General features: G+C 42.2%; 50 protein-coding genes and 1 riboswitch. All 50 genes read right to left on the reverse strand.

Annotated features, from left to right (window positions below):
* Positions 1 to 164: BMC domain-containing protein (locus ACEE44_RS08565; protein WP_449171967.1), on the reverse strand; the 164-nt coding region annotated here is incomplete at its 3' end.
* A gap of 25 nt (positions 165 to 189) precedes the next feature.
* Positions 190 to 1,695, reverse strand: a complete 1,506-nt coding sequence (locus ACEE44_RS08570) for an acetaldehyde dehydrogenase (acetylating) (RefSeq protein WP_332411783.1) — start codon at positions 1,693 to 1,695, stop codon at positions 190 to 192.
* 6 nt (positions 1,696 to 1,701) lie between these two features.
* Positions 1,702 to 2,346, reverse strand: coding sequence for a BMC domain-containing protein (locus ACEE44_RS08575; protein WP_449171932.1), 645 nt, complete (start codon positions 2,344 to 2,346; stop codon positions 1,702 to 1,704).
* A gap of 12 nt (positions 2,347 to 2,358) precedes the next feature.
* Positions 2,359 to 3,012, reverse strand: a complete 654-nt coding sequence (gene eutL, locus ACEE44_RS08580; protein WP_024380893.1) for an ethanolamine utilization microcompartment protein EutL — start codon at positions 3,010 to 3,012, stop codon at positions 2,359 to 2,361.
* Between the two features lie 15 nt (positions 3,013 to 3,027).
* Entirely contained in the window at positions 3,028 to 3,921 is an 894-nt protein-coding gene (gene eutC / locus ACEE44_RS08585) for an ethanolamine ammonia-lyase subunit EutC (RefSeq protein WP_449171933.1), read from the reverse strand.
* Positions 3,922 to 3,933: 12 nt separating this feature from the next.
* A complete protein-coding gene (locus tag ACEE44_RS08590) occupies positions 3,934 to 5,307 on the reverse strand; it encodes an ethanolamine ammonia-lyase subunit EutB (protein WP_332411787.1) in 1,374 nt (457 codons plus the stop codon).
* Between the two features lie 30 nt (positions 5,308 to 5,337).
* Entirely contained in the window at positions 5,338 to 6,771 is a 1,434-nt protein-coding gene (gene eutA / locus ACEE44_RS08595; RefSeq protein ID WP_449171934.1) for an ethanolamine ammonia-lyase reactivating factor EutA, read from the reverse strand.
* 175 nt (positions 6,772 to 6,946) lie between these two features.
* The gene (locus ACEE44_RS08600) at positions 6,947 to 7,522 is read right to left on the reverse strand and encodes an ANTAR domain-containing response regulator (protein ID WP_332411790.1); all 576 of its coding nucleotides are present in this window, start codon (positions 7,520 to 7,522) and stop codon (positions 6,947 to 6,949) included.
* A gap of 19 nt (positions 7,523 to 7,541) precedes the next feature.
* The gene (gene eutS / locus ACEE44_RS08605; RefSeq protein WP_024380898.1) at positions 7,542 to 7,886 is read right to left on the reverse strand and encodes an ethanolamine utilization microcompartment protein EutS; all 345 of its coding nucleotides are present in this window, start codon (positions 7,884 to 7,886) and stop codon (positions 7,542 to 7,544) included.
* 86 nt (positions 7,887 to 7,972) lie between these two features.
* Positions 7,973 to 9,109: a 1-propanol dehydrogenase PduQ gene (locus tag ACEE44_RS08610; protein WP_449171935.1), complete on the reverse strand. Its 1,137-nt coding sequence runs from the start codon at positions 9,107 to 9,109 to the stop codon at positions 7,973 to 7,975.
* A gap of 313 nt (positions 9,110 to 9,422) precedes the next feature.
* Positions 9,423 to 9,567, forward strand: a riboswitch (adenosylcobalamin (AdoCbl) riboswitch).
* Positions 9,568 to 9,791: 224 nt separating this feature from the next.
* Positions 9,792 to 10,373, reverse strand: coding sequence for a flavin reductase family protein (locus ACEE44_RS08615; protein ID WP_449171936.1), 582 nt, complete (start codon positions 10,371 to 10,373; stop codon positions 9,792 to 9,794).
* Positions 10,374 to 10,406: 33 nt separating this feature from the next.
* On the reverse strand, positions 10,407 to 11,510 hold the full coding sequence (locus ACEE44_RS08620) for an NADH-dependent flavin oxidoreductase (RefSeq protein ID WP_449171937.1): 1,104 nt from the start codon (positions 11,508 to 11,510) through the stop codon (positions 10,407 to 10,409).
* A complete protein-coding gene (locus tag ACEE44_RS08625; protein ID WP_449171938.1) occupies positions 11,491 to 12,096 on the reverse strand; it encodes a histidine phosphatase family protein in 606 nt (201 codons plus the stop codon). The genes ACEE44_RS08620 and ACEE44_RS08625 overlap by 20 nt, the downstream gene beginning before the upstream one ends.
* Positions 12,093 to 12,815: an adenosylcobinamide-GDP ribazoletransferase gene (cobS, locus tag ACEE44_RS08630; protein WP_449171939.1), complete on the reverse strand. Its 723-nt coding sequence runs from the start codon at positions 12,813 to 12,815 to the stop codon at positions 12,093 to 12,095. The genes ACEE44_RS08625 and cobS overlap by 4 nt, the downstream gene beginning before the upstream one ends.
* Positions 12,812 to 13,396, reverse strand: a complete 585-nt coding sequence (gene cobU / locus ACEE44_RS08635; protein WP_449171940.1) for a bifunctional adenosylcobinamide kinase/adenosylcobinamide-phosphate guanylyltransferase — start codon at positions 13,394 to 13,396, stop codon at positions 12,812 to 12,814. The genes cobS and cobU overlap by 4 nt, the downstream gene beginning before the upstream one ends.
* Positions 13,389 to 14,675 (reverse strand): glutamate-1-semialdehyde 2,1-aminomutase, encoded by a 1,287-nt coding sequence (gene hemL / locus ACEE44_RS08640; protein WP_449171968.1) that lies wholly within the window; start codon positions 14,673 to 14,675, stop codon positions 13,389 to 13,391. The genes cobU and hemL overlap by 8 nt, the downstream gene beginning before the upstream one ends.
* A 4-nt stretch (positions 14,676 to 14,679) precedes the next feature.
* A complete protein-coding gene (gene hemB, locus ACEE44_RS08645) occupies positions 14,680 to 15,654 on the reverse strand; it encodes a porphobilinogen synthase (RefSeq protein ID WP_449171941.1) in 975 nt (324 codons plus the stop codon).
* Positions 15,641 to 16,363 (reverse strand): uroporphyrinogen-III synthase, encoded by a 723-nt coding sequence (locus ACEE44_RS08650; RefSeq protein WP_449171942.1) that lies wholly within the window; start codon positions 16,361 to 16,363, stop codon positions 15,641 to 15,643. The genes hemB and ACEE44_RS08650 overlap by 14 nt, the downstream gene beginning before the upstream one ends.
* Positions 16,360 to 17,268, reverse strand: a complete 909-nt coding sequence (gene hemC / locus ACEE44_RS08655; RefSeq protein WP_449171943.1) for a hydroxymethylbilane synthase — start codon at positions 17,266 to 17,268, stop codon at positions 16,360 to 16,362. Before hemC ends, ACEE44_RS08650 begins: the two co-directional genes overlap by 4 nt.
* Positions 17,255 to 18,514 carry a glutamyl-tRNA reductase gene (gene hemA, locus ACEE44_RS08660; protein WP_449171944.1) on the reverse strand — a complete coding sequence of 420 codons (1,260 nt, stop codon included), beginning with the start codon at positions 18,512 to 18,514 and terminating at the stop codon, positions 17,255 to 17,257. The genes hemC and hemA overlap by 14 nt, the downstream gene beginning before the upstream one ends.
* A gap of 15 nt (positions 18,515 to 18,529) precedes the next feature.
* Complete coding sequence (locus ACEE44_RS08665) at positions 18,530 to 18,964, reverse strand: precorrin-2 dehydrogenase/sirohydrochlorin ferrochelatase family protein (protein ID WP_449171945.1); 435 nt, start codon at positions 18,962 to 18,964, stop codon at positions 18,530 to 18,532.
* A gap of 2 nt (positions 18,965 to 18,966) precedes the next feature.
* On the reverse strand, positions 18,967 to 19,551 hold the full coding sequence (locus ACEE44_RS08670; protein ID WP_449171946.1) for a cob(I)yrinic acid a,c-diamide adenosyltransferase: 585 nt from the start codon (positions 19,549 to 19,551) through the stop codon (positions 18,967 to 18,969).
* Positions 19,552 to 19,570: 19 nt separating this feature from the next.
* On the reverse strand, positions 19,571 to 21,058 hold the full coding sequence (locus ACEE44_RS08675; RefSeq protein WP_449171947.1) for a cobyric acid synthase: 1,488 nt from the start codon (positions 21,056 to 21,058) through the stop codon (positions 19,571 to 19,573).
* A complete protein-coding gene (locus ACEE44_RS08680) occupies positions 21,012 to 21,860 on the reverse strand; it encodes an energy-coupling factor ABC transporter ATP-binding protein (protein WP_449171948.1) in 849 nt (282 codons plus the stop codon). The genes ACEE44_RS08675 and ACEE44_RS08680 overlap by 47 nt, the downstream gene beginning before the upstream one ends.
* A 9-nt stretch (positions 21,861 to 21,869) precedes the next feature.
* On the reverse strand, positions 21,870 to 22,535 hold the full coding sequence (cbiQ, locus tag ACEE44_RS08685) for a cobalt ECF transporter T component CbiQ (protein WP_449171949.1): 666 nt from the start codon (positions 22,533 to 22,535) through the stop codon (positions 21,870 to 21,872).
* The gene (locus ACEE44_RS08690) at positions 22,522 to 22,803 is read right to left on the reverse strand and encodes an energy-coupling factor ABC transporter substrate-binding protein (protein WP_024380914.1); all 282 of its coding nucleotides are present in this window, start codon (positions 22,801 to 22,803) and stop codon (positions 22,522 to 22,524) included. The genes cbiQ and ACEE44_RS08690 overlap by 14 nt, the downstream gene beginning before the upstream one ends.
* Before the next feature lies 1 nt (position 22,804).
* Positions 22,805 to 23,527 (reverse strand): energy-coupling factor ABC transporter permease, encoded by a 723-nt coding sequence (locus ACEE44_RS08695; RefSeq protein ID WP_172023159.1) that lies wholly within the window; start codon positions 23,525 to 23,527, stop codon positions 22,805 to 22,807.
* 19 nt (positions 23,528 to 23,546) lie between these two features.
* Positions 23,547 to 24,242, reverse strand: a complete 696-nt coding sequence (locus ACEE44_RS08700) for a cobalt-factor II C(20)-methyltransferase (RefSeq protein ID WP_449171950.1) — start codon at positions 24,240 to 24,242, stop codon at positions 23,547 to 23,549.
* A gap of 9 nt (positions 24,243 to 24,251) precedes the next feature.
* Positions 24,252 to 25,019 (reverse strand): sirohydrochlorin cobaltochelatase, encoded by a 768-nt coding sequence (locus tag ACEE44_RS08705; RefSeq protein ID WP_449171951.1) that lies wholly within the window; start codon positions 25,017 to 25,019, stop codon positions 24,252 to 24,254.
* The gene (gene cobA / locus ACEE44_RS08710; protein WP_449171952.1) at positions 25,016 to 26,470 is read right to left on the reverse strand and encodes a uroporphyrinogen-III C-methyltransferase; all 1,455 of its coding nucleotides are present in this window, start codon (positions 26,468 to 26,470) and stop codon (positions 25,016 to 25,018) included. The genes ACEE44_RS08705 and cobA overlap by 4 nt, the downstream gene beginning before the upstream one ends.
* A 17-nt stretch (positions 26,471 to 26,487) precedes the next feature.
* A complete protein-coding gene (cobK, locus tag ACEE44_RS08715) occupies positions 26,488 to 27,267 on the reverse strand; it encodes a precorrin-6A reductase (RefSeq protein WP_449171953.1) in 780 nt (259 codons plus the stop codon).
* On the reverse strand, positions 27,264 to 27,989 hold the full coding sequence (gene cobJ / locus ACEE44_RS08720; protein WP_024380920.1) for a precorrin-3B C(17)-methyltransferase: 726 nt from the start codon (positions 27,987 to 27,989) through the stop codon (positions 27,264 to 27,266). Before cobJ ends, cobK begins: the two co-directional genes overlap by 4 nt.
* Positions 27,990 to 28,009: 20 nt before the next feature.
* Entirely contained in the window at positions 28,010 to 29,056 is a 1,047-nt protein-coding gene (locus ACEE44_RS08725; RefSeq protein ID WP_449171954.1) for a cobalt-precorrin 5A hydrolase, read from the reverse strand.
* Entirely contained in the window at positions 29,046 to 29,819 is a 774-nt protein-coding gene (locus ACEE44_RS08730; protein ID WP_449171955.1) for a cobalt-precorrin-4 methyltransferase, read from the reverse strand. The genes ACEE44_RS08725 and ACEE44_RS08730 overlap by 11 nt, the downstream gene beginning before the upstream one ends.
* 5 nt (positions 29,820 to 29,824) lie before the next feature.
* The gene (locus ACEE44_RS08735) at positions 29,825 to 30,388 is read right to left on the reverse strand and encodes a decarboxylating cobalt-precorrin-6B (C(15))-methyltransferase (protein ID WP_449171956.1); all 564 of its coding nucleotides are present in this window, start codon (positions 30,386 to 30,388) and stop codon (positions 29,825 to 29,827) included.
* On the reverse strand, positions 30,378 to 30,992 hold the full coding sequence (locus ACEE44_RS08740; RefSeq protein WP_172049952.1) for a cobalt-precorrin-7 (C(5))-methyltransferase: 615 nt from the start codon (positions 30,990 to 30,992) through the stop codon (positions 30,378 to 30,380). The genes ACEE44_RS08735 and ACEE44_RS08740 overlap by 11 nt, the downstream gene beginning before the upstream one ends.
* Positions 30,983 to 32,107 carry a cobalt-precorrin-5B (C(1))-methyltransferase CbiD gene (gene cbiD / locus ACEE44_RS08745; protein WP_449171957.1) on the reverse strand — a complete coding sequence of 375 codons (1,125 nt, stop codon included), beginning with the start codon at positions 32,105 to 32,107 and terminating at the stop codon, positions 30,983 to 30,985. The genes ACEE44_RS08740 and cbiD overlap by 10 nt, the downstream gene beginning before the upstream one ends.
* A gap of 1 nt (position 32,108) precedes the next feature.
* The gene (locus ACEE44_RS08750; protein ID WP_248054360.1) at positions 32,109 to 32,804 is read right to left on the reverse strand and encodes a cobalt-precorrin-8 methylmutase; all 696 of its coding nucleotides are present in this window, start codon (positions 32,802 to 32,804) and stop codon (positions 32,109 to 32,111) included.
* Between the two features lie 9 nt (positions 32,805 to 32,813).
* The gene (locus ACEE44_RS08755; protein ID WP_449171958.1) at positions 32,814 to 33,497 is read right to left on the reverse strand and encodes a cobalt-precorrin-8 methylmutase; all 684 of its coding nucleotides are present in this window, start codon (positions 33,495 to 33,497) and stop codon (positions 32,814 to 32,816) included.
* A 9-nt stretch (positions 33,498 to 33,506) separates the two neighbouring features.
* On the reverse strand, positions 33,507 to 34,454 hold the full coding sequence (cbiB, locus tag ACEE44_RS08760) for an adenosylcobinamide-phosphate synthase CbiB (RefSeq protein WP_449171959.1): 948 nt from the start codon (positions 34,452 to 34,454) through the stop codon (positions 33,507 to 33,509).
* 3 nt (positions 34,455 to 34,457) lie between these two features.
* Entirely contained in the window at positions 34,458 to 35,813 is a 1,356-nt protein-coding gene (locus tag ACEE44_RS08765; protein ID WP_449171960.1) for a cobyrinate a,c-diamide synthase, read from the reverse strand.
* A gap of 181 nt (positions 35,814 to 35,994) precedes the next feature.
* On the reverse strand, positions 35,995 to 36,603 hold the full coding sequence (locus ACEE44_RS08770; protein WP_105117743.1) for a cob(I)yrinic acid a,c-diamide adenosyltransferase: 609 nt from the start codon (positions 36,601 to 36,603) through the stop codon (positions 35,995 to 35,997).
* A 15-nt stretch (positions 36,604 to 36,618) separates the two neighbouring features.
* Positions 36,619 to 37,683, reverse strand: coding sequence for a nicotinate-nucleotide--dimethylbenzimidazole phosphoribosyltransferase (gene cobT / locus ACEE44_RS08775; RefSeq protein WP_449171961.1), 1,065 nt, complete (start codon positions 37,681 to 37,683; stop codon positions 36,619 to 36,621).
* Between the two features lies 1 nt (position 37,684).
* On the reverse strand, positions 37,685 to 38,551 hold the full coding sequence (locus ACEE44_RS08780; protein WP_248054371.1) for a GHMP family kinase ATP-binding protein: 867 nt from the start codon (positions 38,549 to 38,551) through the stop codon (positions 37,685 to 37,687).
* Positions 38,544 to 39,638, reverse strand: a complete 1,095-nt coding sequence (cobD, locus tag ACEE44_RS08785) for a threonine-phosphate decarboxylase CobD (protein WP_449171962.1) — start codon at positions 39,636 to 39,638, stop codon at positions 38,544 to 38,546. Before cobD ends, ACEE44_RS08780 begins: the two co-directional genes overlap by 8 nt.
* 9 nt (positions 39,639 to 39,647) lie before the next feature.
* Positions 39,648 to 40,097: a EutP/PduV family microcompartment system protein gene (locus tag ACEE44_RS08790; RefSeq protein ID WP_248054375.1), complete on the reverse strand. Its 450-nt coding sequence runs from the start codon at positions 40,095 to 40,097 to the stop codon at positions 39,648 to 39,650.
* 198 nt (positions 40,098 to 40,295) lie between these two features.
* On the reverse strand, positions 40,296 to 40,763 hold the full coding sequence (locus ACEE44_RS08795; protein ID WP_449171963.1) for an NUDIX domain-containing protein: 468 nt from the start codon (positions 40,761 to 40,763) through the stop codon (positions 40,296 to 40,298).
* A 122-nt stretch (positions 40,764 to 40,885) separates the two neighbouring features.
* Entirely contained in the window at positions 40,886 to 41,791 is a 906-nt protein-coding gene (locus ACEE44_RS08800; protein WP_449171964.1) for a hypothetical protein, read from the reverse strand.
* Positions 41,792 to 41,847: 56 nt separating this feature from the next.
* Positions 41,848 to 42,360 (reverse strand): N-acetyltransferase family protein, encoded by a 513-nt coding sequence (locus ACEE44_RS08805; RefSeq protein WP_449171965.1) that lies wholly within the window; start codon positions 42,358 to 42,360, stop codon positions 41,848 to 41,850.
* Positions 42,361 to 43,290: 930 nt separating this feature from the next.
* Positions 43,291 to 47,940: ZmpA/ZmpB/ZmpC family metallo-endopeptidase (locus ACEE44_RS08810; protein WP_449171966.1), on the reverse strand; the 4,650-nt coding region annotated here is incomplete at its 5' end.

Raw genomic sequence — 47,940 nt, forward strand, 5'->3', positions numbered from 1 at the left:
ACTGCACCAACATCTCCGCGAACCAAGACAGTCACCAAACCACCACCAACTTGTTCTTTACCTACAAGGGTAACGTTGGCTGCTTTGACCATTGCATCTGCTGCCTCGATTGCGCCAACCAAGCCGCGTGTTTCTACCATTCCTAATGCGTTTGCACTTGCCATTGTTATGACCTCCAAAAATTATTTTTTAATGACTTAATTTAGCTAATACTTGTTTTACAAGTAATTCAACAAGCTCATCTTCGTTGGTACTTGAAGTTGGACCTGAGCTTATATTTGTATCAGTTGTTGTCCCTCTATAACTATCCATTAGATTTTCAGCTTTTAAGAAATCTGTGTATTCAGATGTTCCGTAAGCAACACGACGGATATTATAAAGGTTGTGTGGGCTCACGTTATCAGATGTAGCACTGCCTCCAACTGCACCACAACCTAATGTAAAGGCTGGGAAAAGACCTGTTGTACCTCCGACACCTCCAAGCGCCGCTGGCGTATTCACAAGCAAGCGTGATACTGGTTTTTTCAAAGCGAACTGACGGATAATGTCATCATTCTTAGAGTGGATGGATAAGGTATGTCCAACCCCTTCATGATGCAGAATTTTAATACTTAAATCACAGGCTTCTTCCCATGTTTTTACCGTATAGAAACCAAGAATTGGAGCCAATTTTTCCATAGAATATGGTGCATCTTTTCCAACTCTACACTCTTCTGCAATCAAGACTCTTGCGTCTGCTGGTACAGAGATACCTGCTCGCTCAGCAACAATTTGTGGTGTCTTACCAACCATTTTCGGATTCATTGCACCGCTTGGAAGGATGATAAACTCTCCCAATTTTTTAGCATCAGCAGGTGGTAAGAAGTAAGCACCTTGCTTTTTAAATTCTGCGATAACAATGTCTTTCATGTCCTCTTCAACAATGACAGATTGCTCAGAGGCACAAATCACACCATTATCAAAGGTTTTAGATTCAATTATATGACGTACCGCAGTTGGGACATCTGCACTGCGTTCGATAAAGGCTGGACCGTTACCTGGTCCTACGCCAATCGCTGGTGTTCCGGATGAATAGGCAGCCTTAACCATGGCTGTACCACCCGTTGCCAAAATAAGATTTGTATCTTTGTGGCGCATGAGCTCATTAGTTGCCGCAATGGAAGTTTTTTGGATAACACTGATAGCTCCATCTGGACAGCCAGCTGTTTTAGCAGCGCGTTTAATAATCTCAACAGTTTCAACAATACACTTCAAGGCGCTTGGGTGTGGAGAAAATACAATACTGTTTCCAGCCTTCAAGGAGATGAGGGCTTTATACATGACAGTAGAGGTCGGGTTTGTCGAAGGAATCAGACCAGCAATCACACCAACTGGTACACCAACTTCGATAATCTTTTTCTCTGTATCTTCGCGCAAGATACCTACAGTCTTCATATTCTTGATATGCTCCAGAAGCACCTTTGAAGCCACTGTATTTTTGATAACTTTATCCTGCCAGCGACCAAATCCAGTTTCTTCAACAGCCATCTTAGCCAGTCGCTCACGCTCGTCATAACAGGCTTTTGCGACGACTTTGACAATCGTATCAATCTGTTCTTGGGACATCTGCGCTAGTTCACGTTGAGCAATTTTTGCTTGGCGAACAAGGTTGCGAACTTCCTGTATTGATACTAAATCCTTATCTTCTAAGTACATTCAGTATTACTCCTTTCTAGAGAGTTCCATCAAGGCTTGGACAAGCTGACGCTTGTTAGCAAATTTTATTTCTTTTTTGCTTAATTGAATATCTTTTTCACGGTAGGCTATACTTCTGAGTTTGACAACTTTTAATTTTTCCAGCTCTGTTTGTGAAAACTTAGGAACAGAAGGTGTTTCAACCGCTTCCTCTTCTATGCTTGTAGGTATTTCCGCTACTTCCGTAGTTTCAGTAGCTTCTTCATTAACTAGCTCTGTCCTTTCTGATGGCTCAGGGCTAGCTACAAGATTTGCAGAAACAGCAACCTCTTCCTTCGATTGTGCGAGAGGCACAGCTTGCTCTTCGACTGGAAGAGGCTCTTCTTTTTTGAGTTTCTTCTCAGCCCTAATCAGCTTTTCAGTTTGCTCATCCATGCTAGCAATGACATGGCTACCACGATAAAAAGATTTATTTTCGAGTTCTGCGACTGCAGCAGCTACTGCTGCTTTTACAGCGCCAACATCTCCTGTGATATGTACGGTATTCAAACCAGATTTGATTTTCTCAATATTGATAATGGAGACATTGGCTGCTTTTACAGCTATATCGGCAGCTACAACAGCACCTAGATACCCTCTTACTTCAATTAGTCCTAGTGCTCTTTTAGCCATCTAATCCCCCTTTTAATAATTCTTAGGATTGCTTGCAATAGAGATAACTGTTCTTGCAAAGGCATCACAGGCAGCCCTACAAGCTGATTGAGAACCCACCAATAGACCTCCAGCAAAGTTTGTTTCGCTTGGCGGACCATAGAAGGCACCAATGGTCACATCGGAAGCTTTCAAAGCTGCATCAAGACCAACCATGGCTTCTGCTGGTGGTGCAATCAAGTAGGCAATGGCGGTTCCTTCATCTGCATTTGCACCTTGTGAAAGATAAGAACCCGCACGGGAAACACAATGAGCAAAATATGGGATAGTATTGTCATCATTAGCGCTATAGAAGCTTGCGCCATTTTCAATTTCATAAATGGCAACATCCAAGCCACTCCGAACTTCTTCCGGAGTTGGACCTGCTAAGATACCAATGACTTCACCAGCCAATTTAGTTGATGCATTCCCAGCACCCGCGTACATACTTCTAGCGTAAACCACTTCAACATCTGCAGACTTGGTTGCTTCATCCAGTGCAACATAGGTTACGTCATCACAATCTGAAGTAATAATTCCCAAACTTCGATGATGAGGTTTTAACTCCAAAGAAGCAGCCAGACTGGCATCAACATTGGAAATAAGTAGAGCACTAAGAACAGATGCTCCCAAACGTTCGTTTATCACAATAGGACCTCCTTTTTATTTCAAATCAACACCTGATTTTTTATTGTCCAAAATCTTTTTAATGATTTCCGCAACATATGCCCCTGCCTCTACCGCAGGAGTTCCACCTTTGTGAATATTGGATACAACAGTCCGACGTGATTCGGGCATACCCATCGTTGGTCTATAGGCCAAGTATGCACTCATCGATTCTGCTGTTACCAATCCTGGACGTTCGCCAATCAAGATACAAACAACTTCTGCACCTGTCAATTCTGCAATGTGATCCATAGCTCCAACACGAGAGTGTTTGATAAAGAGTACTTCATCAAATTCTAGACCAAACATTTTCAAACCTTGCTTCAAAGCTGGAAGGAAATCTCTTACGTTTGCTTCAATGGCTGATGAGCTCAATCCATCTCCAACAACGATTTGAACTTTGGCATTTTTCTTACAGCTGTTTTTGATAATTTCCTGCTGATCTTCTGGGAAAATTCTTCCCAAATCAGGTCGAGTTAGGTACTCATCCTTAGAAGAAGCCTTGGTATGGACAGGAATAAAGCCCATCTCTTTGACAAAATCTTCTGAGACATAGGAGAATACTGCGTCTTGAGCTGCAGCATGGTCTGCTCTAAAGCGCAGAATTGTTTGTGTTTTATAGCGATTTCCTGCTCTCCACAAACCTAAACGAGCTGGCGTGAATTGTTTAATCTTGCGATAAGCCTCTTCATTGATTGCGTTTGGAATAAGGAATTGTTTCTGAATATCCACCTCGGTAATATCAGGAATGATTCCATCTTCAATTTGGCTATCTTCTTGCTTTGGTAGATTTGAAGAGGAAGGCGTGTCCATTTTTTCTGGTACAACTGGAGTTTCAGTTATTTCACTCAAAATGGAACGAATCATTTCTTTTAATTCTAGTTCATTCACAGTAACTTCCTCCTATAGTTTTGACTTCATAAAGACTGAGCCATCACCACCAATTTCAGTCAGATGACCATCTTTCATTAAGCCCATATTTTCCATCCAAATTTCAAATTCCTTGATTGGTCGCTTGCCTAACAAATCACGCATGGTAGCGGTTTCATGATAACCAGTTGTTTGGTAGTTCAACATGATATCATCACCATGTGGAATAGCCATGATATAGTTGACACCTGCTGCACCAAGGAGAACAAGTAGGTTTTCAGCATCGTTTTGATCGGCTTTCATATGGTTGGTGTAACAGATATCACAACCCATTGAAATACCTGTCAATTTACCCATGAAGTGGTCTTCCAAACCTGCACGAATAACTTGTTTGGAATCGTAGAGGTACTCTGGACCAATGAAACCAACTACAGTATTAACAAGGAATGGATCAAAACGTTTGGCAAAACCATAACAACGTGCTTCCATAGTTACTTGGTCAGCTCCATGATGGGCATCTGAGGACAATTCTGATCCCTGACCTGTTTCAAAGTACATAACGTTTGGACCTGCTGCCGTACCTACTTTCAAGGCTGTGTCACGAGCTTCTTGAATGATTTTAGCATCAAAACCAAAGGCTGTATTTCCTTTCTCAGAACCTGCAATTGACTGGAAGACCAATCCAGTTGGAGCCCCCTGATTCATGGCTTCAATCTGTGTTGTAACATGGGCCAGCACGCAATGCTGAGTTGGGATTTTATACTCTTCAATAAAATCATTGAATTTATGCAAAATCCGTTTGGTACTTTCTACCGAATCATCAACTGGGTTCAAACCAAGCAAGGCATCTCCACAGCCATAAGCAAAGCCTTCCATTGTTGAAGCCATGATTCCATCAGGATCATCCGTCGTGTGGTTAGGCTGCAAGCGAGATGAGAAGGTACCTGGAACACCAATGGTAGTATTTGCAGTCTTAGTAATGACAATCTTTTGCGCTGCTACAATCAAGTCTAAGTTTGTCATGAGCTTAGCAACAGCTGCAACCATTTCTGAAGTTAAACCACGTGACAACCATTGAATATCAATATTTGTTGTTTTATTATCAAGAATCCACTCACGCAGTTCTTCAACCGTCCAGTTTTTGATTTTTTCATAGGTTCGAAGATTAACATCGTCAATGATAATGCGCGTCACTTCATCCTCTTCATAAGGGACAACTGGGTTATTAAACAAATCAGAAAGTTTGAGCTGAGCCAAAACAACCTTAGCTGCTACACGTTCTTCTGCAGACTCTGCAGCAACGCCAGCCAAATGATCTCCTGATTTGAATTCATTAGCCTTGGCCAAGACTTCTTTAACAGAATGGAATTCATAGACTCGACCAAATAACTTCGTTTTTAATATCATTAAATTTATCCTCCTTTTGATATTGACTACTTAACTGAATACGAGGGTTTTTACAACGACTGGTAAAACCGACCCTTCAATTAACGGATTGCCAATATCAATGTAATCTCCATTTTGCACATCAACAGAATCGATACAAACAAAGGGATAATCTTTAGGCAACAATGCAAACAAGCTTTGACCAAGTACCTTTGCCATGTCTTCCTTGACAACAACCAACAAAGGAATTCCTCGTTCAATACTATCTTTCATCCCTTCCAGAATAGCCTGAGCATATTCTTGTACCCTGACAAAACTTGGGCTTTTGATACCATCTAAGGCCAGCGCTAATTCCTGAACTTCATTTTCAAGCATGAACCATCGGCTTTTTTCCTTAATGGCTTCTGCCAGCTTTTGCTGCGACCCCATCTCATCTTGACTAGATAATTTTAAAACTGGGATATTCTTGATTGGCAAAATTTTTGAAATATATGTAATCGTACTACCACTTACCTCTGTCGTATGGCTTCCAGCACCAACTACTGTAGCCCGAATGGTTTCAACTGACTCAATTACCTTCTTGTCTGAAAATATTTTCGATTGTGCTAGCGCTTTTCCAAGTAGTATCCCTATATCACCATAGTGAAAATCACTAACAGAAGGATCCGCTTGGAAAATTGCATCAGCTACTCCCCCTGAGAACGAAACACACTTGACAGGATAATCTAGTTTCAAACCATGATTGGTCTGGAGTAACTCATAGTATGGACTATTTGTATCTAGACCCATACTTTGCTCCAGTACAGATACTAAAATACCTATTAAGCGTTCTAAATCTGGACCATTAAGTTGAGCACCTACTGCCAATTGTAATTTTTCTTGGCTAATAATTTCTTGGAGTTTTGGAGCAATATAGGTAATTGTGTGACTATTAGGTTCAATTTTCACAAGCCTGCCACCAATATCAAAGCACGCTGTATCAATCAAATCACCCTCTCGGTAAACAGAGATATTGGATGTTCCACCACCAATATCAATATTTGCTACAGAAGTGTGATGTTCCTGAGAGTACTGATAGCTACCAGCTCCCTTACCAGAGATAATACTCTCTAAGTCTGGACCGGCAGTAGCAACAACAAAATCACCAGCATAGCCACTCAAAGCCTCTAAGACTTGACTAGCATTATCCTTTCTAGCTGTTTCACCCGTTATGATGACAGCTCCCATCTGAATCATATCTTTAGAAATACCTGCTTTTTGGTATTCCAAGCGGACAAATTCTTTTATAGACTCAACATCTATCAAAAGATTTTCAAAGATGGGAGTAAAGATAATTTCACTCCTATATAGAACCTTCTTATCTGTTATATAGACACGTGGAATAGTGAAAACGGAGGCAATATTCTCCACAGTCAATTCAGATAACACCAGTTGGGTCGTAGCAGTACCAATATCAATGCCAACACTTAAAATCTTATCGGACATCACCTTACCTCCAAAAAAAGACACTTAAAGAAATGCTAATAGAACTCGTCTATTATCACTCTTCAAGCGTCATTGCTTTTAGGCTTACATCATTGTCAGCCTCTTCTATTCGATTAGCATCCTGTAACACTGCTTACTATCACAGGACTTGGTTCACTGTATTGTATATCTATTATTAAAAATCATCATGCATAACCAACAATTTAGCAATTTCCACCATAGGAACTCGCTTTTGCATACTGATGGTTCGAATATGCTTAAAGGCTGCTGATTCTGATAGATGATCACGGGACATCAATAAGCCTTTTGCTTTTTCAATGATGATACGGTCATTGATTTTCTTCGTCAATTTAGCCATTTCATTGGTCAAGTGCTGAAATTGTCTGCCTTTTGCAATACATACTTCAACCATAGGAATCAATGATTTAGCATCAAGAGGTTTTACTAAATAACCACTAACACCATATCTTTTGGCTTTCTCGATATACTGTTCATCACTTTGGGTAGTTAACAAGAGAACACTATAGGCCAGATTATCATCCAATATTTTTTTACAGGCTGTTAATCCATCCAAAAGAGGCAGTTGGATAGCCATCACAACTAAATCCGATCGGTATTTTTGACTTAATTCAATTGCCTCGAAACCGTCGCTAGCCTCTGCAACAACTTCAAAATCAGCCTTTTCCAATATTTGTCTGACATCACGTCTAACCATTGGATCATTGTCTGCTATTAGTATTCTACCTTTCATACCTACCTCTTCTGACAACTTATGTCCGTGTTACAACTGTACTTGAAAAATGAAGAATCTCCTCCAAGCCTTGTAACACAGCTACTAGGGCTGCCTCCACAGAAGAAACATCTCCTGTCATAACAACAGAGCCACTAAATCGATCGACAAAACCTATCTGTACATCCGCTGCTTTGGTCGCAAGATCTACTGCAATGATGGAAGCTTCGCTCGGAGTAATTGTCAGTATGCCAATGGCTCCTTTTTTATCGACTAGCAATCCTAGTTTTTCATAGATGACTTCATCAGGATTCGCAATGAGATGGGCCAAGGTTATCTGCTTCCCCGGAACATACTCTTGTATCATTCTCTGTTTTTCTTCCAGTTCGTCCACCTTCTTTCAAGTAGAAGTTCCGATAACGTCCTAGTTAGTATATTATAACACGAAGTAGGGTAATTATCAACATAATTCTAGAAAGCATTTTCCAAAACTGCCAAAGCTTCTTCCGTGCTCGGTTGTCGTGGATTTGTCGCTGTACACTTGTCAACTATAGATGCTGCAGCGATTTCTTTCTTGTATTGATTGAAGTCACTAATAGTCACTCCATATTCTCTCAAGGTCATCGGTAAATCAAGCTTCCGTTGCAATTTTTTCACAGCGTCAATCAGCTGTCGTACACCTAAAACAGGACTTGTAGCACTGCAACCAATTAGTTTTGCAATTTCTTGGTATCGGATAGCTGTTGCTCTATCATCGTCACCTAGTCCACGAGCACTAATATTGGCATTATACTGAATGACATATGGCATTAGAATGCTATTTACTCGGCCATGAGGGATATGAAATTTTGCACCTGTCGCATGGGCTAAACCATGATTCAGTCCTAAGGAAGCTGTATTAAAGGCCATTCCTGCCAGAGTTGACGCAACATGCATTTTCTCACGTGCCACTGAATCGTTTCCATTTTGGTAGGCTTGAGGTAGGTATTGGAAAACTAATTTAATGGCTTTTTCTGCTAGAGCATCTGAAAAATCAGTTGCCTTGGTTGAAACATAGGCTTCAATAGCGTGGGTCAGGACATCCATCCCCGTATCTGCTGTAATGTTTCCTGGTAGAGATGATACTAGACAGGAATCTAAAATAGCTACATCTGGTAATATTTCCCTAGAAACCAAGGGATACTTGATTTCTTTTTGCCTGTCAGTAATGACGGCAAATTCCGTCACTTCCGAACCAGTACCGCTGGTTGTTGGGATAGCAATTAAAGTCACATCTGTAAACACAGCCATTTTTTTACCGAAATAGTAAATAGCCTTAGCTGCATCAAGAGCCGAACCACCGCCAATCGCAAGGATGATACTGATTTTTTGACCTCCCACAGACTGAATCCCAGCAATAATGGTTTCAATCGGTGGATCTGGTACAATATCATCAAAAACATGACTCTGATTGCTTGAATCCAGATAACTTAATACACTGTCCAACTGACCAGTTTGTTTTAGGAAGGGATCTGCAACAACTAAGATGTGCTCATTCTTATAACTTCTTAGCTGTTCTAGAGCACCCTCACCTATGCACAATTCTGTTTTATAGAAAATCTTGTACATTTCTTCTCCTTTCTATGTAACTTTTCCATAAAAATAAGCCATATGAAAACAAGACTAGAACTCTCCATTAAGTCATAGTCATTTCATATAGCTACATTGCTTATTGATAAGTACGCCTTTGTACCACGAAAAAATTATAACATAAAGCCATTAACATATCAATAGAAATAATGATTTTTCTTGATATTTTATTAACTTTTTTACTAAGACCCTACTCAATAAATAAATTTCAAGTGTTGTCAAATTGTGTCCAAGATTCTGATACAAATTAGTTGTCAAACTAGCAGATATCAGTTATAATAATGATGCTAGGAATTGATTTTAGTACTTTTGAAAGCATGGAAGTTTGGTGTAAATCCAACGCGGTCCCGCCACTGTGATAAGCTTTGCTTTAAGTCAGGTCTTTGGTTTCAAATTTTAGTAGATGTCACGCCTCGATGTAAGGTGTGTTGTCAGTTTGGAGAGCGCATTAACTGCGGTATATTCCATTATTGGCTCTACGTGAAGTACCTTTCATTTTCTAAAGGTAGAAAAACTACCTTACTGCAATGGAGCAGGGCCGATAATCGGGAAAGCCACAGTTAATCAATGATGCTTAACAGACTATACAAGGATGTATAAATGCTTTCTTAACATAAACTACAAACCACCCTTGATTTTTCAAAGGTGGTTTTTTCTTGTTCTAATCCAACTTTGCTTCTGCTTCTCTTCGTTTTTTGATCAAACTACCCATCCTTAAGGAATCTTCACTATAGTAGCGATAGTGACGACCTGAACCATCACCGATATAGCTGATAGGTGAAAACTCATGGCCCATAAAATCACCATGCTCATCGAGGAGGTCTTCTTCTACCACTCTGCGTGTTACTTTTCCAATGATATTGGTCAGCTTGCCACACTCTACCAGTTCAACGACTTGGCATTCGATTGAAATGGGGCATTCATTGACCAAGGGAGCATCGACCGTTTCACCAATTGTGTAGGTCAAGCCTGTCAAAGAAAATTTATCTTTTCGGCTATTAAAACCAGCAATTTCCACTTCTTCAATCAAGTTTTCTCTTGGAATATTGACGGTAAAGTGTCCGTGTTTACTGATTTCCGTCACAGCATTTCCCTTTGTTCTCATGCCAATAACCATCATACTGCCCAAAGAATAAGCAGAACTTGAGGTTGTTATATTGTATCCATGAACATCATCTTTATATCCCAGAAAGAATACTGGAAAGCCAAAATATAGCTTGCGTGTTTCAAATGTTTTTTTCACCTTTTTCTCCTCTATGCTACTTATTTCTTGAAATTATTGATTCCCTTCCAAATAGTCTCGTAGGGAATTGACAAATGCTGTCGGGAGTTTCAATTGTTCCTGCAAATCATCTCGATAGCGGGTTATGACTTCTTGTTCTCGTCCTTGAGAAATTTTGATAGGCCAGTCTGGATCTAGGAGCATGGCTTTACCTACAGAGAAGAGCGGTATATCTTCTGCGAGAATCCTTTCCACATCTTGACAGGTCTGAATACCGCCAACTGCAATCAATGGAACTCGCCCATTGATTTTTTTTATGACCGAGTAAATAATAGGCTCCGCTGCCTTAGGATTGCGAAGAGAAGGTCGGAAAACATGACTTAAGGAGAGATGAAGATAATCTACCCCCATTGCAATTAGCTGCTCTATCAGCTGTAAACTATCCCATAATTCAATCCCTGGATCTTCAATCTCTTCTGGGGAGAAACGATAACCAACCAAAAATGGTCTATCTGCCTCTTCTTTGACTAGTTTTTTCACCTGCTTAACTAAGGTCTTGGCAAACCGCATACGGTTATTCAGACTGCCTCCCCACTTATCTTGCCGTCGATTGGAATGGGGAGAAAGGAATTGCTGGATTAAATAAGTATTGGCCCCATGTAACTCTACCCCATCGAAACCTGCTTTTATGGCCCTCCTAGTTGCATCAAGGAAGGCTTGTAATATCTCATCTACTTCCAGATTCTTCAGAGAACGTGGCTCCACAACATTGCCGTGCGAGCCAATAACAGCACTAGGGGCTACTGGTTTTCCTTCAATTAGAACTGGAGGAACCATGCGGCCTCCATGATAAATTTGCAAGACCGCCAAAGCTCCTTGGTCTTTGATAGCTTGAGCCAAGCGGGCCAAGCCGTCAATCTTATCATCTTCTGCGACGCTGAAACTATCCCTAAATGCCTGGCCTTGTGCATGGACATAGGCACTACCTGTAATGACCATGCCTACTTGGCCAGCACGACGAGTGTAAAAGTCAATATCATCTTGTGATACATAGCCTCCCGGTTGACAGACACTCAGGGTCATGGGAGCCAGTACCACTCGATTTCTAGTGTGAATATAATCCGTAATTTGTACGGCATCATGAATTGTTTTTACCATCCACAACCTCTTTTCCTAAAAGATATGCAGTAAAATATGTTTCTTTTTTTTCAACAACAGTCACGGTTCCTTGTGGGAAATCAATATCCCAAAATAATGCCGATGGATCTACTAAACGTTGGTAAATCAGCCTTAAAACACCTAAGTGAGCAACAAGAGCCAGTGAGTGCCTTGGGTGTTCATTAACCAATCTGTCAACTTCATTCCAAACACGGTCTTGAAATTCCCCAAAAGCTTCCGCTTCTGGCGGTTTGTAGGTAAATGGTTCAGCTAACCAGGCCTCCCATTCCAGTGGAAATTGTTCTTGAATCTGGTCAGCAGTCAAGCCTTCCCACAATCCGAAACCTTTTTCATCTAGTTTTTTTAATGGAATTGGATTACTAGCTGGAAAGACAAGTTGGGCTGTTTCCTGACTACGTCTTAAAGAGCTGACATAGACCTTGTCAACAGGAATATCGTGCATCAGAGTGTGTAAAATCTGAGCCTGCTCCCTGCCTCTTTGATTGATAGAAACATCCAAGTTGCCGTAAAAACATCTTTTCTTGTTTAAATCGGTTTCACCGTGACGCATAAGGTAGATTTTCATATGATTAACCCAATAATAAATAGGAGTTGAGCCACTTCTACAAAGGCTCCTAAAGTATCACCCGTGTGGCCGTCAATTTTTTGGTAGACAAACCGCCGATAGACCTGTGAACCGAGCAAGACAAGGCCGTAGGCAAGCAAACCTTTATAACTAAAGACATAAACCAAGCTGGCTAGTGGCAAGAGCTGAGAGAGGAAAATTTGACCACTTGTCGTGCCTGAGAAAAAATTGCCCGTACCACCTTCAGCCCGTGCATAGCGCATGTGATAAAGTTGCAGAGCTAGTCCAGCCTTCCCAATCATCGCCAAGGCTGCCACTATAAACCAGGTCGGCTCAGGAAGATAAGGATAGGCCACCAGCATCAGAGCATAGTAAAGAATCAAGGCCAGGACACCATTGCTACCGATACGACTATCCTTCATGATTTCCAGCATTCTCTCCTTTTTTCGTGAGGAAAAAAGTCCATCTGCAGTATCTGCCAAGCCATCTAAGTGAAACCCACCTGTCAGTAAGACATCAAAGAGAAAGCTAAGACACCAAGCAACAATACCTGGTAATACCAGTTGAGCTAGGTAATAAAACAAGCCTGTCATACTACCTAGCAAGAGGCCAAATAGGGTCAGGTAGGGAACTCCTTTCTGGATATGGGCAATGTCCACTTCCTTGTTGAGGGGAATCCGACTAAAAAATTGTGTGTAAATAATCAGTGCATCTATCATTTTAAGCGTTGAGCAAGGCCACAAATCACCAGATAAACCTCACTCGCCTCCTTCGCTAAAAACTGATTTACCTGTCCAAGCAGATCGCGGAAATACCGTCCCAACTTGGTATCTGGAACAATGCCCAGTCCAATTTCGTTGGTAACAATATAGAGCTGACTCTCTGTTGCCCTATGAGCAAGTAGGATGTCCTGCCATTGAGCATGGATTTGTTGGCTGATAAAAGCCTGTTCTTCCTTGCTTAGGAAGTTGGTATCCTCCATGGCTATTTTCTCAGGGAAATAGGTTTCAACCAGCTGAAAGAGGAGATTGGTGGTCAACATGGTGGCACAGTCCAGCAAGTAATAATCGTAGTTTTGGTCTTTCAACCAGGATCCCAGATTCGCAAACTGTTCATGGGTGGTCCAGGACGCTGGCCGGCGTTCTTGGTGAAGTCGGACTCGCTCCTGCCATTCACTGTCGGTGCCTGAACTCATTCCTGTCGCTATATAACAAACACGTTCTTTCTCCCAGATTTGCTCTTCAGTGAACTGCGATTTACCACTTCGAGCTCCTCCAGTTACCAAGACAATTTTACCCATATATTTCTCCAAAAACAGTATCAAAGGCCTGCAAGGTCTGGTCAATATCTTCCTTGGTATGAGCTGCGGACATGAAATTTGATTCATACTGGGAAGGTGCTAGGTAAATCCCCTGTTTGAGTAAACCTGCATGGACACGAGCAAAAACCTCCTGGTCGCTAGCCTTGGAATCTTCAAAATTCCGAACAGGTCGTTCGTTAAAGAAAAATCCAAACATGGTGCCAACTTGTACAACCTGTAAGGGAATCTGATACCTGACAGCCAGTTCTTTCAAGCCTTGGCAAAGCTGACTGGTTCGTTCTTCCATGTCCTTGAAGATTTCTGGTGTTAAGGCAACTAGAGTCTCATAGCCAGCTGTCATAGCGATGGGATTTCCTGACAAGGTACCTGCCTGATAGACCGCCCCCATTGGAGCGATATAGTCCATGTACTTCTTCTTACCTCCAAAGAGTGCCATTGGGAAACCTCCGCCAACAACCTTACCAAAGCACAACAAGTCTGGCTCCACACCATACAAACCCGTAGCTCCAGCATAACTAGCCCTAAAACCTGTCATCACCTCATCGATAATAAACAAGGCACCGTATTGACTGGTGAGCTCACGAATGGCTTGAATAAAGGCCTTGTCTGCCTGAATCAACCCCATATTTCCCGCCACAGCTTCGATAATGACACAGGCGATTTCTGAGCCCATTTCTTCAAAACAGGCCTGAAGGCTAGCCTTATCATTATAAGGTAACGTAATAGTATCTTGAGCAGTTGCTTCTGTCACGCCAGGGGAATTTGGCAAGCCAAAGGTGGCAACCCCAGACCCTGCTTGAACGAGGAAGGAATCACTGTGACCATGGTAACAGCCGACAAATTTAACGATTTTATCCCTCTGGGTTACTCCACGTGCCAATCGAATAGCACTCATGGTAGCTTCCGTCCCCGAACTGACCATTCTCAGCCGTTCCAAATAGGGAATTCTCTCCTGCAGGTGCTGGCCCAAACGAGTTTCCAAGGGACTTGGAGCTCCAAAACTGGTACCGCATTCCACGGCTGACTTGACCGCTTCAATAACTCTATCTTCTGCATGACCTAGAATCATTGGTCCCCAGGACAGGACATAGTCAATATAGCGATTTCCATCCACATCATAGAGATAGGCACCCTTGGCCCTGTCGATAAATACTGGATTTCCCTCCACGGCCTTAAAGGCTCGAACTGGACTATTGACTCCGCCTGGAAAAACGGCTTGGGCTTGTTGGAATGCGAACTTAGATTGTTGAGTCTGCATCATCTTATCCTTCCTCTTTTAAGTAGCGGGCTACGTCTTTGGCAAAGTAGGTGATGATCAAGTCTGCACCTGCCCGCTTAAATCCTGTCAAGGTCTCAAGGACAACTGCCTTCTCATCAATCCAGCCATTTTGAGCTGCAGCTTTAATCATGGCGTATTCTCCACTGACATTGTAGGCAACTAAGGGAAGTTTTGTTTCCTGCCGTAATTCCCGCAGTATATCCAAGAAGGCTAGACCTGGTTTGACCATAAGGAAGTCAGCCCCCTCTTTCTCATCGCTCAAGGCTTCTCTCAAGGCTTCTAAACGATTGGCTGGATCCATTTGGTAGGTCTTCCGATTGCCGAACTTTGGAGCACTCTCACCAGCATCGCGAAACGGTCCGTAAAAGCTAGAGGAAAACTTAATGGCATAGGACATGATGGGAATATCTTCAAAACCTGCCTGATCCAGTCCCTGACGAATAGCCTCAACATAGCCGTCCATGGCGTTGGAGGGAGCAATGATATCCGCACCAGCTCTAGCCTGACTAATAGCCACTTCTGCCAAGCGTGTCAAGGAAGCATCATTGTCCACCTCCTGACCTTTTAACAAACCACAATGTCCATGACTGGTAAATTCACACAAGCAGGTATCTGCAATCACAACAAGTTGAGGGAAGTGCTTCTTAATCAGGCCAATCGCTTCCTGAACAATGCCTGTTTCACAAGAGGCTTGGCTACCAATCTCATCTTTTTCCTTGGGAATACCAAATAGAATGATACTCTTTAGCCCTAATTTTTCTACTTCTGCTACTTCATCCACTAACTGATGCAAGGGGAATTGATAAACTCCTGGCATGGAAGCTACTTCCTGCTTGTCTTCAAGACCTTCTTTCACAAAAATAGGATAAATCAAGTCTGTGGTCAGTAGTTGGGTTTCCCTGACTAAATCGCGAATCCCTTCTGTCCTTCTCAGACGTCTGTGTCTAAAAAATACCATATCGTTTCTCCTTATCCATTATAGTTTCTAGCATGGCAGTGATAGAAGGCCTGTCAGGCATGAGGTCTACCTCATAACCAGAGTCCATCACTGCCTGGGCTGTTGTCCTTCCAATGACTGCAATCTTATGGCTGGTAGGCAGACCTTTTACTACCTCTGTAAAACTGTGCCAGGCAGATGGACTAGCAAAGGTCCAGATAACCCTATCCGTATTCAGATAAGTAGCCAGCTGAGCCTGACCTGCCTGATGGGCAACCGTGTCATACATCTCCCAAGCCAGCACAGAATGCCCTTCTTGCCTCAAACGCTCTGCGATACGAGGATTGGCCAAATGACTCTGAGGCAGCAAGATCGTTTGCCTTTCTAAGCCAAGGGCCAGCCACTCCTCTACAAAATCTTTTCCATACTGACTAGTGGACTCAAAAGTCACTTGCCGTCCTGCTTCCCTGATGGAACGACTGGTCTGCTCGCCAATACTGGCAATCTGTATGGCAGAGGGGAGATAAGGCAGAAAGCTCTCAAAAGCTGTTGCACTGGTGCAGAACAGCCAATCAGCCTTTTCCAACTCCTGCTGGACTTGTTGAGGTAGGGGATGGGCCTGAAAAGCTATCAGAGGAACAATTACTAGCTGAAAGTCAGCATTTTCCAAAGCTGCTTGCAGGTACACATCTATAGCACCATCTCTTGTTACTACAATCGTCGCTGTCATCTTGCTGGCTCAACCCCTAGCTGATTGAGTTTCTCCACGGCCTCTTTGGCCAACTGGAAGCCGTCTGGACCAGAGAGTTTGATGCGGTGGCAGATCTTCTCACTGTCTGCTAGCATGACTTCTAACTGATAGTCGGCTCCAACTTGCTTGGCCAAGGCAGCAATTGGAAAGGTGCAATCGGCACCCATTCCTCGTAAAAATTCCCGCTCAATACCGACACAGCTTGCAGTCTCAACATGGTTTATGCCGGATAAGATATCCAAGACTTGCTGGTCATCCGCCCGGCATTCGATTCCCAGAGCTGCCTGGGCAATAGCAGGAAGACAAATGGATTCGTCCAAATATTCAATATCCAAGTCAGCCTGGCTGGTCCAGCCAAGCCGATTGATTCCAGCTACTGCTAAAACAATAGCATCATACTGCCCGTCTCGGACCTTTTGGATACGGCTATCGATATTTCCACGCAGGGACTTATAGACCAGGTCAGGTCGAACAGCCTCGAGCTGAACTTGACGGCGAAGACTGCTAGTTCCTACTACTGATCCAGCTGGCAAGCTAGCCAAGGTCATACCAGCTTCTTTGAAAATTATACAGTCACGCACATCCTCACGCTCAGGACTGGCACCAATCACACATCCCTCAGCTAGTAGTCCAGGTACATCTTTCAAGCTATGGACTGCAATATCAATCTCTTTTTCCACCAGTGCCTTCTCAATATCTTTAACAAAAACACCTTTTCCACCGATTTTCTGGAGACTGACATGGACCAGCTTGTCACCTGTCGTCTTATAAGGAACCAGTTCAAACGCAACATCGGGGTGTAAGGTCTTAAGGGCATCTACAACCATATTGGTCTGAGTCAGTGCTAGCTGACTTTGCCGAGTTCCCACTCTAATTATTGTCATAATCTTCTCCTAATCTGTCTGCTTTTAAGCCAAAAAGTTTACAGACCAAGGCAATATCATAGTCAGACCTTTCTCCGATAGACATTTCCTTGAGTTGTAAAATGGGCTCTCGAATCAACTGATTGACAATCCCCTTCATGTGTTTGGAAATTTGTTTCTGTTCCCTTTCAGTCAAATCAGGTATCTTTCGATTGATACTTTCTAAAGATGTTGCATGAATCTGCAAGGCTTTTTCCCTCAATTCACGAATAAGCGGAACAATTCCTAGCTGAGCTTGCCACTCTTGGTATTTGACCAACTCATCCTCTATTTCCAGAACAATCTGATTGGCAATTTCTCTCCGTTCTTCATGATAGACTTCCAGTTGATTGCTGAGATTCTCGATGGTATAGAGGATCATCTGTTCACTGGGATGAACCGTCCTAGGTAGACAAAGGTCAAAGGCGATAACACTTTCTTTTAGCATGGTTGGAAAGAGAATGTAGCCACCTACTTTTACAGCCGAGAATACAACATCCGCATCCGCAACCGCTGCTTCTAGCTGGTCCCAGCTAAAAGCTTGCACACGTTGGTCCTGTAGAAAATACTGGGCCTTTGAAACTGTCCGATTGACCAAGCGGATTTGTTCAAAAGGTTTTTTCAGCAAGTATTTGGTCACCAGTTGGCCGATTTCACCCAGCCCGATAACCGCTACACTTTTTCCAGAATAGTCAAAATCCGTCTGCTCTAGCATTTGCACCGCTGTTAAGCCTATGGAAATCGGTCGAGCATTGATGCGGTATTCTTCATGCATTCGTTTGGCAAAGGTCATGACCTGCTTAAAGACCTGATTTAAGATAACTCCAGTCGTCCCAACTGTCTGAGCTCTGGCAAAGGCCCGTTTCAACTGACCTAGAATTTGAGTTTCTCCTAAAATCTTCGATTCCAGTCCGATGGACACTCTCAGTAGATGTTCCAAGACCTGATCGGCTTCTTTGAAAATTAGACAGGGCTCTACTTCTTTCGCTTCCAGCTGAAACCAGTTCAGTAAAAATCGTTTGGCATAATAGCGTCCCGTATGGAGCTGATCCACCACTAGATACAACTCTGTTCGATTACAGGTCGATACAATGACCGTTTCAAAAATACTTTTCTCTTGATTCAATGCTTGTAAGGCCTGATTTACTTCATCATCGGAAAAATGTGCCTTCTCCAGCAAACTAAATGGTGTATTGTGGTGGGTCAATCCAACATATAATAGATCCATAACGTACTAACCTTTTCATTCTAACTCTTCTAACAGTGCTTCAATTTTCTGGCGGATAGCCTTTGAATAAGCAGCTGAAACCCCGTTGGTTGAAATCATGACAGAAAAATCTTTTCCCTTGGCCATTGCTACATTGTAAAAACCTGAATGATTCTTGTCACCTGTATTATTGACTAGCTGACTAGGATTGGCATCCTCCATCACTTGCAGATTGACACTGGCTTGGTCGGTACAGGCGAAGGCTAATGTTGCACCCTCTAAATCTCCTTTTTGATAGGGTCTAGCAAGCCAGGTCACTTGTCTTACATCAATACTGGAATGCAGGTCTGGGCTAATCACTGTGACCAGGGCTCCCTCATCTAGCAAGCCCTTGATTTTTCTGGAAGCAACCTTGCCTCCGCCTACCACAACTACCTTTTTTCCCTTTATGTTAATCATAACAGGGTACATGCTCATGCCTCCTTTTTCCGACTTCGAAAAATCTTAGAGCTGCGTTCATAGACCGTATCTGCTACCCCTAGTCTAAAATTGACTAGGCGAGCAAGGACAAAAAAGTAGTCTGATAAACGGTTGATATAGACCAGACCGACTGGATTCACCTTCTCTTCGATTTCTATTAAAGCTACCATGCGGCGTTCAAGCCTTCTGGTAAGTGTTCTTGCCATGTGGAGAGAACTGGCAATCAAATGTCCACCTGGTATGATGAACTTTTCCAACTGCGGTGGCTGGTGCATATAGGCATCCATACGTTCTTCCAACCAAGTCACAGCAGTTTCTTCCTGCTTATAGGGCCGCAATTCTCTTGGTGTAGCTAGGTCACTGCCACAATCAAAGAGCTGCTGTTGAATCTGTTCGCACTCCAATCGAAGGTCGTCTAGTTCTGCGTATTCCCTCATCTCCGCAACAATTCTTCCAAGCAGGGAACACAGTTCATCCATAGTCCCGTAGGCTTCCACGCGCTCATGGGTCTTGGAAACTCGGTCACCACCATAAAGGCGGGTTTTCCCACTATCTCCATAACCTGTATAAATCCGCATATATTTCCCTTCCTAACGGTCAAGCTAAGATGTCATAGATAGCTGCCATGTCCAGAGACTCTCTCAAAATTGTTGCTAATTTATCGTATTCTTTATCCTTCATAGTCTGGATAGTTTCGACTTGCTGGTCAAAAACTGGCAAGCCTTTTCGATTCCTCAGTTGATTAAGGTAGTCACGGGCCCATGCCACATTGTCAAAAATACCATGTAGATAGGTCCCTTGAACCTGCCCACCATGTCCAATAGCTCCGTCCAGGCGTTCCGTCTCTTCTCCATTTTGGAGGACAATGGTTGAAAATGCTTGGACACCGTCAGATAAATAGGTTTCCCCCATATGGATTTCATAACCTTCTAAGCAGTAGTCCCCCTGCTTAGCTTGGACTTGAGTGGTGCATTTGTTGGCCTGAAAAACGGTGGTCGTCTCCAAAAGGCCCAACCCCGCCATTTCCTCGATGCTCGACTCCACCCCTAGAGGATCGGAGAGTTGCTGGCCTAATAACTGATAGCCACCACAGATGCCAAAAATAGCACTTCCTTCTTGGAAACAACGATGAATTTCTTTATCCAAGCCCGACTCTACCAGATAAGCCATATCCTCAATAGTATTTTTACTTCCTGGTAAAATCACGAGATCTGGGCGACCAAGCTCATCAGCAGGTCCAACATAGCGAACAGACACGTCAGGCTGCATTTCCAAACTATTGAAATCTGTAAAATTGGACATCCTATTCAGATTGATAACGGCAATATCCAAGTCTTTTTGAGGATTATATTTCCGGCTTTTTTGAACTAGGGCAACACTATCTTCACTATCGATGTTGAGCTGGGCATAAGGTACTACACCCAAAACAGGAACCTTAGTCAAGTCCTCAATCATGTCGATTCCTGACTGAAGCAGGGCAACATCACCTCGGAATTTATTGATAATTACTCCCTTGATTCGTTGGCGATCTTCCTCCGGCATGAGCATGATTGTCCCATAAATTGAAGCAAAGACACCACCCTTGTCAATATCCGCTACCAAGATAACCGGTGCATCAACCAATCTAGCCATACCCATATTAACAATATCTCGGTCGTTCAAATTGATCTCAGCTGGGCTACCTGCTCCCTCAAGCAATATTATATCATTTTCAGCACTCAGTTCCTCATAAACTTCTTTGATCTTGGGAAGTAGCTCCTGCTTAAATTCGTGGTACTCGACCGCATCCATATCCGTTAGGACCTGGCCCATGAAAACAACCTGAGATTTTCGGTCTGAGGTCGGTTTGAGGAGAAGAGGGTTCATCCGAACATCTGGTTCAACCTGGGCAGCCTCTGCTTGAAAGACCTGTGCCCGTCCCATTTCCTGACCTGTTTTGGTGATATAAGAATTAAGGGCCATATTCTGTGATTTGAAGGGGACAACCCGCAGGCCATCCTGCTTAAAAATACGACATAGCCCTGCTACGATAATACTCTTACCGGCATCCGAAGCTGTTCCTTGAATCATCAATGATTTTGCCATAGTCTTTTCCTAACCTTTCAAAAAATTCCTGTTCATTTTCTGCCAATGGGAGCCCCATTACTAGATGTAATTTTACTAGCCAAGGTAAAGATAAGCGTGCCTTCTCTAAGACTTCCTTCTCTAAAAAGACACTGCTTACTTCGCCTTCCAAGACTAATTTCCCCTTATCAAGTAGGTAAACGTAGTCGCAGCAATCATACATCAAATCCATATCATGACTGGTCAAGATAATCTTGGTTCCTTGCTTGGCCAATTTTTTCATCAGAAACATCATGTGATTCCGACCACGCGGATCTAAACCTGCAGTCGGTTCATCCAGAAGTAAATACTTAGGTTGTAAGGCTAAAACACCTGCAATCGCCACCTTTTTCTTCTGACCAAAGCTCAAATAGTGAACAGGGCGATTTCGCAAATGTTCGATATGCATATCTTTTAACGCCTTATCCACTCGCTCCTTTATTTCTGGCTCTGGATAGGAGAGATTACGAAGGGCCAGGGCCACATCATCTTCCACCACTGAGTAAAACAACTGTTGTTCAGGGTCTTGAAAAACAATTCCAACCTCTTGGCGATAGGCATACAGAGCTTTTTTAGAATAGACAAGCGATTTCTGTTGGTAATATACCCTTCCATCTTGTGGTTGGTAGAGGCCCATGATAACTTTCATCAGAGTAGACTTACCAGAGCCATTTGCTCCTAAAACACCGACGATTTGCCCCTTATCAAAGTCCATAGTTACATCTTCGAGGACCTTTCCAAAGTCTAGATTATAGGTGTAACTGATATTCTCCACACTTAGCATGATAACCTCCTAAGGATCAAAGCGAAATTCTAACATATCATTGATCTGTCGATTTGCTCTCATCAATCTAGTAAATAATTGACTAGCCAACAAACCCATAGTTTGATAGCTCTGCTTGACTGTTCCAAAACCAAATTTCAAATCAAGTGTATCTCGCATGACAAGAAATTCTTCCAAAAACATGAAGATAAAGCGATACATAAAGACAATAACTTCTAATAATTCATTTGGAATACGAAAACTTCTTAGCAAGTCAATCAACTGTCTAAATGGTACAGTGAGAACAAAAAAGTAGGTAGACATCAAACAAGCATAACTTCTCACAAACACAGTAATGGTTTGATCTAGACTAGCACGAGTGATAACTGCATAGCCCTTCCACAAAGGTAAGGCTAGAATAAGATCCTTTGATGGAGATTCTTGAAAACTCACGGCCATGGTTACTAAACTGATAAAAACAAAAGGCAGGGTTAACAATAGCCATTTTGCATATGTTTTCCAATGTAACTTTGCTAGGTAACAAGTCACTGGGAATAAGCCCACTATAATAGCCCATTGCAGGCTAGGAATTCCTGTAAAAGAAATTCCTAGCAAGAACAGGTAAATCCCTAATTTTACTTTGGGAGATAGCCCTACCAAGCGATTCTGGTAGGCGTATTGATCAATGATTAACATATTTCTTTCCCTTGTGATAACCCAATACATAGGTAATAATACCAACACCGATGCTACCTTGGAGCGTGAAGAGTAAGCTCTCAATTTCACCACTAGCTGGTTCATAAATTGAAGCGAACCATGGTTCATAATCTGGATTAACCTCTGTAATGGCTACTTCGGCACCGCCATCCGAACCCCCAAACTCGGCGTCTTTAGGTGCTAAGAAAAAGGCACCAACAGCAATCAGAACACAAGTCAACAATAAAAGAATATTTTGCTTTTTCATCTTAGAACACTCCCACTTCTTCTTTTTTAGCATTGGCTACAACTAAGTTATACAGGACTACTGACAAAAGACCTTCAATGATGGCAATTGGAATTTGTGTAACCATGAAGACCCCCATAAATTTCATTGCAGCACCAAAGACACCTGCTTGTGCATCTGGGAAAGCCAATGATAATTGTAGCGAAGTAGTTAAATATGTTGCTAGGTCAGCTATAAAAGCACAAAGGAAAATAGCCACGCGCTGATTGACTTTCATAGACAGAGCTAATTTATAAACAAAGTAACCAACAAATGGTCCAACAACTGCCATTGAAAATCCATTTGCTCCCAAGGTTGTCAAACCACCATGGGCCAAGAAGAGAGCTTGGAAGAGCAAACAAATCGTTCCTAAAACAACCATGACACTCGGACCAAACATAGCTGTACCAAAGCCGACACCTGTTGGATGAGATGTTGAACCTGTTACAGATGGAATTTTTAGGGCTGAAAGGATAAAGACAAAGGCACCTGATAGAGCCAATCCCACCTTGCTTTCAGGATTTTTCTGGATCGACTTTTTCAATTGGAACAAACCATACAGGAAAAATGGTGCAAATATTCCAAACCAGAGCAGGGCATGAGCAGGAGGTAAATAGCCTTCCATAATGTGCATGGCTGCTACTGGTGTAGCTGTAACTAGGGTCAGCAAAGCAACAAGTGCTAAAAGATTCAATAACTTTTTCATGTTATTCTCCTTTATTTTTTTAATGTTTTTTGACTAACATAGTTGAGAAATAAGATAGCTTTTCTTCAGGAGAGAGATCTGCTACCCCATGTCGAATCTCTTGTTGATCGGTACTAGAACGACTAACAAGAACCGTTTTATCAAGCAAATCAAACTGCTTTAACAAGGGAAGTACTTCAGCAAGATGATTAGCCACCTTCATAATAACAACCGTTTCATGTGTCCTTAATACAGCCTCCAAGTGCTGTACACCCGCAGTTGCTGGAACAACTGCAAATGATTCCTCATCCATGACCAAGGGCAAACCTACTTCTGCAGCGATACTGTTATATGAAGTTATCCCCGGTATGGTCTTGGTTTCAATGCGATGTCCGATAATGTCTAATAGATAACTATAGGTACTGAATACCATTGGATCTCCAAGAGTGATGAAACCAACATTCTTACCTGCTTGGACATCTGCAACAATTTCTTCAGCGATATCCAGCCATTGCTCTTCTTTATGTGACTTATCCCTTACCATTGGAAAATGCCGTTGCTTGATCATCAATTCTTCACTAAGATAGGGTCCAGCTATCTCAAGCGCTAAACTTTTCGCTCCTTTTTTGGCTTCTGGAGTATAGAGGATATCAAGCTCACCAAGAATACGACTAGCTTTTACTGTTACCAACTCACTATCACCAGGACCAATCCCAATTCCATAAAATCGTGCCATAAGCTACTCCTAGTCAATGATTTTGTGTAGATGTTGGATATAAATATCTTGAATGGCTGGATACTCTCCTAGACCAATCAAATGTGGAATCACTTCATAACCCCGTTGATTGAAATAGGTATTCCAAGAATCTTCATCATCTGACACCATATCATTGGTCGCATGTTCACCAGCTACCAGCATGAAGGGTGCCAAATGAACTTCTTTGATTCCCTTAGATTTTAATTTCTCCTCAATCTGCTCAACAGGAGGATAGCTTTCCACACAACCAATGTGCACCTGACTACCAGTCAACATATGATCTAATGCCGCATAGGCCACAAAGGCATTGTGTTGGCTTCCATGGCCCATTAAAACAGCGGCTGCACATTCACCAAAATGCCCGTACTGGTCAATTAAAACTTGTTTGACTTGCTGATAGTCATCTTCACTGTGGAGCAAGGGCTGACCAACTTTTATGATGTCAAAATAAGATTGGAATTCTTTTGATTGATTCAAGATTTTTTCAAATTCAGACCCCGCAATAATGTGTAATGGCTGAATGTAAACTTCCCGAATTCCTTCGTCTTTCATTTGTTCCAGAGCTTGTTTAACAGTTGGAATCTCTAGTCCCTCATTTTCCTTGATACGTCTCAAAACGACTGTGGAAGTAAAGGCTTGATAAACCGCATACTGCGGAAAGGCTTCCTTGATGGCTTGTTCACAAGCTCCAATCGTTTTTTGTCTCGTTTCTGGATGAGTTGTACCAAAACTCACTAATAAAATAGCTTTTGTCATAGGTTCTCCTTTATCAGAATGTCACGACACTTGTCTCGAATCGCCAAAATAGTCGGCTGGTCCGTTTCAACAATATTAGAATAGCCAGCTTCCACCAGTTTTTCTCGTGTTGTTTCACCCATAACGATAATTGGCAGTTCTTGAAGGTCTAACCCTGTTTCTTCCACCAGAGTCACAAAATTTGCCGCAGCAACTGAGTTTGGTAGACAAACACAATCAAGATCGGTCCAGTCCTCTGGCGACACTTCCTTGTCAAATCCAAGACTGTGGGTAACAAGGACAGGGAAGTCATATAGGTTTTGCAATTCCTCCATCTTATGTTCTGGTGCTACTCCATACCAAGTTCCCTCAGCATTCGTTAGTAGATCCAGAATCACTGGATCCTTGCTCTGGGTTCCTTTTGCTACTAGCAAGATACCCGATTCTTCCAATGTCTTAGCAGTATGATGACCAATGGCTGCAAACTGAATATGGGCAAGACTGCGTAGGTCAATTCCATCCTCCCTCAAACGAGATAAGAATAAACTCCAGCTCTGTGTATCTGCAACTACCATTCCATCAACTTTAGACCAATCTGGTAGATCAAAGGAAAGCTTATTAACCTGTGTACGACTTGGGAATTTAACCAAGGTCGCTCCATCATCTTTTAGGTAGGCTGGCAATTTCCCTGTTGCTGAATCCTGTAAAAAGATTCGCTTCCCATACAAGGGAAGATGTTCATAGAAATTCAATTCCTTCCTAAAAGAAACCACATCCCCAACAACAATGATAGACGGAGCTTGCATATTCTCTTGCAGGGCCAGTTCTTCAATGGTGGCCAAAGTTCCGTCTATCGAACGCTGGCTTGGATGGGTTGCCCATTCTACTATCGCTACAGGTGTATCCTTAGAAAAACCATTGTTAACAAGTTCTTGTGTGATGACGGATAGATGTTTCATCCCCATTAAGAAGACCAGGGTTCCCTTAAGCTGACTAATAGCTGCCCAGTTTAGACTTTCCATTTCATCCTGCAAATGACCTGTAAAGACATGGAAGCTGGTTGCCTTATCCCTAAAAGTCATTGGGATTCCAGCATAAGTGGCACCTGCAATGGCTGATGTCACTCCTGGAACAATTTCAAAAGGAATTCCAGCCTCTACCAAGGCTTGAGCTTCTTCCCCACCTCGTCCGAAAATATAGGGATCTCCACTTTTCAGTCGAACAACCCGCTTGTTTTCCTTAGCTTTCTCAATGAGAATTCGCTCAATTTCTTCCTGGCGAATGCAAGGCATTCCTGGTTTCTTTCCAACATCAATCAGCTGACACTTGTCTGATAGATAGGAAAAGAGGTCTTTATTGACCAGACGGTCATAGACCAGAACATCTGCTTCTCGCAATCTTCTAGCTCCCTTGACCGTTATCAGTTCAACATCACCAGGTCCTGCACCAAGTAAACTTACAAATCCTGACATTCTAACTCCTTTCATTGCTAACATACTTGACATTCATGTTGACATGTTCCTATTTGTAAATAATCTTTTAGTTCTTCTACGGAAGACACCTTCTTAGGATAGTCCACCTTTGGTCGTGCAATAATGATGCAATCAACTCCTAATTCCTGACAGCCCGTGATTTTCTCGCGAATACCACCAATACTGCCACTTTCTTTGGAAACAAAGGCTTGAGCCTTGGACCGTAAAATCAGTTCCTTGTTGCATTCCTTAGAAAAGGGTGCCTTGATGGCATCAATTTGATCCGCAACCATGCCCAATCGCTCACAGGCTAGTAAGACCTCAGAAGTTGGAAGAACACGGGCCACAATTCGTACATCAGGTAAGCCCTTAACAAATAGGGGCAAGGTCTTACTTCCCGTTCCCAAATAAACAGTAGGGTAACCTCGATCTTTTATAAGGGATATAGCTTCTTCTGTAGAGTGTACCACTAGGGCTCCCGTCAAATCGTCTGTTTCCTTCCGCTCATACCGCAAGTAAGAAATGCCAGCAAGCTCTGCTGCTCTCATAGCCTCCTTGGAAACCAAATCTGCAAAGGGATGAGTGGCATCAATGATTTCATCGACTTGATGATCTTGGGCAAAGCGGACCATATCCTCTGCTGTCAATCGGCCCTGAATGACAGGTTGACCAAATTTGGATGCCAGATGTTTCCCATAGTCTGTCACCACCGATGTTGTTACCTCGATACCTAGATAATTTAGTAGACCCAAAATCTCTGTGCTATCTGAGGTTCCTCCCAAGAGTAATTTCATCATAGAGTGTATCCTCTAGGTGTAACCATACGGCCATTTTTTATATAGGTTTCTTTGTTTCCAACGATGACAATGGTTGTCATATCAACCAAGGACTCATCTAAATCTTTAATCGTCGTTAAGATATACTCCTCTTTCTTTCGACCGATGTCCTTACCGATGCCGACAATGGTATCTGGTGATTTGTACTCTGCAATGATTGAAAGAGCCTTGGACAAGTGGTCTGGCCGCCCCTTACTACGTGGATTGTAGAGACAGATGACGAAATCTCCCTGAGCAGCGGCATGAAGACGTTTTTCAATAACAGGCATAGGCGTCATCAAATCACTGAGACTGATATGACAAAAGTCATTCATCAAAGGAGCCCCCATAATTGCTGCCGCTCCCAAACTAGCTGTAATGCCGGGAATAACCTTGACTTCCAAGTCAGAATCTTCTCCAATCAACTCTAAAATCAAGCCAGCCATGCCGTAAACACCCGCATCACCACTGGATACAACACCGACATTCTTACCCGTTTCAAGAGCCAAATCAATCGCTTTTTGGCAGCGTTCAATTTCTTTCCGCATACCTGTCGCCACTAATTCCTTACCTTCTACCAAATGCAAAATCAAACGCATGTAGGTTGAATAACCAACAATAATTTCGCAATCCTCGATAGCCTTGAGGGCTTCTCCAGACATTAGTTCCTCTTTACCTGGACCTAAGCCAATCACATAGAGCATAGCATTCTCCTTTATATCTATTAGTTTACAGGGACTTTACCTAAAGCAAAGGTACACCCATCTTTTGCAAATCGATTTGTTAGAACCTGGCCATCGCTGGCAAGGTCTGCACTAGCAAGCGCCACACTTCCTACCCCAACTGTTTTTTTCACGAAATCCGAACAAGGATACTTGTCAGCAACCTTCTCTAAGTCCTCCTTGCTATATACATCAAAAGGACAAGATAGTCGTTCTGCTAAATCCAACATGGCCTCTTCATCCTTCTTGACGTCAATACTGACAATCCTCGCAATTTCGGTTTGCTCAATTCCTTGTTCCTGACAAAATTCTTGAAAGTTCCGATAAAAAATCTCAGAGGATACATTTTTTCGTGCCCCAACTCCAAGTACATAGGGCTTAGGATAAATGACAGCAAGATGTTCACGTTTGCTGGTCATTTCCTTTGTCTGCAAGAGAATAAGAGGGGCATCTCCAGCTAGGACTTCTTCCACTTGATTGGCTTCAAGAAGGCTTAAGCCCCGCACATCTTCTATCCAAGGTTTTTCTTGGTAAAAATAGACCCTTTCCCGATTGGCTAACAAGCCATTAAATTCCTTAACCAAGGGGCGTAGGTCAGATCGCCAACCATTGACGGATTTGGCAAGTGTATCCAGGGCAACAACATTTTGAACATCCGTTGCCGTTGTAATGACTGGATTAGCTTTCAAAAGGCTTGCAATTTCCTTTGTCACTTCATTGGCTCCACCCAGATGACCACTTAGTAGACTAATGACATTTGTCGCATTTTCATCTAGGACAATGACGGCTGGGTCTGCTGCTTTGTCCTGAACAACAGGGGCAATGGCACGGACAACAATTCCGGTCGCCATGATACAGACCAGAACGTCCACTTGTTGAAAGAGCTCTGCTATTGCCTGAGTAGGACGCTTATCAAAACCTGTCACCTGATTATCTGCCAATTTAGGCAGACTATAAATGCGACTGTGGCGTGACCACTTGCTCTGCAATCTTAGAGCTGTTTCTTTTCCAGTCTCTGTCAGGGCAACAATGGCTACCTTACTGGGCATGGCTACTTTTCCCCTGGCGATACTCGTGTTCAAATTCTTCATGGTAGAGTTTTGAATAATAAAACTCCTGTCCTAGAAAATCACCAACCAGAATCAGAGCGGTCTTACTAATTGCAGCCTCTTTGACTTTCTCTGCAATGGTTTCAAGTGTGCCGAAGACCTTCTTCTCCTCTGGCCAAGTTGCCTTATAGATGACTGCCACAGGCGTAGTTACTGGGTAGCCACCTTGAACCAATTCTTCCACCACTTTTTCAATACCTTGAATAGACAGGAAAATAGCCATAGAAGTGCGGTGCTGGGCATAGCTTCGTAAGGATTCACGCTCTGGAACAGGTGTACGACCAGCCATGCGAGTAATGATGACACTTTGAGAAACCTCAGGCACTGTGTATTCTGTTCCTATACTCGAAGCAGCTCCTAAAAAGGAACTGACACCTGGGGTACAATCGAATGCAATCCCTCGCTTCTTCATCTCCTCAATCTGTTCACGGATAGAGCCGTAAATAGAGAAGTCGCCAGTCTGTAATCGAACAACCTCCTTACCTGCCTTGACACCTGCTTCCATGACATCAATAATTTCCAACAAATGCATCCCTGCACTGTCATAAATTTCTGCATCTTCCTTGCAGTAATCCAATAAAGCTGGATTGACCAAGGAACCTGCATAAATCACAACATCCGCCTGAGAAAGTTGCTTATAACCTTTCAAGGTGATTAACTCTACATCACCAGGTCCAGCACCAACAAAATGTACCTTCGACATTCTCTCTACTCCTTTTTAGCTTTTTGACAAGAAACCACAATTGTTGGATTCTGTGGTTTAAAATAATGACCTTTTCCTAAACTGGTCCAGTTGCCAACCTGTACTGAGGTGAGCTCTAGGTCTTCCCAATTCATTTTTTCAGCAATCTGGGCTGCCTCTAAGGCATTTTCCAAAAGTATAAAATTCAAGACCAACCTGCCTCCAGGAAGGAGAAGTTTCTGACACCAGTCAAAAATTTCCTGCATGTTTCCACCAGTCCCTCCGACAAAAATGGCATCAAATGGACCCTGTAGTTCAATCGGTGCCTTCCCTTCATGCAGAGTGATGTTTTGGCACTGAAACTTTTCAATATTTTGTCTTGTTAGGGCCAAGGCATCAGGATTTTGCTCCACAGCTACCACTTCTAATTGAGGATAGCTACAAGCTGCCTGAATCGTAACACTACCAGTCCCAGATCCCACATCCAGCATCCGTTTAGCATGTGTTAAATCTAGTTTATCAATGCTAATGGCGCGAATCTCTGATTTGGTCATAGGAACCTTGGTTCGAATAAATTCACTATCCTTCATCTACAATTACCACCACATTCATTTTATAATCACGGTCAACAACATCTTCCGCTGCTAGAATACTGATTTCCTCATCTTCGTAGCTCAGATGTTCACCGATAATGATTTTCCGTTTAAGTCCCCTTTTGAGGACCTCTTGAGCAATTTGATAGGGACCAACATGGGCATCTGTCACCATAAATACCTTTGGCAAACTCATGATCAAATCAAAGTTTGGGAGTTTGGCATGGCTGCTGGTTAAATAGGCATCATTCATAGGCAAACATACCTTGCTAGCTAAGTATTGCATGGAGCTAATCCCTGACAATATCCTAACACGACCAGGAAATTTTTCAGACATCCACTTGCCCAAACCGTAAATCAAGGGATCTCCTGAAACCAAGTAAACAATAGAAGCTTCTACGGGATATGTTTCCAATAAAGCCTCTAAGTCCTTCAGTTTTTTAGGAGCCATAACCCCTTTCTCCTTGAGCCTATCAGGAAGGACTTCTAAATGACGCTCACTCCCCAAGATATAGTCTGCCTGCTCACAACGCTCCAATTGACCAACCAGACAATAGGCTGGATTTCCTGGACCAATGCCAATCACATCTATCATGACCATTCCTCCTGAATTTCCGCTAAGCTTTTGGTTGAAGCTAGGTAGCCATCTTCCGTACCAAATAAGACTACATCAATGGTCACCGCAGGTTGACGGTACTTGAGCAACCGCTCTGTCTTAGCCTTAATCTTGTCTGCTAAAATCTGATAAATACCTTCATATCCATATTCTTTGATAATGGTTGCTGCTGCGTCAGTTGTCAAACAAGCATTGACCTTCTGCAACATTTCCAGAGGAGCACCCATGAGGGCTAAATTAGCTATTAAGGTATCAATACGTCCATCAGAATCCTTACTATGCGTAGACATGGTTCCCGATGCAACCTTAACTAACTTGCCCATATGCCCAACCATCAGTACCTTTGTAAATCCAATTCTCTGAACTTCTTTCAGAACGTGCCCCACAAAATTGCTCATATTGACAATTTGCTCTTTGGGTAGGCCTAAACCATCCATTCCAAAGGCTTCACCGTATTTTCCAGGCGATAGGACAACAGAACGATAGCCCTTATTATAAAGCATGGACAACTCGACTGTAATAGCTGCCTTCCAGCTATCCTCAGACATGGGGTTGACAATCCCTGTGGTACCTAAAATGGAAATACCTCCCAGAATGCCTAGCCGCGAATTATAAGTCGCTTTGGCAACTTCCTCACCTCCAGGAACAAATATCAAGACCTTAGCCCCGCAATCTGGACCTATCAAGTCACGAACATGCTCCTCAATCATCCTTCGCGGAGTTGGGTTTATAGCTGCCATACCGACTGCATTGGCCAGACCAACTTCTGTCACCCGACCGACTCCCTCACCTCCATCAATTTCAATTTCCGTCTGATGAGGTAATAGGGTAACTGTTGAAAAAATCAAGAGTCCATGGGTCGCATCAGCATCATCTCCCCCATCTTTTTGAATAGCTGCGGTAGCCGATTGCTCATCAAAGGAAGGCTTGTGAACATCCATAGTAACTTGGACACCTGAAGCCGTTTTTACCGTCACCTTCTCCTCGATTTCCTGTTGTAAAATCATATTCAAGGCTGCGACTGTTGCTGCTGTTGCACAGGTCCCCGTCGTAAAGCCTCTTTTTAATTTTTTTCCATCAACATAAACATATTCTTCCATTTTATTTACCCTGACAATAGCCTTTTCCTGAAGGTGAGAAGAGTTGTCCCTCCTTATCCTCAGCTTTCAACTGATAGAGTATGGCATTAACAATGGCTGCTGCAATGGTACTGCCACCCTTTCTACCAAGTGCAGCTATAGCCGGCAAGGAACTTTCATGGAGTTGCAATTTAGACTCTGCAGCTCCAACAAATCCAACTGGAACACCTATGACTGGAACAGACTCCATTTGACCTGCCTCGACCATTTCCAAGACCTTAAATATAGAAGTTGGAGCATTCCCAAAAACAAAGAGTTTCGGCCCTTCGACTTTTGCCGCGTGCTCTACTGCAGCCATTGATCGCGTAATTCCCTTTTCCTTGGCTTCTTTAAAAATCTCTGGTTCATTCACCAAGCAACGATAAGCGACACCAAGCCTATCCAATAATTTTTTATTGAAACCTCCCAAAACCATCGTCGTATCAGTGAAAATGGTTCCCTTATTTTTCAAGACCTTCACTATTTCCTCAATGGCATGATTGGAAAACTGTATATTATACAGGTAATCAAAATCAGCACTAGTAAAAACAACTCGCTTTAAAACAGCCTCCTGATAGGGGTTTTTAAATACAAAATCCGAATGTTCTTTAGTGATAATTTCCTGAATTTTTTGGTAACTTGCTGCTTCAATTTTATGGGCATCTGTTATATAGACCATAGTCATCTCCTATTTACTTGTCGGTGTTGAGTAACGAATATAATCACCAGTCAAGACTTCTTTTAACTGGTAGATGATGGCATTTATTATAGCCACCACAATGGTACTACCACCCTTTCGACCAAGGGTCGCAATAGCAGGAAGAGGTGACGCAAGCAAGTCTGACTTAGATTCCTCAACATTGATAAAGCCAACTGGGACACCAATAACTGCATCAACTTCCATCTGCCCTGCCTCAACCAATTCTAATAAGTAGGATAGGGCTGTTGGAGCACCACCAAAGGCAAAAACTTTTGGACCTGGAATTTTGGCTGCCACTTCAACAGCAGCCATGGCACGTGTGATACCTTTTTCTTTAGCCAGTTGAGCAACATCTTCATCGTTGATCAAACAGATATAATTCACCCCCATCTGATCTAAAACGCGTTTGTTTATCCCATTAAGTGAAATACTGGAATCCAGCACCAAGGTCCCCTTGTTTTTCAATACTTCTACAATCTTTTGATTGACATCATGAGTAAATTTTAAAGTATAGAGATAATCAAAATCGCCTGAAGTGTGAATTGCTCGCTTGATGATAGACTCCTCCATCTCCGTTTGAAATTGATAATCTGGATGCTCTTCATCAATTATGGATTGGATAATCTTAAAACTTGTTTCCTCGATAGAGGATGGATTTTGAATATAGGTCATGTAAGTCTCCTAAATAATCGTCAGTAACAAATATATGGCACTAAATAGCAACAATGAAACTGTTGTACTCATATAAAGTAAGTGAACAGTCGTTTCAATATCAGCAAATGCTACAGGACGAACCGCTTCACCAATGGTCGGCTTGTCAACCCATTCCCCATGGTAAATATGAGCACCACCAAGTTGAATACCCAAGGCACCTGCCACTACAGCTTCTGAAAAAGCACTATTAGGGCTAGCGTGTTGGTAACGATCCCGAAAGCCGATTCGACAAGCATTTTTACTATCCAATTCTAGAATATGACTAGCAATCATCAAGCAAATCCACGTGATTCTCGCAGGTATCAGGTTTGCTAGGTCATCCAGCTTGGCTGACACAAACCCAATTTGCCGGTATTTTTCTGTCTTGTAACCAACCATAGAGTCCAAGGTATTGACAGCCTTGTAGGCCATAGCAAGGACTGGTCCACCGATAAACAAGCATAACAAGGGACCAATGACGCCATCGCTGGTATTTTCCGCCACTGTTTCAATGGTGGCCTTGCTGATTTCCTCCGCTGTCAGTTGACTAGTATCTCGCCCAACAATCATGCTGACCTGATAACGAGCCTCTTCGATAGTCCCCGTTTTCAAGGTTTTTAAGACCTTTAAAGCTTCCATAGCTAAACACCTTGTCGATAAAGTCGTATAGGCTAGATAGATCCAAATTCCCCAGTAAAGGAAGGGTGAAAAACGTGCCGATAGAGACAGTAAGAAATAGCTTGCACCCACAGTCAAACCAACCGTAGTCAACCACAAGAAGAACCCGTAGACATATTTTCTTTTTGGACTATTAGGCTGACCTTTCAAAAATAGGCTAATAGAATTCCCTATCAGTTTGACTGGATGAGGCCAACTATATGGATCCCCCAGCAACCAATCCAACAGAACCGCAATGAATATAGCTAGTAAATACATAAGCTATCCCTCACAAATACTTTGAAGCCAATTTTCCAACAAAGCCTGATTTTGATAAAAATGAACATGCAGATAGCTAGCAAAGGTTTTACCAGTTTGATAGCCACCTGTCCAGCTAGAAACAACTTGGCCATCTCGAACTTTTTCTAGTTGCAAAACGGTCGGTTCATTAGTCTGAAATACAGAATGGTGAAACTCATGACCCCTGACAACCGTATCCTTTGGACCAAACAAGTTCCTAACCTGAGTCTTAGCTTGACAATAACCAAAGCTTTTTAGCCGGTCTGTCATAACACTGACACCATCAAATATCCCTACCATGTCATAAGAACCCTCTCCAGTTTGCAGTTCTTTACCTAGATACATCAGACCCCCACATTCTGCGTAGATAGATTTATTCTCTTGATGGGCCTGCAACACAGACTTTCTGAAAGAATGATTTTCCATCAACTCTTTTGCATAGACCTCTGGAAAGCCTCCTCCAAAATAGTAAGCATCTGCTTCAGGTAATTCTTTGTCATTAAGGGGACTAAAGGGAAGCAAGTCGACCCCATATTCCCTTAACAAATCCAAATTATCCTCATAGTAAAAATGAAAGGCATCATCAAGAGCATAGCCAATTTTTAGAGGGAATTGTTTCGGAATGCTGAATGGATTTGACGGTTCTTCACCTGCTATATCTACCTTCTCAAGCAAGCGATCTAAGTCAATATGGTCTTGAGCCAATTGACCTAAGATTGAAAAATGTTTCTCCAGGTTTTCCATTTCAACATCTGGAACAAGCCCCAAATGGCGCGAGGGCAATTCTACCTGAACATTTTTTGGAAAGTAGCCCAATACTTCCACGTCTGTATAGCGTTCAATAGCGCCTTTTATCAATTCATAATGAGTTTGTGAAGCAACTCGATTGACAATCACTCCAGCAATTGTCAAATCCTGATCAAAAGTTGAGAAACCATGAACCATAGCCGCTGCCGATGTTGAAGTTGCTTTCCCATCTATAATCAAGACAATAGGGATATCTAATTTCTTAGCAATCGCAGCCGATGATGCACAGTCTTTATCCGTACCAAGACCATCAAATAGACCCATTACACCTTCAACAAGAGCAATATCGACATCCTTATGCCACTTTCTAAAAGACCAGTCCAAGGCAGCCTTATCAGGAATCATAAAGCTGTCTAAGTTCCGAGAAACTCTCTTCGTTATTCGACTATGATAAGCGGTATCAATATAATCTGGACCGACCTTGTAAGGTTGCACACGTAAGCCTCTCTCAGTCAATGCTTTTAAAATACCTAGAGTGACTGTTGTTTTTCCAACCCCACTAGAAACACCTGCTAACATAAATTGTTTCATGTATTGCCACCTTTTTAAAACATAAAAAGGCCACAAAAAATATCACTATTTTTTGTAGCCCCGTTGCTCACTTTAATTGATTTAACACGCCGTTGTGTCAAATGATTTTTCTTATAAAATCATTCTACACTTTATAGAGCATTATGTCAATATGTAAATTAAAACGGTTTCAAAAATGCTCTTATCTTCCTTCTTCCCTAGCCTTAGCCCAACGCTCCACATCAGCTTTTGTTATATTATGAAAGACTTTTGCACCTCTTTCATAAGCAATATCTGGCTGCTGGTGGGTAAAATTGATCACACGCGCCAAGGCAAAGAAATAGTCTGAAAGACGGTTTACAAATACCAAGACATCCTTATTGATTTCCGTTGTCCACATGGTGCCTACAATATGGCGCTCCGCACGTCTAGCAATAGTGCGTGCTATGTGGATCATAGCGGCAATTTCATGTCCTCCTGGTAAGATAAAAACTTCGAGCGCTGGTGGAACATCAGCGTAAGTATCAATCCTTTCCTCAATCCAATCAACCATGGTTTTGTCAACCTTATAAGGATAAACACCGTGAGGCGTAGATAAATCCGAACCACAGTCAAAAAGGTAATGCTGGAGTTGCAACAATTCATCCTTTAAGGCATCTGCGGGGTCCATTTTAGTAACGATATAACCAATCCAAGAATTTAACTCATCAATGGTTCCATAGGCATTAACACGCTCCGCATCTTTTGCGACACTCTGACCACCAACCAGTTTGGTCAAGCCTTTGTCACCTGTTTTTGTATATAACTGCATTTGTATTCTCACTTTCTATTTTGATTGACGAATGTCGATGTAATCATCCCTACTCAATTTTCCCTCAGAAAATGTAGGCATTTCCTCAATAGTATAAACTGCATTGCTCATTAAAAAGAAGGCTAGAGGACAACCCGATCCCTCACCCAATCTCATATCCATCAAGAGCATAGGATCTAGTCCCAAGTGCTCACAAACCAACCGATAGGCAGGCTCTGTGGAAAGGTGGGAAGCAAAGCAGTAATCTAAAACATGACTATTTAATTTACTGGCAATCAGCAAGCCTGTAATGGAGATTAGACCATCCACTACACAGGGAAGTTGATGATGAGCACAGGCCAAGTAAGTCCCTACCATACCCAGCATATCTAATCCACCAACTTTTGCAGCAATGTCCAGAACATCCTTGTAGGGAGCATGGCGAGCAACCGCTGTAGCAATCACTTGTGTTTTATGGGATTTCATCCCTTCTGTCAAGCCAGCCCCGTAACCAGTCACTTGACTGGCTTCAAGATTTAAAATAGCACTGATAACTGCTGCCGATGTGGTCGTATTGCCAATTCCCATCTCTCCAGTTCCAAAAAGTCTATAGCCTTTCTGAATACAGGATAGGGTTTCCCTGTAGCCAACCATTATGGCTTCAACAGCTTGCTCTCTAGTCAAGGCTGGTTCCCTGAGAATATTGCCTGTCCCTCTCCTGACCTTACAAGCTTGGTCGGTATGAACATCTTTCATGCAACCTATATCAACTACCCTAACATCTGAGCCTACATGCCTTGAAATGGCGCATAAACCTGTTTTTCCCTCTAACATATTGCGAGCAACGATAAAGGTCGTTTCCTGTGGATTGGCAGAAATACCTTCGGCAACGACACCATTATCAGCCACATAAACCATTACAATCTGTTTAGATATGTCTATAGCTCCTTGAAACATAGCATACAAACGGGCATATATTGTTTCCATTTTACCCAGAGCACCTAAGGGCTTGGCTAATTGATCACAAATCTTCTTCCCCTTCTCAATTGCATGTTTATCTAGAGGCTTGATCTCCCTCAATATCTCATGTAAGTCTACCACCTTAACCTCCTTTCACCCTTTTAACACCTTCGAAACAAATCCTTGAAAGATAGCGTTGGTCATAATACTTACCAATTTCTCCCTTAGAAAAATTTGCTTCGATAACTGATATCAATGGTAATTGACTTTTAGTCATCAATATTCCCACTACCGTTCCGCTGTGAGCGACGTTAACTCCAAGTAAACCTAATTGATTCACCAGGGTTATTATGTCCGCCAAATAAGGCTTTGGTAGCCGAGTGTTGTTTAATAGGGCACTTGCTGTCGCAATCTGACCCAAAAGAAGTTCATTTTTTGACTGACATGCCTGCTGAAACATTTCCAATAACCCTTCTGATGCTTGGACTGGATAAGTAGGACATTCTGTCATTCTAGCTAACTCAACTGTCCACTCGGTCTTTCTAGGTTCTAGAATATAGACATAAAGTTCTGGTTTCCAATCCGTCTGAAACAGTATCTGACCGCTCAAGGGATTGATGACCGTCCAGTCAGCAAAGGCAATCGAATCTGTTGGCTCAATCTGACAACAGAACTTGGTCACTTCTTCAGCAGTCAAATGCCTATTTTGAACATAGGCTAAGGCTTGTAGGCTTGCCAGCATATCTGCCGTGCTACTGGACATTCCTTTACCGATTGGAAGACTGGACTTCTTTTCTAGCTTCCATCCATCCTCTATCGGATCAAGATAATCCAAGACCTTGACAACCTTTTCTCCTATTGCAAATTCCGTTTCTTCCTCCTCTCTGATAAGCCTTGCATAGGACTTGCGATTGATACCGTAAGTCAGCAAAAATTCTTGACCATCCTTAACACCCTGAAACAATTCCCCACATGAACCTGGACAGGAAAACCATTTGTTCCTAGACATGACCATCACACTTTCCTAACACAGATCTAAAAGCCTCAATCAAACGACAATTTTCCTCTCTTGACCGAATGGCTACTCGATAATGGTTGTCATCTAGATGGTGGTAATTATGGCAGGAACGAATAAATATTTTTTCTTGTATTAAAAGCTCTCTCAGACTTTCATTTCCCTCGTATTCAAAGAAAATGTAATTGACAGTCGGTGGCAAGACTTGCAAATCGGGCAAAGCAGTCAATTCTTTATAAAGGAATTCCTGCTCACTCTTGAGCCACTCTTCTGTAGCATGGTGATAATCACTATCCTTGAGAATAACTGGCACCAAAGCATTTGCCAAAGCATTGATGGTCCAAGGTGGTCGCATTTCATCAATAGCAGCAATCAAATCAATATTACTTGATAAGGCATAGCCCAACCTCAAGCCAGGAATAGCATAAAATTTTGTCAAAGACCGAACAACAATGACATTCTGATACTCATTCAAATGAGCTACCATGGAATAGGCATCCTTGTCTAAAACAAAGTCCATAAAGGCTTCATCAAGAACCAAATAGGCTCCTTTTTGTCGAAGAAATTCTGCTACCAGTAATAATGTAGGCGTTGGTACCAAGGTCACTGTTGGGTTGTTTGGATTACAAATCAATACCAAATCTCCAGATGACAGCTTTTCCAAGTTAGGTAAGATGGATTCAAAAGTCCAACTGTAATGAGGTCTTTCTAATACATGATATATAATCTCTGAACCAACCTGCTTAAATGCTTTTTCATACTCCATAAATGTCGGACTTAAGAGCAGTATCTTCTTTGGCTTCACATACCTAGCCAATTCATAAAAGATTTCTACTGCCCCGTTCGATAGAAGGATTTGCTGGGTCGGACAAGAATGATATTCAGCCAAGGCTGCCTTGGACTGTGAGTAGGTCACATCAGGGTAGTGAACTAAGCTATCTAAAGTTTCTATTATCTTTGATTTTACTTTTTCTGAAAGACCTAATGGATTGATATTAGCAGAAAAATCTAAGCAATCCTCTGGGCGAAAACCAAAATCAGAGGCAAGCTGATTCATGTTTCCTCCATGTTCTACCTTCATCCCATCACCTCAACTTTCCTTTGTCAAATAGTATTGAATCGCTTCAATACCTGTATTATCCTCTAAAGACACCTCAAAGATTTCCTTGGCACCTGCTGCACGTAATTGTGCTCTAGCTTTCTCAAGGCTGCTAGGGTCTGTTACTAAATCAACCTTGGTGATAATGCCAATCACTGGTTTGTTAAACAAAGAAGAGAATCCTTGTGGAAAAGTCTGCATTGTGGCTGTTGCTGAAGCTAGTAAGCCTATCACTTCTGCCTCTGCAGCTGTTACAGATAAAGCATTGTAGTATCGTCTATGTTGTAAAAATTCACCAGGTGTATCAATGATAGAATCATAAAATTGGATAGCTTGTGTTTTAAAATAGGTGATATCAAGCCCCTTCAAACGTTGTGTTAGTGTCGTTTTCCCAACACCTACTGGGCCTACAAACATAATTTTTTTTGATTCAAGTCCCATACAATCATCCTTTCAAGCTATTTGTCAAAGGGGAAATTCAATTTCCTAAAATACTATTAGAAATAAAAAGGCAAAGTTAGCCCGTTGTTCCAAAACTTCCGCTTCATTGCGAACAACAGGCCCCTTTGCCTTTTATATATTAACAAGTATAGTATATACTATATTCAAGTCTTCGTCAACTCAAAAAATCAAGCAACCCTACCTAAAATTCCTATCCCAATCCCCATCGCTTCCTTTTTGGGTGTAAAAGAACTCAGACAATTCAGGATTGTCCATAACCTTTAGTATTTCTAACAAGTCATAGGCCAAATTCATCTGAGGAAGGTCCGATTTCTTGACCCACCGCACTTCACCCTCTTCCGTTGAATGAAGAGTGCCAGTGAACTCCGTTGCCTTATAGAGAAAAACTAGATAGCGATGGCCCTCCTTGTCAGGCCAATGCTTGATACCAACCAAGCGAGCATTGTTAATGGTCAAACCTGTTTCTTCCTCAACTTCGCGAACAACAGAGTCATGGAAATTTTCACCTTCTTCAATATGACCGCCAGGAAAAGCAACTCCTGACCAGCGATAGCGCTCAGGATCCCGAATTTGCACTACTACATTCCCATCTTTATCCTCAATCAAACACATATTGGTCAGTGTGACCATTTCTTTTCTAGCCATCATAACTCCTTACATTTCAAAACAAATCAGTCAATCAATTTTTCTCTGTCACAAACAACAATAGAAACCAAGTACATCTATTCTATCAAAAAAAGCCAAGGCCGACTAGCCTTGACTGAACACTACCAACGAGGATTGGCTTCAAAAACCCAGCGACGGGTCCAACTATGACTTTGCCCCGGCGAAAGCCTAATGGTCTGAATAATTTCTGGACTGACAATGTGGTCTGTCGCCCATAGGAGTAAGCTGGTCGGTTTGACACTATCAATACCTGTAATACTTGCTTGAGCTCCCTTATGACTGAGTTTCCAAGTAAATGTATCACCGAGGTTTGCCTTATCGGTGCTAAGAACACTGAGGGAAACATCCGTTTCACATTTTTCGAAGGTGATGGCCTTCCCATCCGCAATAAAGTTGTTATGGTCATAGCCACCAAAACCTTCTAAGCGATCATGACCCAGATCATTCATATCTGGCAAGTCCAGATGGTAATCCGGTGAAATAGCCATACCGTCGATACTCAAGAAATTATGGCAATATTCTTCTGTTTCAAATGCCTTGTCGCCAACATTGGTGATTGTGGCTTCTAAAATAAGAGCATTCTCCTCGATCCGAATAGTCTTTTCAATCTCAGCAGCAATTCCCAAACAAGCTACCGCTTCTGTAAAAAATGTAGCAGAAGTTTCCGTATGGCTGTAGGTGACAGGATAGGGAATGACCTCATCATATTTATGGGCAAATTGGTAACCTAGTTCACTATCCTGCTTAATCAAGCCTACACCTAATTTAGGGAAATAGTCACCAACTTGAGCCCCAGCAGAAAAATCTCCTGAAAATTCGCAACACAGCCCTCTACCACCAGACGATAAATGCCGTAGGTTCATAGGCTCATTAGCACCAAAGTGTGTATCGCCATCCAGTATAACATCTGAAATAAAGCCTGCTCGATTAAAACGAAAAGTATCATTTGGTCGTTCGCCTGGTTCAGAAATTTCAACACGTAAACGATTATTGGTCAGTAAAATCATTAAAACCCTCCTTGATTCAGCCTTATTATAGCACATCAAAGCAGGTCATTCAATATTCAATATATTATTCTTTTGATTTTATCTGATAATTCCAAGACCATTCGGTATTCTATTCGCTCTGCTCCTAGATTGACAATTTTCTTTAGGCCATCAAAACGGAAACCAACCTTTTCATAAAAGGCAATCGCACGCGCATTCCCCTCCAATACCCAGAGAGAAACCCGATGGTAGCTCTGCAATTTTTCCAAGGCCGCCTGCATCAACTGGTAGCCAATTCCTTGATCGTAGTAATCCGCCAGAACATAAATTGCATATATCTCACCTGCTTGCGACAAGTCCGCCTGACTGCTGGCACCGTAACAGACAAAGCCAACCACCTGCTCGTCCACCAGAGCCACCAGGATATTTTGAGGATAACGAACAGCCCAGTCTTGACACCGTTCCAAGGTGTAGGTCTTTTGGAGAAAATCCTGCGGTAACAAATCAGCATAGGCCTCCTGCCAAGCCTTCCAATGAACATAAGCCTTGCCTTGAATTTCCTTCTCGGTTTCCATATCTTTGATAAACATATATTACCTCAAACTTTTAAGAGTACATTTTATATTATATCATTCTACATAAAAAAGGCTCTTCCTTACCAAACCAGAAATAGCTGACTGGAGAATAGAGAGCCTTTTACTTTCATTGAATTGGATTTTATTGTAAATCGTACGAAACTACAAGCTCTTCCAGCATAGCTGCTAGTCGCATCTGAATAAGAGCTACTTATCTTCGCTAGGTTTGATAGAGTCCATCTAGGCTAGATGGACCCTGCCATTTTCTGCAAAAAATCTACAAGAAACCAATTATTTTCCTGATAAAATTTTCTTAATGATAGTTAGATTTTTTTTTTGGGGGGGGGGGAGAGTTATCTTTAATAAATCATTTGATTGGTAAACAATCATTTTCTAGTAGACAATCTTGCAGCTTTTACCCTAGCTAGAAAGGGCGATATATAAAATACCACTACTAGTATATCACCCCCCCTCATTTTTCAAGGCTTTTGCTTGAATTGTTTAAACAATTTTATATTTACTATTCCAAACCCAGAGCTCGAAATAATCTGTGGGTATTTCAATTTCTTCCTTGAGGTTGCTCAATTATATGTGAAAATTAGAAATGCGGAAAAAAATGTCGTACTTCCGCTCCTGGATTGATAGGTAAACCTGAAAAATTCCCAGAGCTAGTGGAGCTCCAAGCATTCACGGTTAGACCGAATAACCATTGTTCCACTGTTCCATAGCTGGATCTGTTACTAGTCTATCTAAAAATGGGAAAAAGGGAGTGGGAAAGAACTCGACTAGTTAAAAAAGAGTTCGTCTTCCCACCCCCGCACAGTTGATTAGGTCAGATTTGGAGTGTAAAACACGAACAAATCTGCCAATCAACCGCTGCGCTGAGATGTTGACACGAACTCTGAAAAGTGGTGCTAGGCTTTTTGCCCAGCTTCTTTCAATAGATTATGGATTGAAAATAGATGTTCTAAAGTCGTTTGTTGATTGCATCAAGGCTTGATAAATCTTAATTTTCAAAGTTGATAGTCGGCTCTTATCGCTACCATAGGATTTATTTTGAATATCCGCATCAATCGCTTCTCTAATCAATCTTTGAAGGTCATCATAGCTCGCAATACTTACTTCTTTCGTTGAGTTTGCAACACCTAATTCATACTGAATCGTGAATGGTTTCAATTTACCTGCTTGGGCCTTATCCACACGCTCCATAAACATAGCTTTCTTGAATTCTTCCCAACTTGCATACTGGCCATTAAAGACTTGGTCAAAGACGTGTTTATCTGTAATCAAGCCTGTATTTTTCTTGTTCCAAGTATCATAAGTAATAGAATTTTGGCTCATAGCATAATCAGACAACTGATTAGATACATATGGTATGAAACCATCTGTGTAACCTTTGGCAGCAATTAGCTCAAAGGCCATGCGACGGAACATAAAGTCACCTGGTGAGCCATTTGGATTAGACAAGGCTGAATAGTTACCTGCAAACATCGGAACGCTGTAGTAGCCATTACGTTGTAAGTTTTGGTCGTATTTAGCACTTTGATAGCCATAGCGATCAATGATACTTCCATTGATTAGGTCATCAAACGTAGTCAGTTTAGTAGCATCTTCCTCTGTCAAAGTCGTCATTCGGTTTCCAGCATGGGTATCTTTGCCATTTTCTTGAATGTAGTAATTTTCCAGTTTGAGGAACCAGTCCTTCTTAACGGTATTTGGCTTTTCAAGGACAGTCATTCCTTCGATGTAGTCTAGTAGATAGAGAACATCAAATTGATTGTGGAAATACTGGTTAAAGTCCGCTTCGCTGTTGAAACGAGCAGTCGGATCTCCGACGTGCACACGATTAGCAGCGTCACTATTGAAGACAGCATTGAAACCAAGGATTGTTCGATCGACAGAAGATACGTTTTGGAGCAATCCATCAGCATATACTTCCATTCCTTGTCCCATCCGGCGACCATATCCTTTAAGATAGGTACTTCCATCCTGGTTATGCACCATTTCATGGGTATAGAGAGTTGTACCATAATTGTCTAGCATATTATAGAGGACATAGAAGGTTTCTTTTCCGTTTGCATAGGCAGTTTTGGTTCCACCCTCTGCGTACCACTTGTTAATCGGGCCATAGTAGTCTTGAATTGCATCTACATCGGCGAGTAAATTACGATAGACTTTCTGACCATCTGGGCCATTCATTAGGAAGCCTTCATTATTTAGCACCGTGCGGAAGAGCTTGTCACGATTTTCTTCATCAAGGATCTTATACCAGAAGTCAGCATTGTCCCGCTGCATTTCAGCCGCCTTATCGACCAACTGACGAACACTATCTCGTTTAGCAGGGTCTTTGTAATCATCTACATAATGTTCGTAGGAACCTACTGCTAAGGTGTTCATGTTGCTGATGATGAAGATGTCCTCTTGCGGCAGGGTCAATAGAGGCAAGAGCATCTGACGGTATTCCCAAGCTGGATTGGTAATCTTATCGTAAACAGCAAGTGCGTACTTGCTATGTTTCTCAGCGCTATCTTGCTTGGCTGCCGCTTCTGCAACCTGCGATTTACTCTCAACAATATAGGCCTTGGTTGTTTGTTTAAACCAGTCATTGTCTGATAGATTTGGCAAGAAGAGTTTACGGTAGGCTTCCACCATGTCGAATAGACTAGCCTTGTTATTTTGCTTACCAATAGCTGCAGCATAGGTACTTACGTTGTTATGGGCACGAAGAACCTCATAGCCACCATTGCCAATTGCCAAAATCATATCAAGGGCAGAGGCAGCATCATTTCCGAAGAAGTCAGGTTCAAAGATGGTCAAATCTTTGGTATTCATCTCTCCGAAGTTGATGTCGTACCAACGGTTCAAATAGGTTAAACCAAGTACGAAGGCTTCTTTATTGTTAGTGATTTTCTCTTTGATATAGTCCTCAGAAGCCTGACCTTGACCATTTAGACTAGCAACCAAAATCTTACGAACATTGCTTTCTAGGTTGGCCATGACTTGGTCATAGCTGTCACCAAAGTAGAAATCTTTTGCAGTACCTGTCTGAGTATCGGCATTCAAGGTTGTTGGGTACTTGATAATCGCCTTCATAGCATCCGAGTCGAGGACAACCGTAGATAGACTGCTTACCAAGTCATTAACAAGGGCGCTTCTGTCATTCAAGAATGATTCTGGCGTGTAAATCAAGTCCGTACCTGAAATGGTGTACTCAACAACATGATTGTTCTTGAAGTCTTCTAGATAAGAAACAGTCTTATAATCCACCGTGCCGTCTGCATAGTGAAGCATAATCTTATTGATATTGGCCTTCTCAGCGTAGACATCTGCAACAACATCCTTATCCTTCATTGGTACAACATCAAGCAGGCGAACCGTATTTAGCTTATCGTCTGTCGCAATCTTATTTCCATAGTAGACAAGAAGTTCCTTGTTGTAGAATGGAAGGATTTTCTCCATATTATAGTAGGCAGTTTCATGGTCAGCCTGAGCCCTATCCACGGTGAGATAATCAACTGAATATTGATTGAGATTAAGCGAAACAGAATCATCAATTGTCGCTTGAATAGCCATTGCTTCCACTTTTGCTTGTGCATCTTCATCAGAGATAACAGTAACATTGGTCAAACTATCAGTTGTTGTTGTGAAGCCGTCTTTAATCTTACCGGTTGGATTTGCTGGTTGACCGATAATACTTGTCGCACCAGTCATATCGCTGATAACGTTATTAACATTACCACTATATGGAGCATAGGCACCAGTTACTTGGTTGGCACCTGCAATGCCGCCGACTATACCACCTGTTTCTGTCGTCACTATAGAGCCTGTTGCGTACGAATTATAGACACTTCCTGGTACATCGTAGACAAGCATGGTACGTCCGACAATACCACCAGCCACTTGGTTTTCTGTACCTGGGAGAGTAATAGTTGCATCAACCTTGGCATTTCCAACACTTGCCATCGTACCGTTACCCAAGATACCACCAGTTAGACTTGCAGCGGTTCCAGTTAATTCGATACTACCCTTGAAGGATACATCCTTGATAGTCGTATTAGTTGCCGAATGAACTAAACCAGATACGTTTTGCGGTCCTTTTAGGTTGGCTTCTACAGCCACGTTTGTGACTAATGCATTATTAGCATTAACGGCAATTGTAGCAAGAGGATTAGTGGTGCTTGTCTGTAAATGAGCATTCTTGATGTCCAAGTTTTGAACTTTACCACCAAGGTTATAGAAAAGTGGAGCTTTCAAGTTACTGATTGAGAAAGCATATCCGTCATTCAATCCATCTAAGCTACCGCTAAAATTCTGAACATAAGAAGCTACATCTCCAACAGGAACTTCATTAGCATCCAAATGAGAACCTAATTTAAATGTGCCGCCTGGATTTGCCTTCATGGCGTCAATCAAGGCTTTGAAGGAAGTATAGGTATTTGCATCCGTTACCATCTTCGGAATGTAAAATTCACGATTTGCAACGTATTGGCTGTTCTTATCCTCTACCAACTGTTCAAAGGAAGAAACCAATTTGAAGACTGCCTTGCCATCTAAGGTCGTTTCTTCAACGCTAGAAACTGGAAGATAGACTTCTTTAAAACGATCGGATGTTACTTTGATAAATAGTTCATTAGCCGATGCTGGAATTTCTTCTAAAAACTCTTGACCGACATACTTACCATCTTTACGACGGTAAACCGTCACTGCATCAATATCTTTGATTTCAATCTTTTTATAGACCAGATCAAATTGACGCATACTTTCAAGAATAGCTTCTTGCTCAGAGCTCTGTTCCTGCTCTGCCATTGTATAGAAAATCTTAGTTTTCACAGTATAGTCTGTGTAGAAGTCCAGATTTTCAAGTGTCAACTGGCCATTTGGATCTGTAATGGCCTGTTCTTGAACCAAGGCACCTGTATTGTCATAGAGGAGGGCAACAGCACGGAGGAAGTTGGCTGTTTCATCTGTCAACTTGTAGCTAACTGTCGCTGACTTAGCATCGTCATTTTCTACCAGATCTGTGATAATCACTTGTGGTACTTTCTCAACTTTTGTACCACGCGCAATGACTTGCTTAACTGGTTCTTTGGTAATTTCTTCGGTAACTGTCGGATTTTCCTGACGAACGCCCTTGATGGTCTTATAGGTTGTAGTAATCGTCTTAGAACCATTGACACCCTTGGTCACAACCTTAGTCTTACCTACTAGAAGTGTTGGGTCATCAATGTATTCTGTTTCAAATGGAATATCGACCGTTTCTTTGTCTTCTTCCGTACCTTCAATTGGCTTGGTTCCTTTGAGAACTTCCTTTGTCGTTGGCTCAAGGATAACTTTTTCTGATACGGTTGGGTTAGGCTGGCGAACACCTTTGATAGTTTGGTAAGTAGTAGTTATTTCCTTGCTACCATTCTTACCTTCAACCACTACTTTTTCTTCATCCGTGTAGAGCTCAGCACTTTCGCTTATCTTGGTTTCAAAGGCAATGGCTACAGTTTCCTTACCTGTTTCTGTTCCTTCGATTGGCTTGGTTCCTTTGAGAACTTCCTTTGTCGTTGGCTCAAGGATAACTTTTTCTGATACGGTTGGGTTAGGCTG

The organism is Streptococcus sp. 32226D021BW, from assembly GCF_053545015.1.

Bases quoted from the DNA above. Each gene is read 5' to 3' on its own strand.
- ACEE44_RS08570 (WP_332411783.1), bottom strand. From the start codon at position 1,695: ATGTACTTAGAAGATAAGGATTTAGTATCAATACAGGAAGTTCGCAAC.
- cobU (WP_449171940.1), bottom strand. From the start codon at position 13,396: ATGGGTAAAATTGTCTTGGTAACTGGAGGAGCTCGAAGTGGTAAATCG.
- ACEE44_RS08790 (WP_248054375.1), bottom strand. From the start codon at position 40,097: ATGGGACTTGAATCAAAAAAAATTATGTTTGTAGGCCCAGTAGGTGTT.
- ACEE44_RS08795 (WP_449171963.1), bottom strand. From the start codon at position 40,763: ATGGCTAGAAAAGAAATGGTCACACTGACCAATATGTGTTTGATTGAG.
- ACEE44_RS08750 (WP_248054360.1), bottom strand. From the start codon at position 32,804: ATGGTCTATATAACAGATGCCCATAAAATTGAAGCAGCAAGTTACCAA.
- ACEE44_RS08780 (WP_248054371.1), bottom strand. From the start codon at position 38,551: ATGTCTAGGAACAAATGGTTTTCCTGTCCAGGTTCATGTGGGGAATTG.
- ACEE44_RS08695 (WP_172023159.1), bottom strand. From the start codon at position 23,527: ATGAAAAAGTTATTGAATCTTTTAGCACTTGTTGCTTTGCTGACCCTA.
- ACEE44_RS08735 (WP_449171956.1), bottom strand. From the start codon at position 30,388: ATGAAGGATAGTGAATTTATTCGAACCAAGGTTCCTATGACCAAATCA.
- ACEE44_RS08575 (WP_449171932.1), bottom strand. From the start codon at position 2,346: ATGGCTAAAAGAGCACTAGGACTAATTGAAGTAAGAGGGTATCTAGGT.
- ACEE44_RS08680 (WP_449171948.1), bottom strand. From the start codon at position 21,860: ATGCTAAGTGTGGAGAATATCAGTTACACCTATAATCTAGACTTTGGA.
- cbiD (WP_449171957.1), bottom strand. From the start codon at position 32,107: ATGGAAGAATATGTTTATGTTGATGGAAAAAAATTAAAAAGAGGCTTT.
- hemB (WP_449171941.1), bottom strand. From the start codon at position 15,654: ATGGTATTTTTTAGACACAGACGTCTGAGAAGGACAGAAGGGATTCGC.
- eutA (WP_449171934.1), bottom strand. From the start codon at position 6,771: ATGTCCGATAAGATTTTAAGTGTTGGCATTGATATTGGTACTGCTACG.
- hemL (WP_449171968.1), bottom strand. From the start codon at position 14,675: ATGCAGACTCAACAATCTAAGTTCGCATTCCAACAAGCCCAAGCCGTT.
- ACEE44_RS08800 (WP_449171964.1), bottom strand. From the start codon at position 41,791: ATGATTTTACTGACCAATAATCGTTTACGTGTTGAAATTTCTGAACCA.
- ACEE44_RS08730 (WP_449171955.1), bottom strand. From the start codon at position 29,819: ATGTCGAAGGTACATTTTGTTGGTGCTGGACCTGGTGATGTAGAGTTA.
- ACEE44_RS08770 (WP_105117743.1), bottom strand. From the start codon at position 36,603: ATGCAGTTATATACAAAAACAGGTGACAAAGGCTTGACCAAACTGGTT.
- ACEE44_RS08620 (WP_449171937.1), bottom strand. From the start codon at position 11,510: ATGGTAAAAACAATTCATGATGCCGTACAAATTACGGATTATATTCAC.
- ACEE44_RS08590 (WP_332411787.1), bottom strand. From the start codon at position 5,307: ATGATATTAAAAACGAAGTTATTTGGTCGAGTCTATGAATTCCATTCT.
- ACEE44_RS08705 (WP_449171951.1), bottom strand. From the start codon at position 25,019: ATGACAAAAGCTATTTTATTAGTGAGTTTTGGTACAACTCATCCAGAA.
- ACEE44_RS08675 (WP_449171947.1), bottom strand. From the start codon at position 21,058: ATGGCAAAATCATTGATGATTCAAGGAACAGCTTCGGATGCCGGTAAG.
- hemA (WP_449171944.1), bottom strand. From the start codon at position 18,514: ATGGATCTATTATATGTTGGATTGACCCACCACAATACACCATTTAGT.
- ACEE44_RS08690 (WP_024380914.1), bottom strand. From the start codon at position 22,803: ATGAAAAAGCAAAATATTCTTTTATTGTTGACTTGTGTTCTGATTGCT.
- ACEE44_RS08600 (WP_332411790.1), bottom strand. From the start codon at position 7,522: ATGAAAGGTAGAATACTAATAGCAGACAATGATCCAATGGTTAGACGT.
- ACEE44_RS08610 (WP_449171935.1), bottom strand. From the start codon at position 9,109: ATGTACAAGATTTTCTATAAAACAGAATTGTGCATAGGTGAGGGTGCT.
- ACEE44_RS08700 (WP_449171950.1), bottom strand. From the start codon at position 24,242: ATGGCACGATTTTATGGAATTGGGATTGGTCCTGGTGATAGTGAGTTG.
- cbiQ (WP_449171949.1), bottom strand. From the start codon at position 22,535: ATGTTAATCATTGATCAATACGCCTACCAGAATCGCTTGGTAGGGCTA.
- hemC (WP_449171943.1), bottom strand. From the start codon at position 17,268: ATGACAATAATTAGAGTGGGAACTCGGCAAAGTCAGCTAGCACTGACT.
- cbiB (WP_449171959.1), bottom strand. From the start codon at position 34,454: ATGTATTTACTAGCTATATTCATTGCGGTTCTGTTGGATTGGTTGCTG.
- cobD (WP_449171962.1), bottom strand. From the start codon at position 39,638: ATGAAGGTAGAACATGGAGGAAACATGAATCAGCTTGCCTCTGATTTT.
- ACEE44_RS08650 (WP_449171942.1), bottom strand. From the start codon at position 16,363: ATGACAGCGACGATTGTAGTAACAAGAGATGGTGCTATAGATGTGTAC.
- ACEE44_RS08740 (WP_172049952.1), bottom strand. From the start codon at position 30,992: ATGGTCATGATAGATGTGATTGGCATTGGTCCAGGAAATCCAGCCTAT.
- cobA (WP_449171952.1), bottom strand. From the start codon at position 26,470: ATGTCAGGATTTGTAAGTTTACTTGGTGCAGGACCTGGTGATGTTGAA.
- ACEE44_RS08625 (WP_449171938.1), bottom strand. From the start codon at position 12,096: ATGAAAATCTACCTTATGCGTCACGGTGAAACCGATTTAAACAAGAAA.
- ACEE44_RS08670 (WP_449171946.1), bottom strand. From the start codon at position 19,551: ATGCGGATTTATACAGGTTATGGAGATAGTGGGAAAACCCGCCTTTAT.
- ACEE44_RS08755 (WP_449171958.1), bottom strand. From the start codon at position 33,497: ATGACCTATATTCAAAATCCATCCTCTATCGAGGAAACAAGTTTTAAG.
- cobJ (WP_024380920.1), bottom strand. From the start codon at position 27,989: ATGCTCTATGTGATTGGCTTAGGTCCAGGTAAAGAGGAACTAATGTCT.
- ACEE44_RS08725 (WP_449171954.1), bottom strand. From the start codon at position 29,056: ATGCCCAGTAAGGTAGCCATTGTTGCCCTGACAGAGACTGGAAAAGAA.
- ACEE44_RS08665 (WP_449171945.1), bottom strand. From the start codon at position 18,964: ATGTACCCTGTTATGATTAACATAAAGGGAAAAAAGGTAGTTGTGGTA.
- cobS (WP_449171939.1), bottom strand. From the start codon at position 12,815: ATGATAGATGCACTGATTATTTACACACAATTTTTTAGTCGGATTCCC.
- ACEE44_RS08805 (WP_449171965.1), bottom strand. From the start codon at position 42,360: ATGTTTATCAAAGATATGGAAACCGAGAAGGAAATTCAAGGCAAGGCT.
- ACEE44_RS08765 (WP_449171960.1), bottom strand. From the start codon at position 35,813: ATGAAACAATTTATGTTAGCAGGTGTTTCTAGTGGGGTTGGAAAAACA.
- cobK (WP_449171953.1), bottom strand. From the start codon at position 27,267: ATGATGAAATTACTCTTGGGAGGAACCTCAGATAGCACAGAGATTTTG.